The 52,032-nt window shown below is 29.8% G+C and carries 39 protein-coding genes and 1 pseudogene; 34 read left to right on the top strand and 6 right to left on the bottom strand.

The genetic code is table 11. The annotated features are described in order from the left end of the window. Positions 1 to 603, top strand: a 603-nt coding sequence (locus ACWI69_RS05190; RefSeq protein WP_448820790.1) for an RNA-guided endonuclease InsQ/TnpB family protein, incomplete at its 5' end; no start/stop codon positions are given. 103 nt (positions 604 to 706) lie between these two features. On the opposite strand, the gene ACWI69_RS05195 is transcribed toward ACWI69_RS05190, so the two are convergent. The 3 genes from ACWI69_RS05195 to ACWI69_RS05205 all read right to left on the bottom strand — a co-directional run bounded on the left by ACWI69_RS05195 (position 707) and on the right by ACWI69_RS05205 (position 3,488). Continuing rightward, the gene (locus tag ACWI69_RS05195) at positions 707 to 982 is read right to left on the bottom strand and encodes a PTS sugar transporter subunit IIB (protein WP_448820791.1); all 276 of its coding nucleotides are present in this window, start codon (positions 980 to 982) and stop codon (positions 707 to 709) included. 11 nt (positions 983 to 993) lie between these two features. Next, the gene (locus ACWI69_RS05200) at positions 994 to 1,416 is read right to left on the bottom strand and encodes a PTS sugar transporter subunit IIA (RefSeq protein WP_448820792.1); all 423 of its coding nucleotides are present in this window, start codon (positions 1,414 to 1,416) and stop codon (positions 994 to 996) included. Positions 1,417 to 1,490: 74 nt separating this feature from the next. Beyond that, positions 1,491 to 3,488, bottom strand: a complete 1,998-nt coding sequence (locus ACWI69_RS05205) for a BglG family transcription antiterminator (RefSeq protein WP_448820793.1) — start codon at positions 3,486 to 3,488, stop codon at positions 1,491 to 1,493. Positions 3,489 to 3,619: 131 nt separating this feature from the next. On the opposite strand from ACWI69_RS05205, the gene ACWI69_RS05210 reads away from it, so the two are divergent. The 4 genes and pseudogenes from ACWI69_RS05210 (at position 3,620) to ACWI69_RS05225 (ending at position 8,086) form a co-directional block, all read left to right on the top strand. After that, a complete protein-coding gene (locus ACWI69_RS05210; RefSeq protein ID WP_448820794.1) occupies positions 3,620 to 4,573 on the top strand; it encodes a TDT family transporter in 954 nt (317 codons plus the stop codon). Between the two features lie 66 nt (positions 4,574 to 4,639). Then, complete coding sequence (locus tag ACWI69_RS05215; RefSeq protein WP_448820795.1) at positions 4,640 to 5,353, top strand: HI0074 family nucleotidyltransferase substrate-binding subunit; 714 nt, start codon at positions 4,640 to 4,642, stop codon at positions 5,351 to 5,353. A 105-nt stretch (positions 5,354 to 5,458) separates the two neighbouring features. Next, on the top strand, positions 5,459 to 5,899 hold the full coding sequence (locus tag ACWI69_RS05220; RefSeq protein ID WP_448820796.1) for a globin domain-containing protein: 441 nt from the start codon (positions 5,459 to 5,461) through the stop codon (positions 5,897 to 5,899). Between the two features lie 186 nt (positions 5,900 to 6,085). Next, positions 6,086 to 8,086, top strand: a pseudogene (locus tag ACWI69_RS05225) (TonB-dependent receptor). Positions 8,087 to 8,180: 94 nt separating this feature from the next. Here the strand turns inward: ACWI69_RS05225 and ACWI69_RS05230 are convergent. Beyond that, positions 8,181 to 8,525, bottom strand: coding sequence for a hypothetical protein (locus tag ACWI69_RS05230; protein WP_448820797.1), 345 nt, complete (start codon positions 8,523 to 8,525; stop codon positions 8,181 to 8,183). A gap of 24 nt (positions 8,526 to 8,549) precedes the next feature. After that, on the bottom strand, positions 8,550 to 8,753 hold the full coding sequence (locus ACWI69_RS05235; RefSeq protein WP_448820798.1) for a hypothetical protein: 204 nt from the start codon (positions 8,751 to 8,753) through the stop codon (positions 8,550 to 8,552). 229 nt (positions 8,754 to 8,982) lie between these two features. Between ACWI69_RS05235 and ACWI69_RS05240 the strand changes: the two genes are divergently transcribed. The 20 genes from ACWI69_RS05240 (at position 8,983) to istB (ending at position 32,834) form a co-directional block, all read left to right on the top strand. Further along, positions 8,983 to 9,294: a hypothetical protein gene (locus ACWI69_RS05240; RefSeq protein WP_448820799.1), complete on the top strand. Its 312-nt coding sequence runs from the start codon at positions 8,983 to 8,985 to the stop codon at positions 9,292 to 9,294. A gap of 143 nt (positions 9,295 to 9,437) precedes the next feature. Then, positions 9,438 to 10,358 (top strand): hypothetical protein, encoded by a 921-nt coding sequence (locus tag ACWI69_RS05245; RefSeq protein ID WP_448820800.1) that lies wholly within the window; start codon positions 9,438 to 9,440, stop codon positions 10,356 to 10,358. Further along, complete coding sequence (locus tag ACWI69_RS05250) at positions 10,327 to 12,738, top strand: hypothetical protein (RefSeq protein ID WP_448820801.1); 2,412 nt, start codon at positions 10,327 to 10,329, stop codon at positions 12,736 to 12,738. The genes ACWI69_RS05245 and ACWI69_RS05250 overlap by 32 nt, the downstream gene beginning before the upstream one ends. A gap of 17 nt (positions 12,739 to 12,755) precedes the next feature. Further along, on the top strand, positions 12,756 to 14,606 hold the full coding sequence (locus tag ACWI69_RS05255; RefSeq protein ID WP_448820802.1) for a polysaccharide biosynthesis protein: 1,851 nt from the start codon (positions 12,756 to 12,758) through the stop codon (positions 14,604 to 14,606). 11 nt (positions 14,607 to 14,617) lie between these two features. After that, on the top strand, positions 14,618 to 15,292 hold the full coding sequence (locus tag ACWI69_RS05260; RefSeq protein WP_448820803.1) for a sugar transferase: 675 nt from the start codon (positions 14,618 to 14,620) through the stop codon (positions 15,290 to 15,292). Continuing rightward, positions 15,292 to 16,098, top strand: a complete 807-nt coding sequence (locus ACWI69_RS05265; protein WP_448820804.1) for an NAD-dependent epimerase/dehydratase family protein — start codon at positions 15,292 to 15,294, stop codon at positions 16,096 to 16,098. Before ACWI69_RS05260 ends, ACWI69_RS05265 begins: the two co-directional genes overlap by 1 nt. Continuing rightward, a complete protein-coding gene (locus tag ACWI69_RS05270; RefSeq protein ID WP_448820805.1) occupies positions 16,095 to 17,300 on the top strand; it encodes a glycosyltransferase family 4 protein in 1,206 nt (401 codons plus the stop codon). The genes ACWI69_RS05265 and ACWI69_RS05270 overlap by 4 nt, the downstream gene beginning before the upstream one ends. Before the next feature lie 6 nt (positions 17,301 to 17,306). Then, a complete protein-coding gene (locus ACWI69_RS05275) occupies positions 17,307 to 18,332 on the top strand; it encodes a polysaccharide biosynthesis protein (RefSeq protein WP_448820806.1) in 1,026 nt (341 codons plus the stop codon). A 1-nt stretch (position 18,333) separates the two neighbouring features. Then, positions 18,334 to 19,446, top strand: coding sequence for a polysaccharide biosynthesis C-terminal domain-containing protein (locus ACWI69_RS05280; protein ID WP_448820807.1), 1,113 nt, complete (start codon positions 18,334 to 18,336; stop codon positions 19,444 to 19,446). Between the two features lie 8 nt (positions 19,447 to 19,454). Then, a complete protein-coding gene (wecB, locus tag ACWI69_RS05285; RefSeq protein ID WP_448820808.1) occupies positions 19,455 to 20,585 on the top strand; it encodes a non-hydrolyzing UDP-N-acetylglucosamine 2-epimerase in 1,131 nt (376 codons plus the stop codon). Then, positions 20,585 to 21,637: a hypothetical protein gene (locus tag ACWI69_RS05290; RefSeq protein WP_448820809.1), complete on the top strand. Its 1,053-nt coding sequence runs from the start codon at positions 20,585 to 20,587 to the stop codon at positions 21,635 to 21,637. Before wecB (ACWI69_RS05285) ends, ACWI69_RS05290 begins: the two co-directional genes overlap by 1 nt. 34 nt (positions 21,638 to 21,671) lie before the next feature. Next, a complete protein-coding gene (gene wecB, locus ACWI69_RS05295) occupies positions 21,672 to 22,772 on the top strand; it encodes a non-hydrolyzing UDP-N-acetylglucosamine 2-epimerase (protein WP_448820810.1) in 1,101 nt (366 codons plus the stop codon). A gap of 1 nt (position 22,773) precedes the next feature. After that, positions 22,774 to 23,958, top strand: a complete 1,185-nt coding sequence (locus ACWI69_RS05300) for a hypothetical protein (protein ID WP_448820811.1) — start codon at positions 22,774 to 22,776, stop codon at positions 23,956 to 23,958. Further along, a complete protein-coding gene (locus tag ACWI69_RS05305) occupies positions 23,945 to 25,054 on the top strand; it encodes an EpsG family protein (RefSeq protein ID WP_448820812.1) in 1,110 nt (369 codons plus the stop codon). Before ACWI69_RS05300 ends, ACWI69_RS05305 begins: the two co-directional genes overlap by 14 nt. 22 nt (positions 25,055 to 25,076) lie before the next feature. Then, a complete protein-coding gene (locus tag ACWI69_RS05310; RefSeq protein WP_448820813.1) occupies positions 25,077 to 26,309 on the top strand; it encodes a nucleotide sugar dehydrogenase in 1,233 nt (410 codons plus the stop codon). A gap of 29 nt (positions 26,310 to 26,338) precedes the next feature. After that, complete coding sequence (locus tag ACWI69_RS05315; protein ID WP_448820814.1) at positions 26,339 to 27,253, top strand: hypothetical protein; 915 nt, start codon at positions 26,339 to 26,341, stop codon at positions 27,251 to 27,253. 87 nt (positions 27,254 to 27,340) lie between these two features. Then, positions 27,341 to 28,534: a glycosyltransferase family 4 protein gene (locus ACWI69_RS05320; protein WP_448820815.1), complete on the top strand. Its 1,194-nt coding sequence runs from the start codon at positions 27,341 to 27,343 to the stop codon at positions 28,532 to 28,534. Next, positions 28,534 to 29,976: an oligosaccharide flippase family protein gene (locus ACWI69_RS05325; protein WP_448820816.1), complete on the top strand. Its 1,443-nt coding sequence runs from the start codon at positions 28,534 to 28,536 to the stop codon at positions 29,974 to 29,976. The genes ACWI69_RS05320 and ACWI69_RS05325 overlap by 1 nt, the downstream gene beginning before the upstream one ends. A gap of 627 nt (positions 29,977 to 30,603) precedes the next feature. Then, on the top strand, positions 30,604 to 32,115 hold the full coding sequence (istA, locus tag ACWI69_RS05330; protein WP_448820817.1) for an IS21 family transposase: 1,512 nt from the start codon (positions 30,604 to 30,606) through the stop codon (positions 32,113 to 32,115). Further along, entirely contained in the window at positions 32,115 to 32,834 is a 720-nt protein-coding gene (gene istB / locus ACWI69_RS05335) for an IS21-like element helper ATPase IstB (RefSeq protein ID WP_448820818.1), read from the top strand. The genes istA and istB overlap by 1 nt, the downstream gene beginning before the upstream one ends. Before the next feature lie 382 nt (positions 32,835 to 33,216). Here the strand turns inward: istB and ACWI69_RS05340 are convergent, their stop codons facing one another. Next, complete coding sequence (locus ACWI69_RS05340) at positions 33,217 to 33,612, bottom strand: TlpA family protein disulfide reductase (protein ID WP_448820819.1); 396 nt, start codon at positions 33,610 to 33,612, stop codon at positions 33,217 to 33,219. Between the two features lie 149 nt (positions 33,613 to 33,761). Here ACWI69_RS05340 and ACWI69_RS05345 point away from each other — a divergent pair, with 149 nt between their 5' ends. The 9 genes from ACWI69_RS05345 to ACWI69_RS05385 all read left to right on the top strand — a co-directional run. Continuing rightward, positions 33,762 to 34,733, top strand: coding sequence for a hypothetical protein (locus ACWI69_RS05345; protein WP_448820820.1), 972 nt, complete (start codon positions 33,762 to 33,764; stop codon positions 34,731 to 34,733). Then, positions 34,720 to 35,463: a hypothetical protein gene (locus ACWI69_RS05350; RefSeq protein ID WP_448820821.1), complete on the top strand. Its 744-nt coding sequence runs from the start codon at positions 34,720 to 34,722 to the stop codon at positions 35,461 to 35,463. Before ACWI69_RS05345 ends, ACWI69_RS05350 begins: the two co-directional genes overlap by 14 nt. Positions 35,464 to 35,529: 66 nt before the next feature. Further along, positions 35,530 to 36,090 carry a hypothetical protein gene (locus ACWI69_RS05355; RefSeq protein WP_448820822.1) on the top strand — a complete coding sequence of 187 codons (561 nt, stop codon included), beginning with the start codon at positions 35,530 to 35,532 and terminating at the stop codon, positions 36,088 to 36,090. Between the two features lie 84 nt (positions 36,091 to 36,174). After that, positions 36,175 to 36,678: a hypothetical protein gene (locus ACWI69_RS05360; RefSeq protein ID WP_448820823.1), complete on the top strand. Its 504-nt coding sequence runs from the start codon at positions 36,175 to 36,177 to the stop codon at positions 36,676 to 36,678. 24 nt (positions 36,679 to 36,702) lie between these two features. Further along, entirely contained in the window at positions 36,703 to 37,230 is a 528-nt protein-coding gene (locus ACWI69_RS05365) for a hypothetical protein (protein WP_448820824.1), read from the top strand. Beyond that, on the top strand, positions 37,211 to 37,867 hold the full coding sequence (locus tag ACWI69_RS05370) for a hypothetical protein (RefSeq protein WP_448820825.1): 657 nt from the start codon (positions 37,211 to 37,213) through the stop codon (positions 37,865 to 37,867). The genes ACWI69_RS05365 and ACWI69_RS05370 overlap by 20 nt, the downstream gene beginning before the upstream one ends. After that, positions 37,868 to 40,447 (top strand): hypothetical protein, encoded by a 2,580-nt coding sequence (locus tag ACWI69_RS05375; protein WP_448820826.1) that lies wholly within the window; start codon positions 37,868 to 37,870, stop codon positions 40,445 to 40,447. Then, positions 40,395 to 42,098 carry a ShlB/FhaC/HecB family hemolysin secretion/activation protein gene (locus tag ACWI69_RS05380; protein ID WP_448820827.1) on the top strand — a complete coding sequence of 568 codons (1,704 nt, stop codon included), beginning with the start codon at positions 40,395 to 40,397 and terminating at the stop codon, positions 42,096 to 42,098. The genes ACWI69_RS05375 and ACWI69_RS05380 overlap by 53 nt, the downstream gene beginning before the upstream one ends. A 14-nt stretch (positions 42,099 to 42,112) precedes the next feature. Continuing rightward, the coding region (locus ACWI69_RS05385; protein ID WP_448820828.1) for a two-partner secretion domain-containing protein at positions 42,113 to 52,032 on the top strand (9,920 nt) is incomplete at its 3' end.

Genomic DNA, 52,032 nt, shown 5'->3' on the forward strand with positions numbered 1-52,032 from the left:
GAAAAGAACATTGTAGAAGTTCCAAGCGATAACAATATTGTTGGGCTTGATTTTGCTATGTCTGAACTTTTTGTTAGCTCCGATAACCAAAGAGCTGACTATCCTAGATTTTTTAGAAAGTTAGAAACTAAACTCGCTAAAGCTCAAAGAGAGCTATCAAGAAAAGTCAAATTCTCACAAAATTGGTATAAAGCAAAGTTAAAAGTTGCTAAAATCCATAACCTTATCAAAAATAGTAGAAAAGATTTTTTACATAAGCTATCACACGAACTTGTAACTAAGTACAATGCGATAATACTTGAAGACCTTAATATGAAAGGTATGAGTCAAGCATTAAACTTTGGTAAATCTGTCGCTGATAACGGTTGGGGAATATTTACAACTATGCTTCAATACAAATCAATGTTTTTAGGTAAACAAACAATTAAAATTGACAAGTGGTTTCCATCATCAAAAACTTGTTCATTTTGTGGTTCAGTAAAAACTGAATTGCCACTATCTTCAAGAGTTTACAAATGTGATGAATGTAACTCAGAGATAGACAGAGACCTAAATGCAAGTATAAATATTCGTGAGGTTGGTAGAGAACTACTAGCCTATTAAAATATATATTAGGGTAGGAACTACCCGTAGAGCGTGATTAATATATCCGACATGAGTCAGATACTTCCCACGAAGCCCCGCCCTCTATTAGGGCGGTGGTAGTTCACATAACCCCTTTAGCTTTTAGAACTTCTTCAAGCTTTTCTTTAAGTTCAGCAACATTGATAATACTGTTAAGTGAAATAACATTTTTAAGAGATGTACTGTTAGCTAAATCTGATGACATGATGAAGATGTCAGCTAACCCTTCAGTGGCTGAGGCTAAATCTGTATGATCAACCTCTGCATCAACCCCAAGTTGAGTCAAAACTTTTTTGATATTCATCTCTAGCATAAAACTACTTCCTAAACCTGATCCACAAACTGCTAATATTTTCATAATAAAACCTCCTATATTATCTCTAAAATCTCTTGATTTGTTTTTGCTAATTTAATTTTTTCAATTTTTTCATCATCATTTAAAAGTTCAACTAAATTTGTTAAAGCATCTATATGAGATTCATTATCTTTTGCTGCTAAAGTTATGACAATTTGAACATTGTTATTCCCAAACTTTGCAGGAGTATTCAATTTAAGTAAAGACATTCCCATTTTTAAAACTCCATCCTCTGGGCGAGAGTGAGGCATTGCCACATCTTCAGAAAGGACAATATAAAATCCTAGTTCATTGACTTTAGATATCATGGTGTCAATATATCTAGGTTCAATATAACCTTTTTCTAGAAGAGGGTGAGAAGCAATCTTTATAGCTTCCTCCCAACTATCAACTTGAGGCAGGATTTGAATGTTGTTTTCCAATAATTTTTTTATCATTTTCAATATCCTCCACGAATCTTTATACTTTAATTATATTTAAAGAGAAAATAAAAATAAACTCTCTATTTTATTCAAAATTTTTTTACAAAATTATTTATGTTAAACTCTTTTTCATTGGTAATTTCCACAAGTTGAACAAAAGGGGTCAAATGCTCTTTGTTATCTTTTGATGAAAATGCCACCACGACTTGTACCAGCTTGTCATTTGGAAAAAGCACGGGTTTTTTTAGAGTCACTAGTGAAAAAGCTGTTTTAAAGACATCATTTTCGTTTCTAGCATGAGGGAAAGCTATGTTGGGTGCTAAAATAATATAACCTCCATATTTTTCGATGATTTCAATCATATTTTCAGTATATTTTTTAGTGACACATCCATTTTTTTCTAAAATTTCACCTGCTAGTTGAACCGCTTCCTGCCAAGTGTTGACCAAAACGCCCTCTTTTATATAAGTCCTATCTAGCAAGTCAAAAATTGTAAGTTTTTTTGGAGAAATATCGTCCACCAAAGTCGAATCAAGTAACTCTTTTAATTGAAATAGGAGGTTATCCTTGTCAATAATTGTAGTATTTTTTTCAATTACCTCTAAAACTTGAGAAAAAAGAACCTTTTTACTACGTCTAGGAACATTGAAGCTCTCTAAAATCTCCATATCTTCATTGGAAAGTAGTGGGTTGACTTTAATTATGGGTTGAATTATATCAGTACTATCTAAATCTAGAGTTGTAACAATGTAATCGATAGAGTTTTTTTCTAAAGATTTTGTCAAAAGATGACTTGGAATTATATCCACAATATCTAATGAATAGAGCTCTTTTATCTGCTGAGCAAGAAGTTTAGAAGTTCCATAACCTAGTCCACATACAAGAAGAGCTCTCTTTTTATTTTTACTTCTAACTCTATTTCTATCAATAGCAGCTTTAAAATGAATTGTTATAAAAGCTATTTCATCTTTTGTAAATTTTTTCTCTATAAACTTTTCAAGACCCTCTAAAACTTCAGAAGTGATATCAAAAAGTTGTGGATAACTTTCTAAAACCTCTTGATAGATTGAATTTTCAAGTTCTATACCATTTTGTATTCTATATATGGTAGGCTTTATATGATTTAGTAATCCATCTATTAGAGTTTCATCTTGAGATATATCAACATCCACTCTTCTATTGAATTCAGTTATTAATTTTTTAACTAGAATCTCCATCTCTACCCAGTTCTCATAGTATGAATAATTTAAGTTATATGTATGGCTTCCCAAAAAGTAGTCAGTGATTTTTAGATACTCTACTTTAGAAAGTTCAATGTCATAGTGTGCTTCTAAAAGTGTGCTACCTTTTTTAATAGCTTCATACTCTTTTGTATTTTCTAAGAAGTTTTCATTTTTAATTTTATCTATATGGTGTCCAGCTTTAACCATAAGAATAGTTATTTTAAGATAGTTTTTAATAATCTGGTAAGCCTCATCAGAGATTATCCTGTTCATAATTTTTTGACAGTAGTTTAAAAATAGCTTGATTCCCTCCTCATTAACAGACAGATATTCTTTTAGGATATTTTTGAAAAATATATTCTTTCTATTTTTAATAGTTGTTAGAAATTTCAAAAGACACTGTCTAATATCCTCCTCTTTTCCAACTAACTCAAGACCTTTTTTATGACAAATTTCTAGAGATAAATGATATTTCTCAAGTGTCTCTTTAAGATTTTTTAAATGAAGCTTAATAGTACTCCTACTGATATCCAGTTCTTCAGAAAGTTGCACCTGATTGATAACTCTTTTAAAAAGAATTAACATGAGTATATAAAGTTCTCTTTCTTCGGAAGAGAAAGTTGTTTTATCGTAGCTGTCTTTTAAAAACTCTTCTAAAGATTTAAAATTGGGGATTTTTACGATACCTTTTGAAATTTCAATGTTGTCAAGAGAGTTTTCACTTAAAAGTTCAGAGATTTTTTCCAGCTCATAACGAACAGTCCTTTCACTTACTCCAAGTTCTTCAGAAAGTTCCTTTAAACTTTTTTCTTTTTTATGTAATATTAAATTTTGTAAAATTAAAGTTGAACGACTATTTAACATTTGTGACTCCTTTTGTTATTTTTTTAGTTGATTATAACATAAAAAAATAAAAGAAAATATGATTGAGATGGGTATAATATAACAACATGTGTATAGCTATACATATATATAAAAGACTAGAGGCGAGGAAGATGAAAAATTTAAAAAATTATTTTAGATATTTACCAGTGGCTCTTACAGGACTAGCTCTAGGAATATCCGGAGTGAGTGGTGCAGTTGCAGTTATATTTGATTCTAAAGCTTTATACATAGGAAATTTTATATCTTTGGCACTACTTCTTCCTATAATTATAAAGAATATATTACATTTTGATGTATTTAAAGAGGAGTTAGAACACCCAACTTTAGGAAGCTTCATACCTACTTTAGATATGGCTTTAATGAATTTCTCTGTTGTACTATATGAATTTTCACCAGTTTTGGGAAAGGGTCTATGGTTATTGTGTATATTGCTACACTTAATATTTGGAACGTTATTTGTATATCATAGATTTCGTTCTTGGAATATAGAGCATATGGTTCCAAGCTGGTTTGTTCCTCCTATTGGAATAGTTGTAGCTTCAGTGGATTCAACAGTTATGGGTATGCCATATTTGGCACAGATTATATTTTATATAGGATTTATTTTCTATATAATAATGCTTCCTATGATGTTATATAGAATTATATTTGTTGAAAACATTGATGACGCAAGACTTCCAACTTTTGCAATAATGGCAGCTCCACCTAATCTTTGTTTGGCAGGATATTTAGTGGCTTTTAAAACTCCTAATCCAGCAATGGTTGGATTTTTATTTCCATTAGGGATATTTATGACAGTATTGGTCTATATATCAATGGTTAAGATTATGAAACTAAAATTTACTCCAGTGTATGCGTCATTCACGTTTCCATTGGCAATAGGTTCCACAGCGATTTTAAAATATTCTAACTATATTATGTCAATAGATGAGAGTAGAGGAATTTTCTGGTATAATTTTGGTGTAGCAGCGACAACTTTAGCTGTATTTTTTATATCAATTATCTTTGTAAGAATAGTAAAAATAGTTATAGAGCAGATAAAAGCAAGTGGAGGGAGTTTGTAAAACTTCCTCTTTTTGTTATTAAAGTTAACGTGCTATAATTAAGTAAAAAAATATGGAGGAGAAAAAATGTACGGACTATCGGAAACAGATTTTTTTAAAATTATTGACATCTTAAAAAAATATAAAGAAAAAATAGAATGGACAAAAATTTTTGGCTCTAGATCTAGAGGAGATTATAAAGATACTTCGGATATAGATTTACTTATTTCTTTAAGAATGAATAGTATTATTGATAATATTCGAAATGATTTTTATGAGTCTGATTTAAAATATATGGTGGATATAGTGGAATATAGTGAAAAAATGGGAGAAAATATAAAAAAAAATGTGGAAAATGATGGAATCTTGATATATAAAACTAATGAGAAAGGAGAAATTATTATGAATGAAAATAAGTTAAAATATAAATTTGAAGACTTTCAAAAAGCTTTAAAGAAATTAGAAGCTGCTTTAGAAAAAGACGCACATCTGGATGAGTTGTATTTAGATGGAACTATTCAAAGATTTGAGTTTGTCTATGAATTAAGTTGGAAATTAATGAAGAGTTACTTGGAATATCAAGGAACCGAAGTTGTGAGCCCAAGAGAAACTTTTAGAGAGGGATTTAAAGACGGTATAATAAGTGATGCAACAGAGTGGATTAATCTTATGATAAATAGAAACAAAACTTCTCATACATATAAAGAGGAAACTGCATGGGATATTTATGATAAGATAAAAAGTGAATATATAGTATTATTTAAAAATTTTGAAAAAGAGATGAGGGAGAAGTTGAACTAAAACAATAAGACACAAAAAATTAAATCGGTAACATATGTTACTGATTTTTTTATACTTTTTTGGTATACTTTTAAAACGAAAATATTATAAGGAGGAAATTTAGATATGTTATCACAAAAAACGATAGATATTGTGAAATCAACAGTGCCAGTTTTAAAAGAAAAAGGAGTTGAGATAACTACAGTATTTTATAAAAATATGTTAGAAGAGAATCCAGAGATTAAAGATATGTTTGATGCAGGAAAGCAAAAGGATGGATCACAAGCAAGAGCTTTAGCGATGACTGTATTAGCAGCAGCGGAGAATATAGATAATCTTGCTATTTTAATGCCAGCAGTGCAATCTATTGCAAAAACACATATAAATGTAAAAGTTACAAAGGAACATTATCCAGTTGTGGGTAGATACTTACTAGGAGCTATAAAAGAGGTTTTAGGAGAAGCAGCTACAGATGATATAGTGAATGCTTGGGCTGAAGCTTACGGAGTAATTGCGGATGTATTTATTGGCGTTGAAGAGAAAATGTATCAAGAGGAATGTAAGTAAGAGGAGGAGGAGCTAGAGCATAGCTCTAACTCCTTAACTTAAAATAATAAAGGAAAAAGGAGATGAGAAAAAGTGAAAATATTGAAGGTTATAATTGTGTCCTTTATTGCAACTATATATGCTTTCTCTCAAGAAGAGGCTATAAAATTAGAGGATTCAGTTATTCTTTCAACTGGTGGTTTTGAAATGCCTATTCTTTCAGAGAATAAAAATGTGATACTTCTATTTAAGGAGGAGATAAATAATGGAAGTTATAAAAATTTGGAAGATGTTTTAAGAGAGGCTCCAAACATAATTATTCAAGATACATATTTTGGACCAAGGGTGGATATAAGAGGAAATGGAGAGAAATCCATATCTAAAGTGAAAATATTGGCAGATAGAGTGAGTTTAAATCCTATTGATGACTCAATGGGAACACTTCCAATCAATACAATACCTCTGAATTCTATAGAAAAAATAGAGATTGTTCCTGGAGGAGGGACAGTGTTAAATGGATCGGGAAGTTCTGGAGGAATTATAAATATTGTAACCAAGTCCTCTTTAAGAAAGGATTTTTTAGTGCTGGAGGGAGGATTAAAATCATACAATTTTAAAAATACGGGAATTTCTATAGGACAAAATTTAACAGAAAGTTTATATGGAAACTTTAACTATAGTTATTTGAAAGGAAACGGATATAGAGAAGGAGACTTCCAAGAGAGTGATAGCTTTAGTGGTGGAATAGACTATTTTATTGATGATAAAAATAGAATAAAGTTCCAGATGTCGTATTTTGATGAGAATAGAGATTATTCCACTGCAGTTGAAAAGGAACTATTGGAAAAAAATAGAAAAATTAAAGGATTTCCGGTGGTAAGTAGTTCTAAAAGAGAGGGGTACTCTTTAGATTATGAATATAAATTTAGCGATTCGCTTACATTTATGAATACAGTCTATTTTCAAAGATATAGTAGAGAGTTTACAGAAGAGACGTTCATGGATTATGAAATTCCAAAACTTGGAAGTATGCCATTTGATATTTTGGGAGAAAATTTACCGGTATCGATGAATGGTAGATTTAAAGAGGATACAGTAGGAGTTAAAACTCGAGGACAGTATATCTATGAAAGAGGTGAACTTATTTTAGGTTATGATTATAGTTATACAAAGCTTTTGAGAGATAGTAAAATTCGGGCTAATGGTGAGTTTTTTCCAAAACCAATTCCCAATTTAAAATTAAACGGGGATGTGAGGATAGACCTAAAAAATAATATCTTTAAAGAGAGTAATGCTATTTATGGATTAAATAGATATAACTTAACAGATAAGTGGGAACTTATTTCTGGAGTTAGATACGAACATTCAAGATTTGGTGGACAAAGGGATAGCGAAACAGAGATAAAATCTATGAGTACAATACATGAATATAAAAGTATTGAAGATACAAAGAGAAGTGATAACTACGCTTTTGAGATATGAACAAACTATAGATATAGTGATTCAGGAACTATTTTTACAAGATATGAAAGAGGATTTACGTCACCACTTCCGGGACAGATAACAGATAAAGTGAATATGAACTATCTTTCAAATGATTTGAAATCTGAAATATCCAATAATTTTGAAGTGGGAATTAGAGACTTTGTAGCTAATACCTCTATAAATTTATCACTATTTGCGATATTTACTCATGATGAAATAGTTCTGATTCAAAAAAATGCTCATAATCCTGCAATAAAAGAGTGGCAGTATAAGAATCTCAACGAAGTTAAGAAACTTGGAGGGGAGTTATACCTAGAGCAATATTTTGAAAAGTTGACGACATATCAGTCGTTTTCTTATGTTAATACTGAGATAACAAAGGGAGTGTACAAAGGTGAAGAGTTAGCTATGGTGCCAAAAGGAAAAATTATTTTAGGAGCAGGGTTTGACATAACAGAAAAGATGAAATTTGATGTAAATTTTAATTTGATTGGAAACTACATTGTTAAAGAATATGGAGAAAATGACCATTATGTAGATACAAAAATTAATAGCTATAACTGCACAAATATTATGATGACATATACAATAGGAGATTCATTGAGTGTAAGTTTTGGAATAAATAATTTATTTAACCAAAAGTATAATTATGAAGAGACATGGAAAACAGCGGTTCCAGCTCCGAGAGCAAATTATTTTCTTTCAGGGAAATTATATATATAGCCGTATTTATAAGAATATATCAAGTTAAAAGCTAAAAATTAGGAGAGAAATTGACCCTCCTAATTTTTTTGTACGTTGAGGAATAGTTTAATTGCTAAGAGGGTGGCAACTCATGATGGTTGAGAATAGCAGGTATAGCAAAATATATTAAAAAATTAGGAAGAGTAATAATTTTTTTATGATTATATTGGGATATACTTATTTCATGTTTATCGATTAGATAATCAATTTGGGAACTAGTGGAATTTGTTAAGTATTTAATCTCATTTTTACAAAATAAGAATTTGTGTTGTTTTATACAAAGTTCTGAAAGATTTTTATTTATTTCAATTTGAAATAGGTTTATATCCTCTATGGGTGAAATTTTTTTAAAATAAAAAATTTGTTTAGAAATCTCTAAAAGTTGCATATGTTTTTTTAAATTGGACTTATTTTTCAAAAGTTATCACTCCTATATAATTTTTTACAAAAATAAATAATCTAGAAAAATTTCAACATCAATGACAATATATCCATTGGTCTGTTTAAAGACGGCACTGGGACATCGCTTTAGTTTTTTATAAAGAGTTTCTTTTTTGAAAGGGAGGAGTAGTTCAATTTCCTCCATTAAGGCAAAGTGTCCAATATGTTCTTTGATTAAACTTTTAATGCAAAATTCTTTTTCCATAGCTCCTCCAAAAATGTTATATATGTTTTTTTATTCCTATATATGGATAATATAAAACATTAAATAGTAAGTCAAATTATTTTGAAAAAAGATGCTAAGAGTGGCATTTTTAAGAAAAAAAGAAAAGAATGAAGAGTGGGATTTTCGCTACTGTAATAGAGTTAGCTTTATGTTATTATAAAAATATCTCGAGATAAGATAAAATACAAAAAATCGTAGGAGGAAAAAAATGGGTATGACAATTGTAAAAGCAAAAGAAGTATTGGAAACAGTTATAGTTAAGATACAAAAAAGTATTGAAAAGGAAGTGTCTTATTTAAAGGAATTAGCGGATGATAAAGCGACTCTTTCACACATAGAACAATTACAGGCTGATAATGAAGCATTACCGGAAGGAAATCCCTATGGGTCATATTTGGAGTGGAGAGAGCAAGTGGAAAAGGAGATAAAGACAGGACAAAACTCTTTAGATAGAATAGAAGTTGAAAAGGCAGAGTTGATGGCATTTAGTTATTTCATGGATAACGCATTAGAGGCATAGAATAATAAAAAGGGGCTAGAAATTTTCTAGCTCCTTTTTTTGTAAATGAAAAATGTGGAATTATATATAATTTCTGCTTTTTTTCACAATGAAAAAATGCTATAATGAACCTTAAGGTAAAATATTAAGATGAGGAGATAATAATGATTGAGGAAATAAAAGAGATGGAAGCGAGGAGAGACGAGGACGAGATTGATCTCTATGAACTGATTGAAATATTGATGAGACATCGGTGCAGTATACTTGCTACTATAATATTTTGTACAATATTATCGATAGGAGGAGCGCTGTATGTAAACAGCAAAGCACCACACTATCTAGTTAAGAATATTCTTATACAACAAGAAAATTATGGCTTAAAAGGTGTGAACAAAATAGATGTAGATACTATTTTACTTCAAGACAAAAATGTTGAAAAAATTTTTGAGATAGAGCCTATAAGAGAGGAGTATTTAAAAAATACTCCAGAAAATATGCAAAATCTATCGTCAAAAAGGAAATTTTTACAAAAGATAGTGACCATAACTAAAAATGATAAGAAGCCGGAAGAGGTCTTAATAAAGGTGGAAGCCATAACGGATGAAGATAGCAGCAGAGAAGTTATAGAGAGATACCTAGAGATTTTAAGAGAGCAGGATAATCTAGCTGATATCATAGAAAAAGAAAAAATAGCGAAAAATATCTCTTTAGAAAAGGTTAAGATGGAGCTTGAAGAGATTCAAAATGAAATTTTGAATATTTTCAAAAATGATGACGATTTAGAAAATCTGAAGCCCGAAGAGAAAATAAGTTATATATCATCTAAATATCCAAAATTGGATCTTAGAAAAAGTGAACAGGAAAAATACTATAATAACTATGTCAATGAGTTAATAAAATTGGATTCACTGAATGATGAAGTGGATATTATTAAGGAGACAACAGATATATATTCTTTAAAGGAAAAGAGTAAAGCTAAAATCGTTCTTGTAGTTGGAATGGCAGTGGGAGTATTTTTAGGAGCAGTAGTTGCATTTGTTAAAGAGTTTATATATGAATATAAAAAAAGATGTAAAAATAATTAGGTTTATGAGAGGGGAAAATATGAAGCATCAAATTTCTACTGAGGTCAAGCATGAAGATGAGATAGATATTACAGAGTTATTATTAATTCTTATAAAGGAGAAGAAAACCATATTTATAACAATGGCTCTGGTGATGATACTATCTTTTGGGGGAGCTTTATATGAAAGAAATACATCCAGAAAGGCCTCTATAATTGTCAATTTAGCAGAGGGATATAATGAAGGAAACCTATTGGTTAGCAATGTCTTAGAAAGGGTTTATAGTGAAAATGATATAAGAGAAAGAAATAGACTTTCATTAGATGAATTTGCAAAAAAGTTTAAAATAACTGGTATTGTACCAAAAGAGATAGAGGAAAAAAGAGAGTTTTTACTTAAAAGTGGAGAGTTTTTGGAATATACACCAACTAACTACAGAGTTGATTTAAGAGTTGGAAGTATTGAAGAGAGTAAAAAAATTTTAAATGATTACTATAAATCTTTGAACGATTATTACAAAGAGTTAAATGAGTCGAGATATAGATTTAAGTACTTTGATGAGAGAATTTTAAGTGATAGCGAGTATAATTATGAGGACTATTTAAAGATTTTAGATGAGAGAAAAAATTCGTTGAAAACTCTTATAAAGGGAAGAGAAAATACAAGAACAGATTATATTTCATATGGGTTTGGATACAGAAAAGTTCAATTAGATTTAGAGAATTTAGAAACTATAAGGGTTCAAGATTTAAAAAATTATCTTCTAGCGACAAATATAGTTAAAAATCCAGAAAAGTTTCAGAGTGAATTTTTGAACAGAAAGTTAATTCTCGAAAATAGTATTAAAGAGAAAAAAGAAGAAGCTAATAACTATAAAAAACTCTTAGATAGATATAGCTTTGAGGGTGAGAATGTGGTTTTACCCAAAGGAGTTAAAATAAGTGTAGGAGATAACCAAAAGGAAAAATACTATGTTGAATTGATGGCAAGTTATCTGAGTACGGAGAATGAACTGGTAAATTTACAACAACAATTGGAAGAGTTAATATATGTGAGTAAAAATTTAAAAATGGGAACAGAAATAGAAAAAGCATATATATTGGAATCACTACAAGGTATTGTAAAAAGTTATAATGCTATAGTTCAAGAGGTAAATACTTTGGAGAAAAAAGAAAATTATATAAGATATGGAGCTATAGTGAAGCTGGCAACTCCGGTAGAGATTGAAACCAATTCAAAGGCTAAATTAATATTGGTAATGGGTGTAGTTATGGGGCTATTTTTAGGAGTTATAGTGGCACTTTTAAAAAATTACTATCAAGTGTTCAAAAAATTTAATAAGAGTTTAATGTTGTTATTATTATTTTCAATTAGTAGTTTGAATATCTATTCTATGGAGAGATTAACTCTACAATTTACTCATAAAGAGATAAATCAGGGATTAAATCCAGATAAGACACCATTTGATGTAAGTGAAATATTGATAAAAGATTTTTTGATGAAAAAAGTGGGTATATCCGCTGAAGAGTTAAAAAATATAGAGATAGCACCTATTTTTCCTACAGGAAGTATTGGTAGTACAGAGAGTAGATTGAAGAGTGGAGAGAGATATCTATATATTCCAACTGAGTATTCAGTGACTTTAAATTTAAAAAATAAGGTAGAGGAGAAAAGAGTAAAAGAAAGTTTAATAGAAAACTTTCCGAAATTTTATATAGATTCATTTTTCAAGAGTGAAAATTATAGCTACGACTTTTTAAAGGAATATACGAATTACAGAGATGTTATCAAAGCGTTAAACAATTTGATAGAGTCTATAAATTTAGAGATTGATTTGAGAAAGAGAAGTACTAAAACAAGAGAGATATTCTATGAGTACAGTAACTTGGATGTGGAGCTAAATAGAGTGAAAAATATCAGTTTTAGAGATATATCCAATTATATTAAATCCAATAATTTGGTGGCTAATATCTCCTTAGAAAAAATTCTTATAGAGGGAGAGGACAAATATACTGTTTTAGAATTAAATTCGCTAAGAAATAAAGAAAAGATATATGAAACTGTTTTAAGAGATTATAGTATTGGTGAAAAACAAGCTGTTGTATTGGAGAGTGGAGATATTAGTATAAGTTCTGATGTAGGATTAAGGGAGGAGCAATACATAAATATATCTAAAATGTATTTAAGTAATCTAAATAGAGAGAACAGTTTGAGAATAGGACTTTTAGAGAATTTAAGATTTTCTAAGAATATGAAAGAGCCAAACGAGGAACAAAAGAAAAGAATAGAGATAGGATTATTAAATGTTCAAAATGAACTAAACGAGATTTTAAACAGCATGGTGAAAATAGAGTTAAGAGACTATAGAAGGGAATATATAGGTAGCGTGAAAGTATTTTAATCGAAGGGGGGATGAAGGTGTTTAGAGAGAATGCAATAATGGAGTTGTTTTCTAATAGAAGAAATATAGTTAAGTTGCTAATAGATTTAATCACAGTATTTATTGGAATCTTTCTAGGCCTTTTAGTAAGATTTGAGAATAAGTGGGAAGAGAGCCTACACAGTAGCTATTTCATAGTATATGGAGTAGCATTTTTGTGTGTTTATCTTTTTAGAAAAAATTCTATGAAAAGTTGGAGTTATACAAACTCTTTGGATGTTTTAAATCTAACTTTTACAAATTTGATAGCACTAGTGGTGACACTGGCCTACTATGCAGTAACAAGGGAGGAATACTCCAGAACAGTTGTACTGGTAGGATTTATATTGGTAGTGATGCTACAGCTTCTATGGAGATTTTTATTTAGATTGAATAGATCCTATAGAATTGTACTTGGAAAAAGTAAGCCTAAATTAAATACGCTTGTGTATGGAGCTGGAGAAGCGGGTGTAGCACTTCTTCGAGATGCTCTTACAAATCCGAATTATCCATACCATATAACAGGAATTATTGATGATGATAGGCGTAAACGTGGAACATATATAAATGGTGTAAAAGTTTACGGAGATTTTTATGATTTAGAAAGAGTTATGAAGGAGTTGAGTATAGAGACAGTGATTGTAGCTATACCAACTATCAAAAGGGAAAAGGTAAAAGAGATAATCGACTTAATAAAATGTTGTGGGGATATAAAAATAAAAATATTGCCAAGCATAGATGAGATATTTCAAGATGAAAATATGACGAGTCAAATAAGGGATGTGAGCATAGAGGATCTACTTGGAAGAGCACAAGTGCTTGTCAATGGCGACAACATAAAAGAGATAATAAAGGATAAAACTGTATTTGTAACGGGTGGAGCAGGAAGTATAGGAAGTGAGCTTGCACGACAAATAGCAAAGTATAATCCTAAAAAATTGGTTACAATAGATGTTAATGAAAATGATTTATATTTTTTAGAGTTGGAATTAAAAAGAACATTTAAAAATTTAGATTTGCAGAGCGAAGTTTGTAATATTAGAGAGCAGGATAAGGTTGAACTACTATTTGCCAGATATAAACCTAATATTGTGTTTCATGCGGCAGCACATAAACACGTTCCTTTGATGGAACATAATCCTGAGGAGGCTATAAAAAATAATATATTTGGAACTAAAAAAGTCGCAGAGGTCGCGATAAAGTATGAAGTGGATAGATTTGTATTGATATCTACAGATAAAGCGGTTAATCCAACGAATATCATGGGAGCGACCAAGAGAGGCTGCGAAATAGTAGTAGAAGCTATGAATAAAAAGGGAAAAACAAAGTTCATGGCAGTACGTTTTGGGAATGTACTTGGAAGTAATGGATCAGTTATACCGATATTTAAAAAACTTATCAGCGAAGGTAAAAACTTGACGCTAACTCATCCAGATATAACGAGATATTTTATGACTATTCCTGAGGCTGCCCAACTTGTTATAGAGGCTGGTGCTCTTGGAAAAGGTGGAGAACTATTTATTTTAGATATGGGAGAACCTGTAAAAATAATGGATCTTGCTAAAACGATGATAAAGTTGTCTAATGCCAACGTGGATATTGATATAGTGGGATTACGTCCCGGGGAAAAACTGTATGAGGAGTTACTCTATGATGTAGGAGCAGCACAAAAAACAGAGAATAATAAAATATTTATAACTCGTATAGATGAAACAGACATAAATTTGGATGAACATTTGGAGGCTTTAAGTATAGCTATAAAAAATCCTAAGAAAAATGAATTAAAAGAGTTAATGAAAAAATTTGTAGTGACATATAGGGAGCCACCACAAAATAAAGAGATAATTTAGAAGGGAATAAGATGAAAAGATTATTTGATATAGTGGCATCGCTTATAGGTTTGATTGTATTTACTCCAGTGATGCTAATAATTGCCATAGTAGTGAAAATGACGTCATCAGGACCGGTACTTTTTTCTCAAAAAAGACTTACAAAAGGTATGAAAGAGTTTAATATTTATAAATTTCGTAGCATGGTGAGTAATGAGTTTAGAGAAAAAAATACAGTACAAATAAAGGGGAGTTCTAGTGAAATAACACCGATAGGAAAATTTATGAGAAAAACAAAACTGGATGAACTTCCTCAGTTTTGGAATATTTTAAAGGGTGATATGAGTTTTATAGGTCCTAGACCGGAACTCCCAAGGCGTTTAAAATATTATAATAGTAGGCAAAAAGAGATTTTTTCAGTGAGAAGTGGAATATCGTCGCCAGCAAGTATAGTATTTTCAGATGAGGAGTATCTAATGAATCAAGTGGAGGATCCAGAGAAATTTTATATAGAGCAAATAATGCCATATAAAATAGAACTGAATCTTTATTACATAGAGAATCAAAATTTTTTCTATGATATTTGGTTAATAATAGCTACACTTCTTAAGATAATAAATAGGGTAAAGAATGAGGATGTTGTGAAAGATAATAAGCTTCTGGCTAAAAAGGAGAAGATGGTGGAAAAGATAGGGGCTGAGTATTGATGGGAAAGAAGACTCTTATGATAACAGGTGCTAGTGGATTTATAGGAAGTAACTTCATAGAAAAATATAAAGATGAATACAATATAGTTCCTGTATGTTTAATTAAGAATAAGCCTGAGGGCTTAGATTATACAGGAGTGGATACAATACTTCACTTGGCTGCTTTAGTTCACCAGATGAAGGGGGCACAAGAGGAAAAATATTTTGAGGTAAATACAGAGCTTACAAGAAGATTGGCAACAATTGCTAGGGAAAAGGGGGTAAGACACTTTGTATTTTATTCGACGGTAGCAGTTTGGGGAACGCATGGATATTTTGAGCATGAAAAAGTAATAACTTTAAAAACTTCTCTTAATCCACTAACACCGTATGCGAAGAGCAAATATAATGCTGAAGAGATTTTAAACGGATTAATAAGCGATAATTTTAAAGTCTCTATATTGAGACCACCAATGGTGTATGGAAAAAATTGTCCCGGAAATATGAAAAGATTAGAGAACTTAGTAGATATATTGCCTATTTTACCTTTTGGGAATGATGAAAATAGAAGAACGATTGTTCATATAGATAGATTACTAGATGAAACAAATAGGATTATTCAAAGTGAAAAAGAGGGGATTTTTATTCCAAAAGATGATAAAGATATGTCTATAAAAGATGTATTAGAATATATATTTAGAGAGAAAAATAAGAAAAAAATACTAATAAAACTTCCAAGAAGTGGAGTGAAATTGCTTCATAAAATAAAACCTAAAGTAGCTGAAAGTTTATATGGAAGTTTAGCATTTAGAGGTGATAAAAATTGAATATACTATGCTTATTACCGAGGTATTATGAAGAGAGAAATAGCTCTACATTGGAAAAAGAGTTAGTTTTAGAGTTAGCAAAAGAAAATTATATAACAGTAGTAACTTTATCAGAAACTGGGGAAACTTATTTGAAAAAGATAGAAAATGTTGAAATTTTAAAAATAAATGTAGGAGATTATTACTCACATAAAGTTACTAAAATTGATAAAGGGTTAACAATGTTGAAACTACCTTATATTTTTAGTTATAATATAAAGAAATATTTAGGAAAAAATAATTACAATTTAATTATAACATCTACACCAATGTTAAATAATCCGTTGCTAATGAAGAAGTTAAAGTCTTTATATAGTAGTAAAATTTTATTAATAATATGGGATATTTTTCCACAAAATGCCATAGATTTGAAAATTTTAAAAAATAAATTACTAGTAAAGGTGTTAAAAAAAATATATGGTAAAGCTATAGATTTAGCAGATTATATTTCATGTATGTCTCAAGGAAATAAAAATTATTTGCTTCAAAAATATCCAGAAATACAAGAAAAGATATTTATTTTAAAAAATTGGGCTCAGATAAAAAAGAAACCTACGTTTAATAAAAAATTAATTAGAGAAAAATATGGATATAGTGAACAAGATTTTGTTTGTATTTTCGGTGGAAATATGGGTAAGCCTCAAAAATTAGAGAACATTTTAGAATTAGCGAAAAAATCGTTAGAGGATATAAACATAAAATTTTTGTTTGTGGGTAAAGGAACGGAGAAAAATTTATTAGAAAATAAAGTGAAAAATGAAAATATAAGCAATGTAAAGTTTTTAAATCATATTCCAAGAGAAGAGTATGAATTAGTAACAGCATCTTGCGATATAGGATTAGTTAGCTTAGATGAAAGATTTACGGTTCCTAATTTTCCATCAAAAACAACGGACTATTTTAAACTAGAACTTCCAATTTTAGCTTCTTTAGATTCTTGTGCAGCAGCGGACTACGGAAATTTTTTACAAAATGAAGTGAAAGCAGGATTGTTTACATTAGCAGGAGATACTGATGAATTATATAGTCAACTTTTGAAACTAAAAAATAATGATAAATTAAAAATAGAATTAGGAAAAAATGGAAGACAATATTATGAGAATGAGCTGGGAGTAGACAAAGCTTGTGAAGTTATAATGCAGCAAATAAAAAATAGGGGATGAAAAGTTATGTTTAAAGGAAAAACTTTACTGATAACAGGTGGAACAGGATCATTTGGAAACACGGTATTAAAGGGATTTTTAAGCACAGAAATAAAAGAGATAAGAATATTTTCAAGAGATGAAAAAAAGCAGGATGATATGAGAAAACGGTACAATAATCCTAAACTTAAATTTGTCATAGGTGATGTGAGAGATTATAACTCTATTCACGATGCATTAAGAGGGGTAGATTATGTTTTCCACGCAGCGGCATTAAAACAGGTTCCATCTTGCGAATTCTATCCAATGCAAGCAGTTCAAACCAATATTATAGGAACAGAAAATGTTTTGAATGCTGCGATAGCTAATGGTGTAAAAAAAGTTATTTGTTTAAGTACAGATAAAGCGGCATATCCAATTAATGCTATGGGAATGACGAAGGCAGTTATGGAAAAGGTAGCGATAGCTAAAGGAAGAAACCTTGGAGAACATGAAACAACTATTTGTGTAACAAGATATGGAAATGTTATGGCTTCAAGAGGGTCAGTAATTCCATTATTCTTGGACCAAATAAGAGCTAATAAACCAATAACATTGACAGATCCTAATATGACGAGATTTATGATGAATTTAGATGAGGCTGTTGATTTAGTTTTATTTGCTTTTGAACATGGAAAGAATGGAGATTTATTTATACAAAAGTCACCAGCAGCTACAGTGCAAGTTTTAGCAGAAGCTGTAAGAGAGTTAGTGGGACATCCAGAGCACAAAATGAAAGTTATAGGAACTAGACATGGAGAAAAGTTATATGAAGTGCTTATGACAAAAGAAGAGAGAGTTAGATCTGAAGATATGGGCGACTACTTCAGAATCGCAGCAGATGATCGAGATCTTAACTACTCAAAATTCTTTGAAGATGGTCAAGAAGTAATAACAGAGGCAGATGAATATAATTCTCATAATACAGGTAGATTGAATGTTGAAGAGATGAAAGCTATGCTCATAAATTTACCTGAGATTCAAGATGATTTAAAAGAGTTTGGAGTGAAGTAGTATGAAGAAAATACTAATCACAGGATCAAATGGATTTATTGGAAAAAATCTTATTGAAAGATTAAATAGAACTGAAAATATTGAAATTTTAACATTTGATATAGAGAATAGTGTGGAAGAATTAGAAAGGAATATAAAATCAGCTGACTTTATATTTCATTTGGCTGGAATAAATAGACCAAAAAATCCAGAAGATTTTTATAAAGGCAATAGTGATTTAGTTGGAAATTTAATATCAATATTAGAGAAGAGCAATTTAAAAACACCGATTCTAATAACATCTTCTATTCATGCAGATAAAGATAATGACTATGGAAAAAGTAAATTGGTTGGAGAAAAGTTGTTAAAAGAATATTCAGAAAGAAATAATGCTAATGTATATATCTATAGATTACAAAATGTTTTTGGGAAATGGTGTAGACCTAATTATAATTCAGTTGTTGCAACATGGTGTTATAATACTGCAAATGATATAGAGTTACAGGTAAATAATAGAGATACTTTAATAGAATTTGTGTATATTGATGATGTTGTAAATTCAATAGTTTCACATTTAGACGAAGCAGAAAAAGAAAATAAGTTATACTATATGGTAAAGAAAACATATCATAGAACATTGGGAGAGGTTGTAGATTTGTTAGAATTTTTTAAGAAGAGTAGGAAAAATCTAACTATTCCACAGGTAGGAATCGGATTTGAAAGAGCTTTATATGCAACATATTTATCATATCTACCAAAAGATAAGTTTTCATATGAATTACAGGAGTATAGTGATGAAAGAGGTAGTTTTATTGAAATACTTAGAACACTTGATAGTGGACAGTTTTCAATATCAACTTCAAAGCCTAGAGTGACTAGAGGAAACCATTACCATAATACTAAAAATGAGAAGTTTTTAGTGATAAAAGGAGAGGCAACAATTAAATTTCGTCATATATTTAGTAATGAAATAATCGAATATGTAGTATCAGATAAGAAGTTAGAAGTTATAGATATACCAACGGGTTATACACACAATATTACAAACACTGGAAATGAAGATATGGTATTAATTATTTGGGCGAATGAACAATTTGATAAAGAAAATCCAGATACATACTATTTAGAAGTTTAGGAGAAATCATGAAAAAATTAAAGGTAATGACTGTTGTTGGAACAAGACCAGAAATTATAAGATTGGCAGCAGTAATAGATAAACTAGAAAAATCAGAAGCTATAGACCATGTGATAGTTCATACGGGGCAAAATTATGACTATGAGTTAAATGAAGTTTTCTTTAAAGATTTTAATATGAGAAAACCAGATTATTTTTTAGAAACAGCAACTGGAAAACCGAGTGAAACAATAGGAAATATTTTAATAAAGATGGATTCACTACTGGATGAAGTTAAACCAGATGCTTTTTTAGTACTAGGAGATACAAATTCGTGTTTAGCAGCTATAGTTGCTAAAAAGAAAAAAGTACCTATTTTTCATATGGAAGCCGGAAATAGATGTTTTGATCAAAGAGTTCCGGAGGAAACAAATAGAAAAATAGTAGACCATACAGCAGATATCAATCTAACTTATAGCGATATAGCCAGAGAATATCTTCTGAAAGAAGGATTACCTGCCGATAGAATAATAAAGACAGGAAGTCCAATGTTTGAAGTTATAAATATGAAGTTAAAGGATATAGAAGTTTCAAACATTTTAGAAAGATTGGGACTAGAAGCCAGAAAATACTTTGTTGTGTCAGCTCATAGAGAAGAGAATGTTGCTTCTGATAGAAACTTCTTAAATTTAGTAGAAAGTCTAAATGCAGTGGCAGAAAAATATGAAATGCCTATAATAGTTTCGACTCATCCAAGAACAAGAAAAAGAATAGAAGAGTTAGGTGTAAAATTTAATCCATTAGTAAATTTAATGAAACCATTAGGGTTTAATGATTATGTAAAACTTCAAAAAGAAGCTAAGGCAGTATTGAGTGATTCAGGAACAATAAGTGAAGAATCTTCAATATTAGGATTTCCAGCATTAAATATTAGAGAGACACATGAAAGGCCAGAAGCTATGGAAGAAGCATCGGTAATGATGGTAGGTCTTCGAAAGGAAAGAATAATGCAAGGTTTAATAGTATTAGAGACTCAAGATAAAATAACATTGAGAAATGTATCAGATTATTCTATACCAAATGTATCAGATAAAGTGTTAAGAATAGTACTATCTTATACCGATTATATAAATAGAATAGTTTGGAGAAAGGAAATTTAATGAAAATAATTGCAATAGTTATTCCTGCAAATATTTTTAGAGCACCATATATAAATTACTTTACAGATGTATTAAAAGTTGGAGATGTTAAGTTTGATTTTATTTTTTGGGATAAAGAAGGTGTTGAAGAAAATGGAATAACGTTTAGAATGCAGATGTCAAGTAAATCAAATTTTATTAAAAAATTTTATTATTATCATATGTTTACAAAATTTATTGAAAAAAAATTGGAACAAAAAAAATATGATTATATTATAGTACATACATTACAATTAGGTATTTTTTTGCAAAAATTTTTATGTACAAATTATAAAAAAAGATATCTCGTAGATATTAGAGATTATAGTATTCTTAGTGTACTTAAAAGACCCTTAATAAAATTATTAAAAAATTCAAAGTACAATTTTATTTCATCTGAGGGCTTCAAAATGTGGTTGCCACAAAATATAGATTATATTTTAAGTCATAATATTAAATTTGAAAATCAAGATACTGTTCAGAGTAAAAATGTGATTATAAATGGAGACAAAAAAATAAAGTTATCGACAATAGGATCATTGAGAGATAAAGAAATAACTTTAAGTTTAATAGACTGTTTAAAAAATAGTTCGAAAATAGATTTACATTTTTTTGGTGATGGACCTATAAGTAGTGATTTAAAAAAGTTATCTTTAAAAAATTTAAAATATCATGGTAGATATAAGAAAAAAGAAGAAGAAAAAATTTATAAGAGTTCAGACTTAATAAATATAGTTCTCCCTACAAATAATATAAACTCTAGAACTTTAATGCCAAATAGATTTTATAATGCTTTAAAATTTGAGAAAATTATACTTACTACAGAAGGAACTTATTTGGCCAAAATGGTAAAAGAATATAATTTAGGGATAGTTATCAATCTGAATAAGGGCTACAATTTAGAAAATTCTATTGTAAGAGGCATAGAAGAAATGGATTGGCATAAATATAGTAATGGTAAAGCTCGAATAATGAGTAAAATAGAAGAAGATATAAATTATTTTGAGGAAAGTTTACGACAAATAATTAAATAGGAGGATTTAATAATAAAGTTTATTAATAAAGAAAATGAAGATTGGATTAATATTTGGAACAAGGCCAGAAGCAATAAAAATGGGTTCATTATATCATACTTTGAAAAATTCAGATATAGATGTAAAAGTTATCTCAACGGGACAACATAAGGAGATGTTATATCAAGTTTTAAATTTATTTGAGATAAGACCAGATTACGAGTTAAATATAATGAAAGAAGGACAGGATTTAGTTGAACTAACTAGTAAACTAATAAGTAAAGTTGGTGCTGTAATCAAAAATGAAAAATTTGATTTTATATTAGTTCAGGGAGATACTACATCAGCATTTGTAGGAGCTTTAGTTGGTTTTTACAATAAAATTCCAGTTGGACATATAGAAGCGGGACTCAGGACAGGAGATATATACTCTCCATTTCCAGAAGAAATTAATAGAAAACTAATAGGAAGTATTGCAGAATTTCATTTTGCACCAACAGAGATAAATGTTAACAATTTGCTAAAAGAAGGAATTAATAAGGAGAAAATTTTTAAAGTTGGAAATACAGTGATTGATTCTTTATACTGGGTGAAAGAGAATAAAAGCTTAGATTTACAAAAGATAAGAGATAAGTATAATTTGAGAGATAAAAAATATATTCTTATGACAATGCATAGGAGAGAAAATTGGGGTGAACCGATGAGGAACGCTTTAAAAGGTGTAAGAAAATATTTGGAGGAAAACGATGTTTTTTATTTAGTATTTCCAATGCATTTTAATCCAATAGTAAGAAAAGTTATAAAAGAAGAATTAAAGGGATTAGAGAGAAAAATATTGGTTGAAGCATTAGAATATTTGGAGTTTATAGGTATTATGGACGGAGCACATTTTATAATGACTGATTCGGGTGGAGTTCAAGAAGAGGCTCCAAGTTTAGGTAAACCTACATTAGTGTTAAGAAATACAACGGAGAGACCTGAGGCAATTGAAGCAGGAACAGCAAAATTAATTGGAACTTCATCTTCAGAAGTCTATAAAAATATGAAGTTATTAGAAGGAGAGTTGTTTGAGAAGATGTCTAAAGCAAGTAATCCATATGGTGATGGAACCACTTCATTGAAAATAAAGGAAATTATACAAAGGAGAAAAAAATAGAATGAAAATTTTGTATGTCTCATCCCTAATTTTTCAAAAATCAAGTTCTGCTGCAATTCGCAATGTGGGTTTAATAAGGGGATTAATACAAGCAGGGAATGAAGTTGATATTTTGACTATAAACTCTTTAATAGAAAATGAAGATCAATTTTTAAAAGAATATTTAGGACAAAATATAAAAATATACAAGAGTGATTTAAAAATAATAAATTATTATTTAAAAAACAAAAAGCAGAGAAAAGAAAATTTATTTATATCCGGATTAAAAAAAAATATTAAGGAAAAAATAAAAAGTATTTATTTTTTTCCTGATGTTCATAGCGAATGGCTTAGAAGTTATAAATCTCTAAAGATAGACTATAAAAAATATAATTTAGTTATATCATCTTCGGATACAAAAACGAGCCATTTTGTGGCGATGAAAATAGTTGAAAAATATAAAATGAAGTGGTATCAAATATGGGGCGATCCTTGGAAAGACGATATTAATTTAAAAAAATCAAGTAAACTTTTAAAATTTAGAATATCATTATCTGAGAAAAATATATTAGAAAAAGCAGATAAAATATTTTATGTCTCTCCGATAACAGTTGACAAAATGAAAAATAAAACTAGGTTAAATAAAATATTTTATTTGCCTAGAGGTTATTTGAAAGAAGTGGAATCTCGAAATATAAAAAAAGATATATATAGATTTGTTTATACAGGAATTTTAAGTGAATACAGAAATATAGGACCTCTTTTAGAAAAAATTGATGAATATAATCAAAAATATGAAAAAAAAATAGAGTTTCTAATATATGGGACTATTTCAGAAACCAAAATGAAAGAAATTGTTCAATATAATTTTATAAAATTTTATGGTTCAGTTTCATTTGACAAAATAATAGAGGTATATTCAAGAGCAGATGTTCTTGTATTTTTGGATAACGGAAAAGATACAAGTCAAATACCTGGAAAAATTTATGATTATTTAGGAACAAATTGTAAAATATTAACAATATTTGATGAGATAAATTCGATTTATAATTATTTTAAAGAAGAATTAGAAGTAGAGGTACAGTTAGCAAGTGATATAAATATAATTAAAGTTTTAAAGCAAACTCCTCGAACAATAGATCGACGATTTTCAAATTTAAATATTGTTAAAATTCTTTTAGAGGAAGAGCAAAATGAATGTGTATAGTTTTATATTTTTAATATCATATATTGCTGGAATTTTGAAAATGAATAAATATTTTAAACAATCTATATTAGTAATATTAATAATATTTTTGACAACAAGTTACACATCAGGTAGCGACTGGAGAACTTATGAATTAATGCATAGATATTTTGATTTATCAAATTTTTATAATTACTATAGTGAAAAAGGATTTTCTTTGTATATAGCCCTATCGAAATATATAATTACAAATTTTTGGTATTTTTTTATAATAAATAAGCTAATTGTGGCATACTTATTTTATAAAGTAATAAAACGATATTCACAGAATATTTTATTAGCATACAGTGTATTCTTTGCGGCTGGAGGGATATTTTTATTCATAGATTGTCCCTTCAGAAATTTGTTAGGAATTGGAATTTTTTTATATAGTACCAAATATATTGAGAAAAGTAAAGTAAAGTACATATTATGTATTCTATTAGGAGGAAGCTTCCATACAACAATCATCATAGTAGGATTGCTATCTTTGATAGATTTTTCAAGATTAAAAAATATTTTTTTATTTTTCATTATAGGAGTTGAAATAATTCTAAGCTATAATATTGAATTGGTAATGAAAATATTAAAAAAGCTTCCTATATATCAACATAAATTAGCGTTTTACTTAACAAGTGATTATTTTAATGGTAATCTTTTAACTTTTGGTATGTTTGAAAAATTTATAATTTTGTGTATATTAATTTTTAATAAAGAAAAAGTTATAAAAAAATTGGATAAAAAATTCTTTAATTATGTATATTTGTACATAATATTTTATATAATTGCAACTAAAATATCCATTTTAACAAGATTAGTTTATTATGTTCAAATATTTTATTTAATATTTGTCTGTTTTATACCACAAAAAATATATAGAATAAAGCTGATATATATAGTTCTATTTATATATTACTATTTAATATCTTTAGGTCAAACGAGCAGTGTCCATATGAAGTATGATACATATTTACTATATTTCTTTAGAGAAATCCCCTATGAGATTAGGATAAAAATGAATAACCAAGATTATAGAGAAACAATAAAGAAAGAGATATTTTTAAAAAATATCGAATGAAATTAAGAGGAGGTATAGAATAATGTTATTAGAAAAAATAAAGAAAAAAGAGCTTACAATTACGATTTTAGGAATGGGATATATAGGATTACCTACTGGAGTTGCATTTGCAAGAGCTGGATTTACAGTGTATGGGTTTGATGTGGACAGGGATGTAATTTCAACCTTAAAAAAAGGAAAAATTCACATAGTTGAACCAGATTTACAAGAAGCTTATGAGGAAGTTTTAAAAAGCGGGAAATTATTACCAACAGATAAATTGGAGAAATCGGATGTTTATATCATAGCTGTACCAACGCCATTTAAGCATAGTGAAGATCAAAAAATTGCGGATTTAAAATACGTTGAAAGTGCCTCAAAAATGGTGGGTGAAATATTAGAAGAGAATAATTTAGTTATATTAGAGTCAACAGTTCCACCAATGACGACAAGGTTAATGACTGATATTTTAGAAAAAATATCTGGAATATCTAGAGAAAAATTTATGTCAGTTCACTGTCCTGAAAGAGTTTTACCAGGAAGAATATTATATGAATTAGAGCATAATGATAGAATTATAGGAGCTGAAAGATATGAAGCTACCGAAGTTGCAAAGGCAATGTACGGTGCGATGGTAAAAAAAGGAAAATGTTTTGCCACAGATGATATAACTGCAGAAATGTGTAAGCTAGTTGAGAATACATTTAGAGATGTGAATATAGCTTTTGCCAATGAGCTATCAATGATTTGTGATAGCTTAAATATAAATGTTTTCGAACTGATTAAATTAGCAAATAAACATCCGAGAGTAAATATTTTAACACCAGGAGTTGGAGTAGGTGGGCATTGTTTGGCTGTAGATCCATGGTTTATAGTTGAAAAATTTCCTAAAGAAGCAACTATAATTAGAGAAGCAAGGTTGATAAATGATTTTAAGCCTAGATTTGTTGCTAATAAAATTGATAAAGTCTTAGAAGGAAACAAAAAAATGATTGTGGGAATATTAGGGTTAGCGTATAAACCTGATATTGATGATTTAAGAGAGTCACCAGCAATGGAAATAGCTGAGATACTTAGAGATAAAGGATACAAGATAATTGCTTGTGAACCTAATATAAATGCGAATAAAATAAATGATTTTGAATTATACTCGTTAGAAGAAATAATAAAGAAAGCAGATTATTTAATTTTAGCTCAGGGACATACGGAATTTAAAAATAAAATTGTGAAATTAAGTGAAAAAAATATATATGATTGTATTGGTTTATTAAAATAAAGATTTGAAGTAAAAAGGTGGAAAATTTAGTGAAGCGAAATCTAAGCAGAGTAAAAAAGTTATTAAAAAGTTTATTAAATGTAGAAAAATATATAGAAGAAACAGTAAAATTTGAATTGTTAAAACAGGATTATGATAAATGTTTATTAAATAATATTGAAAAAAATATTTTAAATTATGAAGAAAATAAAGAGTCTCAAATAATAGTTTCTTTAACAACGTATAGTAAAAGAATATATAGTGTATATTTAACTATTGAAAGTTTATTTAGACAAACTCTCAAACCGAATAAAATAATTTTATGGTTAGCAGAAGATGAATATAAGAATATACCATGTTTGTTAAAAATTTTACAGGACAAAGGCTTGGAGATTCGGTTTTGTAAAGATATAAAATCTTATAAGAAGTTAATTCCAACTTTAAAAAAATATCCCAATGATATTATTATAACAGTAGATGATGATATAATATACCCAATAGATTTTATTGAAAATTTGTATAAAGAATACCTAGATGACCAAAATTGTATTTATTATTATATTGGACATAAAATAAAAATAGAAAATAATAAAATAATGCCATATTCGAGTTGGGAATTTGATTATCAAGGAGAAGAAAAAACTTATTTGACATTACCGACAGGAGTGGGAGGTGTACTATATCCACCAAATATATTTTCACCAGAAGTATTTAATGAAGAATTGTTTATAAAACTTGCTCCAAATGCTGATGATCTTTGGTTTAAGGCAATGACATTAAAGAATGGGATAAAATGTAAAAAAATAAAGATAAATGAAGAATTTTATAAGAAATTTATCCAAATTAAATCAGGACAAGATATAGCATTGTACTTAAAAAATTTAGTTCAAAACGAAAATGATAGACAATTAAAAAATATTTTTGATTATTATGGTCTGTGGGATGATTTAAAAGAGAGCGACTAAGGAATTATATAATGAATTTAAGTAAAAATTGAGAGAAGGAGGATGTATGAATAGATACATACGTGTATTTGTCATATAAGAAAATTAATGAAAATATTGATTGTAAGTGCGGGAGTCTTACCAATACCAGTTGCTAAAGGTGGGGCTGTAGAAACACTTATTGAATATCTTATTGATGAAAATGAAAAATATGGCTTGTTAGAACTTGAAGTGGTTAGTTGTTTGAATGACGAAGCTGTAAATATGTCTAAAAAATATAAAAAGACAAATTTTTATTTTATAAAAAGAAGAAAATTTCTGACAAAAACATTAAGTATTATAAACTTAATAACTAAAAAAATGGGTTTAAATAAATTTAATGATTTGGAGAATTATGATTATCTAATTGGATTAAAAAAAATAGTAAAAAACAATAACTATGATAAGATAATAGTTGAGAATAGAAGTCTTTACATAAATTATTTAAAAAGAAAAACTAAAGATAACTTATATCTTCATCTTCATAATGATTATTTAAATAATAGTAATCCTTTGGCGAAAGAAATTTATGATAATTCTACAGGAATATTAACAGTAAGTGATTATATAAAGAATTGTGTAAAATCTATAAATAAAAATGATACTAAAACAAAAACTCTAATAAATTGTACGAATGTAAGTCTTTTCAATAGAGAGAAGAATAATATCTATAGAAAGAGATTAAGAAGAAAATTAAAAATAAATGAGGAAGATATTGTATATTTATTTAGTGGCAGGCTTACCAGAGAAAAAGGAATAAAAGAATTATTATTAGCATTTGAACAATTGGAAGAAAAGAATATAAAATTACTAATAATAGGAAGTGGATGGTATGGACACAATAAAAAAAATAAATATCAGCAAGAACTTGAGGAATTAGCCGTTGAATTGAAAGAAAAAATAATATTTACTGGTTTTATTGCAAGAGATGAGGTAGCTAAGTATCATAGTGTAGCGGATATTGCTGTAGTTCCTTCAATGTGGGAAGAACCGGCAGCATTAGTAGTTTTAGAGGCTCAGGCTTCCGGTTTGCCTCTTATAATTACAAATTCTGGTGGAATTCCAGAATTAGTAAATGAAGAGTCAGCAATTATAGTTAACAAAGAAAATGATGTAATAAATAATTTATATAAGGCTATGCTATTTCTTTTAAAAAATGGAGAAAAAAGAGTTTTTATGGGAATAGAAGGACGAAAAAATGCGGAAAAATATGATAGAAAATATTATTATTATAATTTTATCCGATTGTTAAAGGAGTCATGATGAATTTAGTAAAAAAATTTATTTCATTTTCAATAGGGGGCTATATAGGGATATTTATTGGTTTATTAACAACCCCAGTGGTAACTAGATTAATTTCTCCAGAAGAATATGGTATTTTTTCAATTTACAATATCACTTTAAATATATTAATGTTAATATTAATGCTAGGTTTAGACCAAGGATTTGTAAGATTTTTTTACGAAGAAAATACATTAGAAGAAAGAAGTGGATTATTAAAAAAAAGTTTAAAAATTCCATTAGTATTTTTTGGATTTTTATCTCTGATATTTTTATTTGGAAAAGATACGATAGTAGAAGCTCTTTTTGGAAAGCTGAATAGAGAATATTTAGTGATTTATATTTTAGTAGGCGTGTTATTTTCGATAATTAATAGATTTTCAATTTTAGTCATTAGAATGCAGCAAAAAGGAAGGTTATTTTCATTAATCCAAGTTTTAAATCAGATATTTAATTTTTTGTTTATAATTTTGTTATATAAATATTACGGTAATAGTTATAAAGTATTAATAATGAGTTTAATATTAACATCATTGCTTATAATAATAATTTCATTAGTGGTAGAGAAAAAAATTTGGTTTTCTCATGCAAAAAAATCTAAAACAACATATAAAAAACTTTTAGAATATAGTTATCCAATAGTAATAACGGTAATAGTTAGTTGGCTTTTTCAATCCATGGATAAATTATTTATAAAGTATTATAGGAATCTATATGAGCTGGGACTTTATGCAGCAGCTTTTAAAATAGTAGCATTATTAAATGTAATTCAAAACGGATTTAATACATTTTGGGTACCTGTTTCATTTCAAAAGTATGAAGAAAATTGTGAGAATAATAAATTTTTTCGAACTATTTTTGATTTAGTGTCTTTAGGAATGCTTTTTGTTGCAGTCGGAATACTTTTAGGTAGAGATATTTTAATTTTAATTTTAGGAGAAAAGTTTAAAGATGCTATAAAGATTTTTCCATCACTACTAATGATTCCATTAATGAATACTGTTTCAGAAGTTACAGTTATAGGAATAAATTTCAAAAAGAAAACGAAATATCACTTAATTATTTCGTTAGTAATTGTACTTGTTAATTTGATAGGTAATTATAAATTAGTTCCAAAGTTAGGAGCAGTTGGGGCAGCTATTTCAACAGGATTTTCATATATTATTTTCTTCTTATTAAGGACATATTTTTCTAAAAAAGTTTTTAAATACGATTTTAGGGAAAGTAGATTTGTTTTATTAAGTTTAATGTTATTTGTATATTCTATATATATATCAATATTTGAAAGACCATTTTTTAATTATGGGATAGGAATTTTATTACTTTTTTTTATTATTCTAGTATACAAAGATACGCTTAAAGTTTGTCTAAATAAATTGGTAAGGATAAAATTTGTAGATATAAAATATGAGAAAAACAACTAGAATAATTACTACAATAGATTGCAAAATTATGTACTGAATAGGGTTATAAGATGTTGCAAGAAAAAATAATAGATTTTTCCAAAAAAGGGAGCATTTAAATTTTAGAGAATGTTTAAATCTTTGTGCAAATTTCAGTAATTTTCCTAGATTAATAGATTTAATGTTTTTAATTTTAAATCCAATATTTTTTTAGAATAAAATCAATTTAACTTGGCGTCAAGGGTTTTCCTTAAACGCCTTTTCTTTTTTTATAATTTTCACTGCCATTGTTGAATAATTAGAAGTACTTTGTTAGTAATCACTAGGAGAAGAATCAAATATATATATATACCTTTAGTATGGTTTTGAATATCATGTGTAGTCATTCTTTTAGCATACATAGAAAATATTTTATTTTCAATAAAAGAAATATTATTTTCATGCTTTCTAGCAACTTTAGGTTCTATATTTTAGAAACAACAGTAATAAATTTGTTTGTTGTAAAATAAAATAGGCAGTTATTGCAAAGCGAATTTCCCTGTATTTGCAAAGCACAAAAAATAAAAAAAGAGCCACAGATAAATCCTTAATCTGATATTATAACCCTTGTAATAAACACTACTAAACTACAGGGGGATAATAGAAAGGATGTTAACAATGACTCAAATCAATTATATCAGAAATTTATATTTTAATGAAGGAAAAACTAAAACAGAAATATCTAGAATTACAAAATTAGATATTAAAACTGTACGAAAGTACATTGAAAAACAAGATTTTAATCTAGAAATTTCAAAGCCTCATAATTTTGGAATAAGTATATTAGATCCATTTAAAGAAATCATCGATAAATGGATTGAAGATGATAAAATCATGCGAAAAAAACAAAGACATACTGCTACGAAAATATACGATAGATTACGCAACGAATATTTATACAATGGTTCTTATCGTACTGTAGCAGATTATTTTAAAACACGAAAAAAAGATATTTGGAATCAGTCAGCAAGCGCTATCCCTCTTCAACATAAAATGGGTGAAATGCAAGTAGATTTTGGTGCCATTCAATTTTGGAGTAAATCAGAATTAATTAATGGATTTAGCTTAAATGTAACTTTCCCATTTAGTAATGCTGGATATTTACAAATTTTCAGAGGAGAAAACCAGCAATGTTTATTTGAAGGATTAATTAATATATTCAAATATATCAACGGTATTCCGAAAAAAATATGGTTTGATAATATGAGTACTGCTGTTAAAAAAATTTTAAAAGGTGGAGAAAGAGAGCTTACAGATGAGTTTTCTAGATTTAAAAATCACTTTAATTTTGATGCGGTCTTTTGTAATCCCGCAAGCGGAAATGAAAAAGGAAGTGTAGAAAACAAGGTGGGATATTTAAGACGAAACCTATTAGTTCCTGCACCGGTTGTAGATAATATTAAACAATTTAATGAAGCTCTTCTTGAATTATGCTACCAAGATTTAAATAGAGCTCATTATATCAAAGGAGATCTAATTTTGGAACTACATAAATTAGATAAAGAAAACCTGTTAAGTATACCTAATACTGAGTTTGATCCAGCGCTAATTAAAATTTTAAAAGCTGATAAATGTGGAAGATTTACACTAGAAGGAAAATTTAGATATTCAAGTGCTCCTAAATTTGCAGGAGAAAATCTTAGGTTAAAGATCGGTGCTACTGAAGTCACTGTTTTAGACTCTAATTTGAATGAGATTGTAATTCATGAAAGATTATATGGAGACTTACCTAAAGATGTAATTAATTGGTTACCTTATCTTACTCAACTTTCTAGACATCCACGTGCAATTAAGTATAGTGGTATTTATGAATTGTTTCCTTGTAAAATTACAGAACAATTAAAAAATCTGTCTGAAGAAAAAGAAAAACAAATTTTTAAATTTATGGCAGAAGTTACAGAGGATAAAGGATTTGAAAAAGCATTAGAAATTATTGATGAATGTTTAGAAAAGGATATTTCATCGCTTGATAATATGAAAATGTATCTAAAATCAAAGTTAGATAATTATCCAAAAGTAGAGAGTTTAAAAATTAGTAATAACCCATTAATTATGAAAGAGTTATCACCTAATATTGGAATTTACGATGCACTACTAAAGAATCTTGGGGAGGTAAATTAATGCAAGAAAGAATAGCAAATTATTGTAAAAGATTAAAGTTGAGTAAAAATGTCTCTGAAATTTACAAAGATATTCAAGCTACAAATTACGAAGAATTTTTATGTAAATTACTGGAATTAGAAGTTAATCATAGAAATATTACAAAAATAGAAAGATCTATTAAATTAGCTTCTTTTCCAGTTATTAGAACTTTTGAAGATTATTCTTTTCAAGAAATTACATTACCAAGTTCCTTAAGAGAAGAGGAACTGAAAGAATTAAAATTTATTATTGAAAAGAAAAATCTTATTTTATATGGAGGAGTTGGAACCGGAAAAACACATATGGCATGTGCGCTGGGATTAAACGCTTGTAATGAAGGGAAGAATGTAAAATTTTATCGAACAAGTACACTCGTCAATCAATTAAGTGAAGCAAAGAAAAAAGGAAACTTAGGCTCATTTTTAAAAAGGTTTGAAAAGTTAGATTTATTGATTTTAGATGAGTGGGGCTATGTTCCACTTGATAGAGAAGGAGCACAGTTAATTTTTCAGATTATATCAGATTGTTATGAAAGATGTAGCATCATTTTGACGACTAACTTGGAATTTAGTAGATGGGTTAGTATTTTGTATGATGAAAATATGACAGCAGCCCTTATTGATAGATTAGTTCATCATAGTCATTTAGTATTATTTAATGGATCAAGTAAAAGATTAAAAGAATTAGGACTAGGATAGGAGAGAAAATTCCCTGTAGCTTTGCTTTTCAAAAACAGGGAATTTGGCCTTGCAAAAAACAAATAAATTTCACATCAGAAGTAGTGGTAATTTTAGGATAATAATCGTTTTCATAATTTATACTATATCATGTTGAAAGTTTATATTTTTTAATTTTTTTGCTAAAGTTATGCTATTCTTTGTAAACAATCATAAGTCTAAGTAGCAGAAAAAACTTTTGTGATTCGTTAAAAATCCTAATATTTTATCCGTAGCTAATTCAATACTTTCATGAAAATTTGAAAAATTTTTTAGCAAGATTTTTCAATTAATTAATTTGAATTTAGATAAAAAATAAAAAATCAGTTCATGAAAATATGAACTGATTTTTTTGTTTATATCTTTATTCAGTTATTTTAATAGTAAAAGGAACTTTATTAACATTAAAATGTTTTCTAAGAATATTATTCTCGTCAAAATACGCAGGTTTTATATGCGGATTTTCTTTTAAAAATCTTATCACTTTTTCTTTTGAATCAATTCCATAATTTCCAAAAATATACACATAATTTTTATCGGTTGAATTAATTTTTTCTAAGGTTAACTCTTTTCTGCAAACAGGACACCATGAAGCAACAAATTTAAAAAAAGCGGTGTCACTTTTACTCAGTGGTTCTTCAATAAATGAAGTATTTGATGTCAAGGGTTCGAGCTTTGAAAAATCAATATTAGAAGCAAAAGATATTAAAGATATACAGAAGTAAATAACTGCAAAAATATTTTTTAAAATAAAAATCACCTCCAAAATAAATTAATAATATACAGGGTTTTGGTATAGATTCTACACAAAAAAAGAACATAAAAAATCCTAAATAGGAAAATTTTTTTCTGGAAAAAAAATATAATGACCTAGAAATTACAAAGGAGAAAGATTGAAAGGAGAATAATATGCTAAAAAAAATGAGTTATTTAGTTTTAGGAAGTTTACTTTCTGTAACATCAGTGTTCGCTATGGAGAGTGAAAAAAATGAACAAAAGGTAAATCTAAACTATGAACTTAAAGTTGGAATTACACCGTTTAAAAGATATGGTTCAGAAACGTACTCTGAAAGATTTAACAAGGGATTGGATTTTGGAATGGAAGTTTATAAACCGGGTGAAAAATATAGTCTTGGTTTTGGTGGAGAAGTAAAAAGAGAAGTTGATAATGAGTATATTGTAGGTCCTACAGATAGGTTATATGCCTACTATCTTTTAGGTAAAAGAAGAATGGGAAACTATTATTCAATAGTTGGAAGGTTAGGAAGAACGAGTCAAGCGGAATTTGATTCTGATTTTTATGGAGCTTTAGGTATTGAAAAAAGTATAGGAAGAGTAAATATTCAATTACTGGGTGAAAGTACAAAGTTAAAAAATAAATTTAATGATAAAAGATTCAGCACAGTTGCTTTAAAAGTTGGATACGTTTTTGGTGATTTATATGAACCAAATATAAAAGTAGAAGAACCGCAAGAGGTTCAAGAGAGAATAACAGTTGAACCAGTGATAAAACCACTTGTAATTCAAGGTGACGAATTAACAGGAGGATACGAGGCTTATGTTACAGAGGTTCCAGAAGGACAAAAAGAGAATATTAAAGCTATGGTCAATGAGATAAATGAATATGATAAGCCAGGAACACTTGAGTTAAAAGCATATTCTGACAATACTGGAACAAAAGAAGTGAATGTAAAGCTAGCGAACGAGAGAATGGATAACTTAGAAAAAGAATTTAAAGAAAATAATATGACTGAAAAAGTAAAAGTGGAGAAAGTAGATCCTGAAACCACAGTAAAAGAAAATTATAAATTAGACAACGATACATTTGAAAATAGAAAAGCAAATAGAAGAATAGAGGTGACGTTTATTGAAGAGAAATAGATTTATAAAAATTATTTTGGGAATGATGCTTTTGTTGGTTACAAAAGCATTTTCAATAGAGATAACACCATCTACCTTTGTTTATAAATTAGATGGATTGGGGTTAACTCAAGATGTAGTTTTTTATAATAGAAAGGATAGACCGGAAAGAGTTAGAGTATCATTTAAGCCTTATAGAGAGGATAAGGATGAGAAATATCTTGGAAAGTGGGGAACAATTTTTCCTAAAATTATAACAATAGGACCGGATCAGCAAAAAACAGTTAAATTTTCTATTGAACCAGCATCGGGACTACCAAATGGTGAATACCGTGCCTTATTATTCATGGAAGAGTTGGAGCAGAAATCTTTAAACAATGTAGAGGGTAAAGTGGTATTAAAAAATGGAAGTACAACACAAATTAATATGTTGATAAATTTAGGAGTTGTTGTATATGGATATGTTGGAGATCCAGAAAGTTTAAAAGTTTCTGGAAAAGTGACTAATTTAAAAAATTCATCTGGTATAGTTTCTTTTGATTTAGAAAATGATGGAGAGATAACAAAGCCATATAAGTTAATTTTTGAGGGAACAGATAAGAAAACTGGAGAATTCAAAGCTGAAACTAAGGATATTGTAGTTGTTCAAGGTTACAAAGAAAAGGTTTCAGAGAAATATCCAAAGAATTTGAATGTGAATAAAATCTATCTAAAAGACAGTAAAGATAGAAAAATTCAAGATATTAAGTAAATAGGTTATTAAAACCTTTGGGTTTTATAAAATAAATATATTAAATAAAAAATGGAGGGATATTTTATGAAAAAATTATTAACGGTTGCAGTATTAGCAACATTAGCAACAACAGCAATGGCAGTGCCACCTAATTTACAACCACCAGTTACAGTGGGAGGAAATGGTAATACTAGTTCTACAGAAGTTAGAATTACAGCTAATGTAGTACAAGGAATTGCAGTAAATGAGGCATCACCTATTGACTTTGGAAATTTAGCGAGAGGAATGTATACAGGGATTGTGAATCAAAATATACCTGGAAAAATTCATGTAAAGGGTAGTAATGGTGATAAAGTAAAATTAAAATTAAATAAAAGTATGACGGATTTGACATGGACTGGTCAAAACGGGACAGTGGAGCCAGCAAACCCAGGTGTGACGGTAGACAAGGATAAAATCACAGATGTCAATGTTTATGGACTAAGCACAAATGAAAAGGCATATACTTTAGATACGAATGGAGAAGCGACTCAAATATTAACAGCGTCGTTTACAGCGGGTACAACTAATGGAGCGAACTTAGGTCCAACGCAAAAGTTAGGTTCATATGTGGGTACAGTTTTAGTAACAGCAACAAAGTCTTAATTGCTTAAGGAAGAGAAGAATTTAACACCTCTCTTCCTTCTTTAAAAGTTGATTAAATAACAGAAGTAAAAAGGAGTTGAAAAAGTGAAAAAAAATAGAAATATAATTTTATTATTCAGCATATTTCTAAAGTTTTTAAATATAGAAGCTTCGCTTTTAAAAAATTCAGATATTCCTACAGCAACAGTAGATATAAGATTTGATTTGGAAGTTACAGATACGGTAAAAGTTGAACCAGTATATTTAGACTTTGGAAATATATTGAAAAATAGCAATAAATTGAACACAGCACAAAGTTATTTTAATTTATCAGCTAGTTTTCGGCAGGATATGATAGTAAGTACAAGTTATGATACTGGAACATTAGAAGGAGAGTATACAAAGATAACAATAGCTAAAGCAGATGGAACACCTTCAGATAAATTAGATGTCTACTTACATAATATAAAAGATAGAATTTTATCAAAGGGAGAATACAAAATACCAATTGTTGGAGAGATAAGAGAAGTAGGAAATGTATCATTAGGAAAATACGAGAAGACCATAAAAATGAATGTTGAAATTCAACCAATTTCGCCAATAAGATAAAAGTTATATGAAGGAGAGAAAATAATGAGAAAGAAAGGAATTTTTCTTTTAGGACTTTGTTTTTTTCAAAGTATTTATTCAATAACAATGATAAATTTTTCAAAGCAACTAGTTGTTATTTATAAAGTTTTAAATCCTCTTACAGTGACAGTAGATACACCTGAAAAGATGGTTGTTAAAGCCGGGAATCAAAGCTTTAAGTATAGTGATTCTGTAGCTTCTAAAAAAAAGATTGGGATAAAAGTTGAAGCTCCATATTATAAGCGTGATGAAATTTTGGATTTAGTTTATGCGACTGCAACTTTAAAAATGCAAGATAATGGAAATTTTTATTTAACAAGTGCGGATGGAACTAAAATCAAAGGAAGAGGATATTTTCCTTCAGTTGGTGAAAAAGCTGTAATACAAACTTTACCTTTATATACAACTACTGTAAATGGTAAGTATGAAGCGAGAACAGAAGTTGATGCAGTTTTTAATGAGGATAATAGTGAGATGAAATTAGGCGAGTATAGTGGGGTGTTAAAAATTGATGTTACGTATGGTGAATAGAATTTTATTATATTTAAGTAGTTCAATAGTGTTGTTAGCAGGAAGCCAAAATGTTCATATAAATTTAAATTTAAAGTATCCAGGATCTTCTCAAAAAATAATAGGAGAGAAAATGGTTATAGATTTAGGGTACTTACAAGAAGGACAGTCATATAAAAATCTTGAGATAGGAACTGTAGAAGTAAAAATAACACAAATAAAAACATCTGAAGATACTGATGCATGTATTTTACAAAATTTAGAGTTTGACTCTGTAAATAAAACTAATCTGAAAAATTTTTCAGAGACAATAGAAGGAGAAGATAAAATATATATAGGACAGAATAAAAATAAAATAATTTTGACAGCTAGAGATGTGAACATACTTTCTATGGATGGAGATATAGATAATACCAAAGATGAATTTTATTTTGTTGACCCAGAATGTATAGGAAATCAAGCTTTTAAAGGAGATGCATTAGTATCATTAGTTTATACGTTTAAATTATTTGCTGATATAGAGGGAGAGATTCAAAGAGAAAGTATTGTTGGAGCTTTTGCCAAAGAGAATAGTACAGGTATTGAGACTTCAATAAAAAGTTTGATTGAGAAACAAATAAAAACTTCGATTACAAGTAAGCATAAAAGGAGAAAATAGATGAGAAAGGGATTAAAGTATATTCTACTTATGGTTATATTTACTAAGTTAATATACCCGCAGGAAATGGAAGTAGGTCTCTATTCATTTAATTTTAATAAAAAAATAAGAACTTCAGGTACAAGAGTATACTTAACGAAGGATAAAAAAATATATGTAGAATTACAAAATCTTTTAAAAACTATAGGAATAACAAATAATAAATGGATAGATGAAAAGTTTACAATAGATATAGAAAATATTTATAATCAAGAAAAAGTCATTAATTTGGAAAAAAAATATATAACTTCAAACGATAAAAAAATATTTTTTAAAGATGAAATTATAGAAAAAGATGAAAAAATATACGTGAATGTAGATTTTCTTCCAAATTTATTAGGAATAAAGGAGTTAGAGAAGGATGACGATAAATTAATTGTTGATATAAATACGTCGTTTAAACTTCCAGTGGAATTAAGTAATATAAGAAAATATAGACAAGAAGAGTTCAAGAAGAATGAAAAAGAAACAAAAAATAAGGTTTATTCGTCAAAAAAAATTTTTGAGGCTGGAAATTTAAGGACAATATATAACTATAGAAAAAATTTTCAAGCTTTAAACTATGAAACTAAAACGGTTGATGTTGAATACTTAGGACCGTTACTGTATGGAGATTTTGAAACATACTATGGAATATATCCAGAGGTTAAAAATTATCAGACAAGATTGTCATATAGGAATGTTTATACGAATCATGCAATTATATTTGGAGATACATCAGTTAATTTGCCTAGAGTTTTAAGTGGAACTGTGGGGGGGTTAAGAGGTATTAGTTTTAAGAAAGATGAAAAATTAGTAGGAGAGTATAGCAATAATAAAGTAAGTATAACAGGCTCTGCACCATTAGGAAAATTTGTAGAATTATATCAAAATGGAAAATTAATTTCGTATGAAGATGTGAAAGCAGGTCAGTATGACTTTAAAGAGATACCACTTACCTTTGTATCTGATTCTTTTTATGTAATTATTTATAACTTAGATGGAAGTGTTTCGAAAGAGCATTTGAGTAGATATTATGGAGAGAAACCAGAAAAAATAGGCGAGTTTGGATTTAATATTCAAATGGGGAAGTCTGATTATTATAAATATGACCAATTTGTAGGGGAAGTAAATTATGGATTAAGTGAGAAGTTAACTCTAAAAACAGGTTTTTATGATTTAAAGTACAATGCTTTTTATAGTAAATATAATCCTCAAGAGAACAAGACGGCAAAATTAGGAATACTTTATGTAAGCGATTATAGCAAGAATCCATATAATTTAGAATTAAATTTATTTAATAGTAGTCATAATAATGATTACACGTACAAGTATAGTCAAATTTTTAAAGAATATAGAATAGATTTAGAGGGCGGAGATTATTCCAATAATACTCAAAAACGTATAAATAAAAAATATGATACAGGAGTAACTTTAAGTAAGGATCAATTTATTAAAGAAAATATAAATCTGGGACTAAAATATTATTCTACAGAGTATTCGTACGGGCAGAAAGTAAGTGAGATAGGAACTATTTTAAGAGTGGGATTTCAAAATTTTATTCCAGAATATGGATACTATAAGAGTTTAATAGATGGCTCTACATCACATGAATTTAGTATTAGGAGTTATTACTTTAGAAACTACTCTGTATATGCTGGAATAACTCGTAAGTCTTTATATGATTATGATGAAACTAGATATAAAATAGAAATAATGAGCAGAAACTATAGGGATAATGGAGTTAGATATAGATCATATTATGAAAAAAGTGACAGATATGGTGATGTATTTGGAATTTCATTTGAGGTTGACTATGAATCTTGGTTTTCTGGACAAGCTAATTATACAAAACGTAATGGTTTAAGTCATATTGATTCAGGATTTACATTAGATAAAGTAATCAACTTATCTGATTTGAATACAAAAGTTACAAGTGTAGAGAACACGAGTGTAAAAGGAATTGTATATGTAGATACAAATAACAATGGTAAGTATGATGAAGGAGTTGATAAACCACTTCCAAGAACGGATGTTAATGTATATGGAAAAAGTTCAATGACAGATGAAAATGGAAGATATTCGATAGGAAATCTGTCGCCGAATTCAGAATATGATTTGAAAATATATCCACAAAATCCACTATATAAAGGAAAAGTGGATGCATATAGATTGATACCAAATCCGGCTGCACCAATAGATTTAGATATTCCTGTTTATACAAGAAAAATAGTTTCAGGAATGATAAATTTTCCAAGTCAAAAATTAATGGAAAAATATTTAAAAACCTTATATTTGAATATAATTGATAAACAAACTGGGAAAAAATTAGAGGTAAGTATTCCTGAAAATGATGGTTTTTATGTAATGGAAAACTTAATTGCTGGAGAATATTTAATAACTTTAGAATCTGTTGAAAAACCAGGAGAGATTTTATTAGAAAAAGAATTGACAATAACTCCAGAACTTAGAGAGATAAATATGGACTTAAATGTAGAAGGGGATGAGAATGAAAAAGATGAGAGATTGGCGTTTAACGCTGTTGTTATTAGTAGGAATTAGTGGTGTTGTTCAAGCTAGAGACAATAATAGAGATCCATTTAAGGATATAGAGATGACTCAAAGGCTATTAGAGATGAGAAAACAGCAGGAATATATAGATGAACAATTGAAATATCCTACAAGAAATGAAAAAAAAGAGCAAGAGCAGGAGAAATTTCAAATAGAGGATGGTGAGAAGTATCTTTTCAAAACTATAAAAGTTGAAGGTAGTAAACACTATAAAAAAGAGATTGATAAAATTTTAGCACAATATATTAATACTGAAATGGGAAAAGTAGAAATATATGAACTTCTAACAAAACTTTCAAATGTATATTTAAATAAAGGATATATGACAACTTTAGTAACTATAAAATCTGGAAATGTAAAGAAAGGAGAGTTAATTTACGAAGTTAAAGAGGGAAAATTAAGAAGTATTAAATATATGGATAGACCTACTACATATCTGGGAAAGGCAAGAATTGATTTAGCTTTTCCCATGAAAAAAGGTGATTTATTAAATACTCAAGATATGGACCAAGGTTTAGAAAACTTGAATGTAGGAGGAAATAATAATGTTACAGAAGTTACTCCTACAGAGTTATATGGATATTCAGATATTATAATAGAAGAAAGTTATAGACCTACAGGTTTTGGCTTTGGAATAGATAATAGTGGATATAAAGATAAAGGTAGAGAAAAATTAAATATAAATTTTTCACAAGATAACTTATTAGGAATAAATGATAGATTGAGCTTAAACTATATAGAAAGATTAACTAAAAGTAGAACTTTAGATAAAGAAGCCAACTATGATATAGGATATTCTGTTCCTGTTGGTTATTGGAACTTTAGTTATAACTATAATTTGGGAGATAACTACAATACCGTAATAAGTGACTTAGGGAAATATAAATCAGAAAGTAGAAGTGAAAAACATAAGTTCAAAGCAAGTAGAGTCCTTTCAAGAGGTCAGTATGACAAGACAACACTTCATACGGGAATTGTTTTTAAAGATAATTATAACACTATGAATGGACTTGTTTTAGATGTAAGTACAAAAAAATATACTAATTTAACATTTGCAATAGATCATACTAATAGATTGTTCGGAGGAACATTCTTCGGGATGATTGAGTATGAAAGAGGAGTTCCGTGGTTCGGAGCAGAGGGAGATCCACCTGTTTTAAAGTCAGGGGATTATAAAGTTGAATACGATAAGGTTAATTTTAATTTAGATTGGATGAGATCATTATCTTTAGCTGATCATGGATTTCAATATAGGATGAAAATAGGAGGAGCTTATTCAGATGACAGATTACTATCTGCGAATCAGTTCAATATGGGAGATGAATTTACAGTAAGAGGATTTAAAGAGAGTTCAGTTGCTGGTAATAAAGGAGTTTACATAAATAATACTGTTACGTATATGGGATATCAAGGAATGAATAGAATCCTAGCTATGTTCAAGCCATTTATAGGATTTGACATGGGAGTATCTAGAGATAAGGATTTACCAACTTCAGATAGACTTGTAGGAATGGCGCTAGGATTGAAGTTTAACGCTGGTGCTTTGAGTGGTGGATTTACATATGGAATACCTTTAAGAAGAGCAAGTAAAATGCCTAGAGAAGGAAATCCAATCTATTTTAATATTAATTATAACTTATAAAAGGGGAGAGGTTTATGAATTATTTTAAGTTAAACGAAAAGTTACTAAAGCATAATTTGAAAAATAAGCGAAGTATAACCTTGAGCTTAGTTGTTGCTTTCTTAATTACAGGACAAATTGGAGGATTCTTTGAAACAGAACTTTTTGCAAGAGATTTAAGAGCAAGACAAAAGCAAAACAATGATATAAGACCTGATTTGAGTAACGGTGGTCCGGGAATGACAACAAGTGCTAATGGAATGGATGTAGTAAATATTGTTGCTCCAAATACTGGAGGAATATCACATAATAAATTTATAGATTTCAGTGTTGGAAGTGGAAATGGAGTTATTTTTAATAATAATTCAACAAAAGATCCATACGTTTCAAAAACAGGAGGAATAGTAACACATAATCCCAACCTACAAAAGTCAGCTTCAGCTATATTGAGTGAGGTAACAGGTAATAAAGCTTCAGCAATCAATGGAACTATTGAGGTAGCTGGACAAAAAGCTGACTTCATTTTAGCTAATGAAAATGGAATAACTGTAAATGGTGGAGGGTTTATTAATACAAGTGGGGTTACATTAACTACAGGTAAGCCGACAGTTACTAATTCAGGAATAGATTTGAATGTACAAAAAGGTAATATCATTGTTGAAAATGGAGGAGTAGGTACAGCTGGAGATTACTTTAATATTGTTTCAAAAACGATTGAATTAAGAGGTCAAGTAGCTCCTTTTGATGGAGAAAAAGATGCTGATATAACAGTATTAGCAGGACAAAATAGAGTAACGTTGGAAAATGGGAAAAGAATATCTAAGTTTGATGTAGTAGGTCAAGAAAAAGATGTAGAAAAAAAATATGGAATCTATGCAGATAAACTAGGTTCTATGTATGGAAAAAATATAAAATTAATAAGTACAACAGAAGGGCTTGGAGTTAGACATGAAGGCTTAATAAAGAGTAGTGAAGATATAGAGATTCTAAGCAATGGAGATATAGAGTTAGGTGGAGTTAGATCTGAAAAAGATATCAGAATTAAAGGTAAAGGGAATTTGAAAAGTATTTCTGGAACTTATGAAAGTTCAAACACAACATATAATTATAGCTTTTATGCAGATAATGGTGTAGAGATAAGTATGACTGGGGATATTGATATAGAAACAGTTGTTGAGGCAGGAAAAGTAGATTTAAAGATAACAGGAAAAAATTTAACACTTAAAGCTGGAGCAACAGCTAAACTATTATCACAAAAAGGAGTAATAATAAAAGTTAGTGGTATTACAACTGTAGAGAAATTATTAGTTCCTATAAGAAAAAATGGAAAAGATAACGAAGCACCGCTAGTTGTTTTAAAAGATAAAAATGGTAAAATAGTAGTTAAAGATCCAAAAACAGGAAGAGAGTTAGGTTCAAATGAGATTGAATGGGTTTCTTCTGGAATCTACGGAAATACTATAGATATAGAAACAGGAAATTTGAATAATGATGCTATAATTTCTACGGGAACTAATTCAAGGGATAATTATATAAAAATAAAGGCTACAAATCAAATAAAGAATAATAAATTGATTTCATCTTCAGGAGATTTAAATATCGAAGCAAGAAAGTTGGCAAATAGTGTGAACTCTTCAATTAAAGGAGCAGCTGTAAAAATTAAAGCTTCAGAAGTTCAAAACTCCGGAGAGATGAGACAAAATGTTGGAAACAAAGGTGAAACAGTAGATAGATCAAATAGAATAGAAATAGATATTCAGAATGGAAGATTGACGAATACTGGTGTAATTTCTGGTTATAATGTGGATATAAAAGGAACAGGATTTATTTTAAATGAGAAAGATGGAAAAATAGAAGCTTCAACTCAGGATTACCCAAAAGGTATGGGTACAATCACCATAACAGCAAGAAATTTAGAAAATAAAGGAACAATACAATCCCATGGAAAAGGAATTAGAAATGACATAGTTATAAATACACAAACACTAATAAATGCTTTTGGTGCTAAGATTATAGCTCAAAAAGGAAGTTTGAGTATAACAACGACCGTAGGGGATCTTTTAAATTCAGGAGAACTTTTTGCGGATAAAGATGTAACATTAAGTTCAGCTAAAGATGTAAGTAACTCCGGTAAGATTGGAGGAGAAAATATAACTATAACTGCAACTTCTGGAAAACTTGAGAATTATGGAAAAATTGCAGCGGTAAAAAAATTAATGGTTCATGTTAATAACTTAATAAATGCAGGAACTCCGGAAGAAATCTCAAAATATTTGTCAGCGTTTAATGCTTTTGTTCAGGAGAACTATGATAATGTTGTAAAAATAATAGATGAGTTAGAAAAAAAATTAGACTTAATAGTTGATCCAGACGAGGCTATAGTTTTAGAATCGACTTTAGAATACTATAAGACTTTAGAAAGAGAATTGAGTACACTGAAACATGAAGTAGAGAGAGTTGGAGCTCTTGGAATTTTATCAGGGAATGAGGTAGAGTTAAAGTCTAATACAGATATTTCAAATAATGGTATAGTGAAATCAAATACATCAGCAAAACTAGAGGCAACAAACAATATAAAAAATAATGGAGTTGTAGAGGGGGCAACGGATGTCACTTTAAAAGCTGGTAAAGATATTACAAATACCCAAAGATTATATGCAGGAAAAAATTTAATTATTGAAGGTGAGTCATTTACATCTTCAGGATCAGAAGATTTAGTAAAAAAATATGTAGATTTAATGACTAAATATGATGAAAAAAAATTAGAAGAAGCAGAAAATAAAATTAAAGAATTGGAAGCTAAATTAGAAAAAGAAACTGATAAAGTGAAAATTGAAAAATTGAAAGCTGAATTAGCGGAAGTTAGAAAAGTTAAAAATCAGCAAGCTGCATACAAGGCGGAGATTATTACTATCAAAGGGTTAGGAGTTATTGAATCAGAAAATTTAACTGTTAAAGTTACTGATAAAATAGAAAATAATGGAATAGTTATAGCTAAAAAAGATTTGACATTAAAATCTAGCCATGGAGATATAGTAAATAACTCAAATATCTCAGCAGGTCAGAATGCAACAATTGAAGGAAATAGTTTTATAAATAAAGTATTAACTGCAGGTGAAAATTTAACAGCAAAAGTAAATGGAGCATTTGATAGTGAATCGTTGACTATTGGAAAGAATGCAACAATTAACGCAAATACAGTGAATATTAAAAAAGATTTATCCGTAGGAGAAAAAACTCAAGTTAATTTAAGTGATACTAATGCATCATTGAAATTTGAAAATGGAAGTAAAGGGAACTTAAAGAAGGACTTTACGGTAAAAGGTGGAGAGTTTACAAACCAAGGTGAATTGGTAGTTGGAGGAAAAGCAACTATTGATACATCGTCAAATACTTCCACTCTGACATCTTCCGATAAAAAATCATTTACAAATGAAGGTAAATTTGATGTTACAGGAGATTTAGATATTAAATCTGAAGGATTTAAGAATACAGATGGCATAAATACTGGTGGAAATATAAGTATAGATGCAGGTTCAGGTAAGTTTGAAAACGCCAATAAACTTCAAGCAAAAGGAAATGGTAATTTTACATCACAAGGTTTTGTAAATAATAATGAAATAGTCTTAGGTGGAAAAGCTACTATAAATGCAGGAAGTGGAGATGTAGAAAATAAGTCTTTTGAAGCAAAAAATGATATTACAATAACAACAACTGGTAATGTAAAGAATACACAGAAGCTAAATACATCTGGTGAATTAGATATAAAAGGAAAGAATTTTGAAAATACTGCAAACGCTGAAATTGTTAATAAGGGAACAAAGATTGAAGTAACTGAAGATATTAAAAATGAAGGAAATATGGAAGTTACAGGAAATATTAGCTTGAAAGGAACAGGAGCTAACTCTAAATTAGATAACACAGGTAATATTAAAGCTACTGACAATGGTAGTATTGATATAAAAGGTGATTTAAACAATACTGGAACGCTAGCAACTGGGAAAAAATTGGATATAAAAGCAAGTTCTCTTACAAATAAGAATACACTTCAAGCTGGTGAAGGATTGAAAGCTGAGTTAACTAAAAATTTCAGTAATGACACAAATTCAAAGGTACTGGGTGGAAGTATAGAGATATTGGCTAAAGAAGCAGACAATGGTAGTGGATTTATCAATAAAGGAACAATCCAAAGTAATGATAAATTAACAGTTGATTTAGGGAATAAAGAAATTGATATTAAATTTACAGATGGTAGTAAAATGAGTTCTTTAGGAACGATGACTATTAAGACGGGTGGAGCAATAACAAATGATAGTAGGCTTCAAAACTTTGGTAGTTTAGATTTTACTGCAGGAAAAAACATCATAAATAATGCGATGATTGTAAGTAATGGTGATATAAAATTAACTTCTGGACAAAATATTATAAATGAAACTCAGAAAACAATTTGGGCAGCTAAAAAAATGGTTTTAAATGCGGTGAATCAAATTTTAAATAAATTAGGAGCAGCGATTGAATCAAAAGGGGATATGACATTAACGGCAGCACATTTAGTCAACGATGCCGGAAGTATAAAAGCCGGTGGAAATTTAACTATTAATGCTGATAAAGTTGAGAACAAAAGTGTTGTAACAGGAAATGGATATAAGCAGGTAGATGTAAAAAAATATTCAGATAGAGATATATATTATCATGCAGCATATAAAGAATATGGAAGAGTGAATATCGAATTTCCTATATTTGAAGCAGATATACTAGTAAAAGATATGGCGAGTATTCAAGCCGGTGGAAATGTAACAATAAATGAAAAAACTGCAAATTCTAAAGCAGAAATTATTAATAGTTCTGGAGTTATTTCATCAGGTAAGGATATGACTATAAAAGGAAATTTAAAAAATGAAACATACTCGGTTAATATGAGTGTGGAAGAATATCTGTCAAAAGTTAAGGTCAACTTTGCAAAAGAAGTATTTACAATTACAGACTTACCGTTAGCAGGATGGAATCCAAATGTTTTTAATGGAACATTAAAAGAAGCATTAGAGAAAATAGCAAATGGAATTAATGGAAGTGGTGGATATCATAGAGCTTTAGTAAAAATTGCAGAGAAAAATGCTACGTTAAAAGCCTTATTAACATCTGCTTTAGGACCTGATTGGACTACAAAGATTGATATGGCAAAATATAATGGGAATGCAAAATATAGCTTCTATGCAACAAATGGAAATGCTAGACTAATAGCTGGAGGTAAATTTAATCACTCAGGTGGAACATTCGAAAATATAGCAGGTACTAAAGTTGAAAATACTAAGATTGATGTTTCAATCGGTGAGAACACTGTAGATGGTATTCAAGCAGACCTGGGAGTAAACGTAAAAGACCCTAACTCAATAACAGAAGTGGATGGAGTAAAGCAAGTTCATGATGTGGAGATTCAAACAGGAACAGTAACTATCAACGGTGTTACAATTACAGCTGGAAGTGGAGGAGGAGTAAGCTCTATCGCAGTAGCTGGAACAATCAATCCGATTGTATTTATTGATATTCCAGTTGGAGAGAATGGAATCTTTAAGCCAGCAGCTCCAAGACCAAACGGATCGGTTCCTTACCTATTTGAAACAAATATTGACTTTATTGACGTAAGTAAATACTACGGTTCTGATTATTTCTTCCAACAATCAGGTTATGATCCTAATAAAACTCCAACAGTAATAGGAGATGCTTACTACGAGCAACAACTAATTAACAATACAATTAGAGAGGGATTAGGATATTCTGGAGAGGTTTCAACAGACCATATCAAAGTTATGTTAGATAACGCTCTAAATGTAAAAGATAAGTTGGGACTTGAAGTTGGAAAACCTCTGACACCAGAGCAAATCAACAACCTAGATGAGGATATTGTTTGGTATGTTGAGATGGAAGTACAAGGTCAAATCGTTTTAGTTCCACAAGTATACTTTGGAAAAGATACAAGACTGAAGATGGCTGCATCTGATACAGGAGCTGGAGTAGGATCATCAGTTCAAGCTGGTGGAGATATCAATATCGATGCAACAGAAGTAGTAAACTCAAATGGAAACATATCTTCTGGTGGAAACATAGATATTAAATCAGAAAAAGGTATTACAAATAACTCGTCTGCAGGAATAAATGGTGGAATTTCAGCTAAAGGTGATGTAAAACTTGATGCTAAGGAAAACATCGACATGATTGGTGGAAACATCAAGAGTGAAAATGGCGGAGTAGATGTAAAAGCAGGAGGAGACATTAACATTGAGTCAACACTAGGATATGACGAAAATGGAAATCAAACTGTTTCTAATCAGGCTGGAATCTCGGCTAAAGGTGATGTAAGTGTTAAAGCATCAGGAGACACAACTATCAAAGGTGGAGTAGTTGAAAGTACTGATGGGAATGTAGCATTAGGTGGAAAGAATGTAACTATTGAAGATCAAAACATCATAACTTCAGGTACAGAGACAACAACTGATGGAATTACAACAACGACAAAATCATTCTCTAAATCTACTTCATCAGGATCAGGAATAGGTGGAAAGAATGTAACTATTGAAGCAGAAAACGACGTTACTATAAAAGGTAGTGGAGTGGCTGCAAAAGAGGAAGTTTCAATTAAAGCAGGAGATAAAGTAAATATAGTTGATGGACAGGATTACTACCATGAGACAACAAAATCTCAAATCTCAGGAACAGTTAATGGATTGATAACAACTGGAAGTGCAAAATCTGAGACAACAGCAAGTAAATCAAAAGGAAGTACTGTTGGAGGACTTGGAGGTCTTAAGATAGAATCAGGTGGAGACACTACAATAAAAGGTAGCGACTTGATTGCAGGAGATAGTGGAATTGACATTAAGAGTGGTGGAAAAGTAGATATTCTTGATGGTCAAGATACATTGAAATCAACATCTAATTCAGCTACATATAATGGACTAGGATTCACAGGAACTAGCGAGAAAACAAGCTCAACAACATCTAAAGGAAGTGGATTGACTACAACTGGAGGCATCAACATAGAGAGTAAAGATGGTGTAAAATCTGTAGGAACAGAGTTCACTGCAGGTGGAGACATGAACATAAAAACAGATGGAGATGTAAGCTTTGAAGCTGGTAAGAATACTTATGAATCTGAGAAGAGCTCAATAAGCGTTGGAGTGACAAACGCTGGAGCATCAGCTGGAGCTGGAGGAAGTAGTGTTTCTGCAGGATGGAACCCACTGGATGGAGGATCAACTGAAGTTATAAATGGAGATCCAGTTCAAGTTGGAAAAGACAGTATGATTAAAGGAAACAGTAAAGCTGGTAAGAACTATATGGATGCATTGACAGACGCATCAGTTCAAATTGGAGTATCTATGAAGAACTCTAGTGAGAAGAGTACAACATGGACAGAAGGAAGTGTAAAAACTGGAGGAAACTTAAATATAACATCAGGTGGAAAAACTGATATTGGAGGATCTGACTTTGAAACTGGAGGAGACTTCACTATCAAAGCTAAGAGTATTGATACTACTAAGTATGAAGATGTTGTAGAGAAGAAGAGTTCAGGACTTGATATCGGAGTTACTGTAAAGAACAGTACAACAAGTTCAATAGCAGATGCAGTAAATAAAGGAATGCAAATTGCCGATTCTGCAAAAGATGGAGCAGTAAATGAGGCGTTAGCTGCAGCTCAGGTAGCAGGAAGTGTAACTAACGTAATCTTCGGAGACTTAGCAGGAAATACAACATCTGTAACAGGAAATATTGGATGGAATTCAAGTAACTCGAAGACAACTAAAGAGAACACAACAAACATCAAATCTGGAGGAAAGTTACAGTTTGAGGCAACAGATGGAAATATTGATCTAAAAGGAGTTCAAGCGGAGGCAAATGATGTAAGTCTATCAGCTAAGAATGGAGAAATCAATATAACTGATGCTAAGGAAACAGTAACAGAGCACAGTAAAGGAGTTAACATTTCGGGAGGAGTTACAGCTTCAGTTGGAGTTGGAGCAATCGACGGAGCAAATGCTCAACTGGGAGTAACAGGAAATGTAAGCTATAACCAATCAGATGTAAATAACGAGTACAGTAAAGGAAGCTCAATAGTAGCTAAAAATGGAGTAAGTATTGAATCTGGAAAGAATACAAATATCATTGGAAGTACTGTTGAAGGAAACAATGTTGACCTGAAAGTTGGAGGAGATTTAAATATCGAAACTAAGGTTGACAAAATAGACGAATCAAGAATAGAAGCTTGGTTAGGAGCAGACGTTTCAGCAGGAGTTGCTACGAACACAATCGGAACAGGTGATCTTGGACTTTCAGCAGGTGGAGGACAAATCTTCAAGAAAGGAAGCGAGGTTACAACTCAGGCAGGAATTAAAGCTAAAAATGATATTACGGTTAAGGTTGATGGAGATGCTAACCTAAAAGGTGGAGTATTAGGATCAGAGACAGGAGCTGGAAATGTTGATATCGGTGGAAACCTAAATGTAAGTGATGTTAAGACAGACTTAAATGCAGGAGGAGCTATCGTTGGTATCAGTGGCGGAACTAAGGGTGGAGGAATCCAAGGTGAAGTTGGAGATGTTATCGATAAAGAGCAAACTGCAAAATCTGGAATTAACGTAAATCCTGATAATATAAATGTAGGTGGAGATGTAACAGTCAACGGAGGAAGCGGAGATAAGAATAACGTAGGCGTTGATATGGAGAACTCATTAACTACAGATAAGGATGTTTACAAGCAAGGTGGAACATTCTCTGGAACAGCAAGTGCAATTCCAGGTAAGAAGAAAGGAAGTGGAGACGCAGATCAAGTTGCACCTCCTACAAAGAAAACTGATACGGATATTCAGACACCAATTAAGAAAAGTCCAGACCCAGTAGAAAGTAAGAAACAAGTTGTTGAAACACCAAAAGTTGATAAAGGACAAGTTGTGGATCCACCTAAGAAACAGGTAGCAGAGACAGTACCACCTCCTACAGAGGCAAAAGTGGTAGAAGTTGAGACACCAAAACAAAAGGTAGCGGAAACAGAGGTACCTAAGAAAGAGGTTCCAGTTGTAGAAACACCTAAGAAAGTTGATGTTGACGTGGTTGATGGTAAGACGCCAGAGGCTCCAAAACCAGTTATAAAAGATGGATACCAAAAGAACCCAGAGACAGGAAAGTGGGAGAAGGTAACTCCGGAAACTGGAGCAAAACTGACAAATGGATTCTTCGGAAGTATGGACAGTTTAAAAGGATTCCAACAAGGAATTAAAAAAGGTACAGTTAGTTCAGATGGAGGACCAGCAACGGGTTCAGGAACAACGCCAAAAGCGCCATCACAATCAACACCAGATGTATCAGCACCGCAAAAGGCACCAGATACAGGAGCAGGAAAGGTAGTAGTGGATTCAACGCCAGATAAACCAATAACAAATGGAGGATACACAAAGAATCCGGAGACAGGAAAGTGGGAGAAACCACATACAGAAGGAGGAGCAAAATTAACAAATGGCTTCTTTGGAAGTAACAGTTCACTAAAAGGATTCCAAGACGGAGCGAAGAGTTTAGGAGGAGCAACTGGAGGAAGTAAGGCGAACACAGGATCGTCAGTAGGTGGAGCAGGAATAACGCCAAAAGCGCCATCACAATCAACACCAGATGTATCAGCACCGCAAAAGGCACCAAGTACAGGATCAGGAAAGGTAGTAGCGGATTCAACGCCAGATAAACCAGTAACAAACAATGGATATACAAAGAATCCGGAGACAGGAAAGTGGGAGAAACCACATACAGAAGGAGGAGCGCAAACAACAAATGGCTTCTTTGGAAGTAACAGTTCACTGAAAGGATTCCAAGATGGAGCGAAGAGTTTAGGAGGAGCAACTGGAGGAAGTAAGGCGAACACAGGATCGTCAGTAGGTGGAGCAGGAACAACAGCAAAAGCACCATCACAATC

This window comes from Cetobacterium sp. (assembly GCF_977044495.1).

What these genes read in the sequence shown, in the direction of transcription:
- ACWI69_RS05195 (WP_448820791.1), bottom strand. Translation starts at nt 982, where the DNA reads ATGAAAATATTAGCAGTTTGTGGATCAGGTTTAGGAAGTAGTTTTATG.
- ACWI69_RS05200 (WP_448820792.1), bottom strand. Translation starts at nt 1,416, where the DNA reads ATGATAAAAAAATTATTGGAAAACAACATTCAAATCCTGCCTCAAGTT.
- ACWI69_RS05205 (WP_448820793.1), bottom strand. Translation starts at nt 3,488, where the DNA reads ATGTTAAATAGTCGTTCAACTTTAATTTTACAAAATTTAATATTACAT.
- ACWI69_RS05210 (WP_448820794.1), top strand. Translation starts at nt 3,620, where the DNA reads ATGAAAAATTTAAAAAATTATTTTAGATATTTACCAGTGGCTCTTACA.
- ACWI69_RS05215 (WP_448820795.1), top strand. Translation starts at nt 4,640, where the DNA reads ATGTACGGACTATCGGAAACAGATTTTTTTAAAATTATTGACATCTTA.
- ACWI69_RS05220 (WP_448820796.1), top strand. Translation starts at nt 5,459, where the DNA reads ATGTTATCACAAAAAACGATAGATATTGTGAAATCAACAGTGCCAGTT.
- ACWI69_RS05235 (WP_448820798.1), bottom strand. Translation starts at nt 8,753, where the DNA reads ATGGAAAAAGAATTTTGCATTAAAAGTTTAATCAAAGAACATATTGGA.
- ACWI69_RS05240 (WP_448820799.1), top strand. Translation starts at nt 8,983, where the DNA reads ATGGGTATGACAATTGTAAAAGCAAAAGAAGTATTGGAAACAGTTATA.
- ACWI69_RS05245 (WP_448820800.1), top strand. Translation starts at nt 9,438, where the DNA reads ATGATTGAGGAAATAAAAGAGATGGAAGCGAGGAGAGACGAGGACGAG.
- ACWI69_RS05250 (WP_448820801.1), top strand. Translation starts at nt 10,327, where the DNA reads ATGAATATAAAAAAAGATGTAAAAATAATTAGGTTTATGAGAGGGGAA.
- ACWI69_RS05260 (WP_448820803.1), top strand. Translation starts at nt 14,618, where the DNA reads ATGAAAAGATTATTTGATATAGTGGCATCGCTTATAGGTTTGATTGTA.
- ACWI69_RS05265 (WP_448820804.1), top strand. Translation starts at nt 15,292, where the DNA reads ATGGGAAAGAAGACTCTTATGATAACAGGTGCTAGTGGATTTATAGGA.
- ACWI69_RS05275 (WP_448820806.1), top strand. Translation starts at nt 17,307, where the DNA reads ATGTTTAAAGGAAAAACTTTACTGATAACAGGTGGAACAGGATCATTT.
- ACWI69_RS05280 (WP_448820807.1), top strand. Translation starts at nt 18,334, where the DNA reads ATGAAGAAAATACTAATCACAGGATCAAATGGATTTATTGGAAAAAAT.
- wecB (WP_448820808.1), top strand. Translation starts at nt 19,455, where the DNA reads ATGAAAAAATTAAAGGTAATGACTGTTGTTGGAACAAGACCAGAAATT.
- ACWI69_RS05290 (WP_448820809.1), top strand. Translation starts at nt 20,585, where the DNA reads ATGAAAATAATTGCAATAGTTATTCCTGCAAATATTTTTAGAGCACCA.
- wecB (WP_448820810.1), top strand. Translation starts at nt 21,672, where the DNA reads ATGAAGATTGGATTAATATTTGGAACAAGGCCAGAAGCAATAAAAATG.
- ACWI69_RS05300 (WP_448820811.1), top strand. Translation starts at nt 22,774, where the DNA reads ATGAAAATTTTGTATGTCTCATCCCTAATTTTTCAAAAATCAAGTTCT.
- ACWI69_RS05305 (WP_448820812.1), top strand. Translation starts at nt 23,945, where the DNA reads ATGAATGTGTATAGTTTTATATTTTTAATATCATATATTGCTGGAATT.
- ACWI69_RS05310 (WP_448820813.1), top strand. Translation starts at nt 25,077, where the DNA reads ATGTTATTAGAAAAAATAAAGAAAAAAGAGCTTACAATTACGATTTTA.
- ACWI69_RS05320 (WP_448820815.1), top strand. Translation starts at nt 27,341, where the DNA reads ATGAAAATATTGATTGTAAGTGCGGGAGTCTTACCAATACCAGTTGCT.
- ACWI69_RS05325 (WP_448820816.1), top strand. Translation starts at nt 28,534, where the DNA reads ATGAATTTAGTAAAAAAATTTATTTCATTTTCAATAGGGGGCTATATA.
- istA (WP_448820817.1), top strand. Translation starts at nt 30,604, where the DNA reads ATGTTAACAATGACTCAAATCAATTATATCAGAAATTTATATTTTAAT.
- istB (WP_448820818.1), top strand. Translation starts at nt 32,115, where the DNA reads ATGCAAGAAAGAATAGCAAATTATTGTAAAAGATTAAAGTTGAGTAAA.
- ACWI69_RS05345 (WP_448820820.1), top strand. Translation starts at nt 33,762, where the DNA reads ATGCTAAAAAAAATGAGTTATTTAGTTTTAGGAAGTTTACTTTCTGTA.
- ACWI69_RS05355 (WP_448820822.1), top strand. Translation starts at nt 35,530, where the DNA reads ATGAAAAAATTATTAACGGTTGCAGTATTAGCAACATTAGCAACAACA.
- ACWI69_RS05365 (WP_448820824.1), top strand. Translation starts at nt 36,703, where the DNA reads ATGAGAAAGAAAGGAATTTTTCTTTTAGGACTTTGTTTTTTTCAAAGT.
- ACWI69_RS05370 (WP_448820825.1), top strand. Translation starts at nt 37,211, where the DNA reads ATGTTACGTATGGTGAATAGAATTTTATTATATTTAAGTAGTTCAATA.
- ACWI69_RS05375 (WP_448820826.1), top strand. Translation starts at nt 37,868, where the DNA reads ATGAGAAAGGGATTAAAGTATATTCTACTTATGGTTATATTTACTAAG.
- ACWI69_RS05380 (WP_448820827.1), top strand. Translation starts at nt 40,395, where the DNA reads ATGAAAAAGATGAGAGATTGGCGTTTAACGCTGTTGTTATTAGTAGGA.